At 71.2% G+C, this 57,671-nt stretch carries 44 protein-coding genes (1 of these 44 running past the window's edge); 23 read left to right on the top strand and 21 right to left on the bottom strand.

All coding sequences use genetic code 11. The features are described 5' to 3' along the window. Window positions 1-966, top strand: partial view of a glycosyltransferase family 2 protein gene (locus tag BLU27_RS05220; RefSeq protein ID WP_092651054.1) — the 3' portion only. It extends 285 nt beyond the left edge of the window; 966 of the gene's 1,251 nt are visible here — the last part of the coding sequence; the start codon falls outside the window, past its left edge; it ends in the stop codon at window positions 964-966. 62 nt (window positions 967-1,028) lie between these two features. Here the strand turns inward: BLU27_RS05220 and BLU27_RS05225 are convergent, their stop codons facing one another. From BLU27_RS05225 to BLU27_RS05245, 5 genes are all read right to left on the bottom strand, one after another. After that, a complete protein-coding gene (locus BLU27_RS05225) occupies window positions 1,029-4,562 on the bottom strand; it encodes an ATP-binding protein (RefSeq protein ID WP_092651056.1) in 3,534 nt (1,177 codons plus the stop codon). Window positions 4,563-4,901: 339 nt separating this feature from the next. Beyond that, window positions 4,902-5,627, bottom strand: a complete 726-nt coding sequence (locus tag BLU27_RS05230; protein ID WP_092651058.1) for a GntR family transcriptional regulator — start codon at window positions 5,625-5,627, stop codon at window positions 4,902-4,904. Window positions 5,628-5,638: 11 nt separating this feature from the next. Continuing rightward, entirely contained in the window at window positions 5,639-6,730 is a 1,092-nt protein-coding gene (locus BLU27_RS05235; RefSeq protein ID WP_092651060.1) for a BadF/BadG/BcrA/BcrD ATPase family protein, read from the bottom strand. Beyond that, entirely contained in the window at window positions 6,731-8,032 is a 1,302-nt protein-coding gene (locus BLU27_RS05240; protein WP_092651062.1) for a family 4 glycosyl hydrolase, read from the bottom strand. A gap of 56 nt (window positions 8,033-8,088) precedes the next feature. After that, window positions 8,089-8,958 (bottom strand): 6-phosphogluconolactonase, encoded by an 870-nt coding sequence (locus tag BLU27_RS05245; RefSeq protein ID WP_092651064.1) that lies wholly within the window; start codon window positions 8,956-8,958, stop codon window positions 8,089-8,091. A 348-nt stretch (window positions 8,959-9,306) separates the two neighbouring features. On the opposite strand from BLU27_RS05245, the gene BLU27_RS05250 reads away from it, so the two are divergent. From BLU27_RS05250 to BLU27_RS05265, 4 genes are all read left to right on the top strand, one after another. Further along, window positions 9,307-10,482, top strand: a complete 1,176-nt coding sequence (locus tag BLU27_RS05250) for an acyltransferase family protein (RefSeq protein ID WP_241827790.1) — start codon at window positions 9,307-9,309, stop codon at window positions 10,480-10,482. Next, a complete protein-coding gene (locus tag BLU27_RS05255; protein ID WP_172804877.1) occupies window positions 10,473-10,871 on the top strand; it encodes a YccF domain-containing protein in 399 nt (132 codons plus the stop codon). Before BLU27_RS05250 ends, BLU27_RS05255 begins: the two co-directional genes overlap by 10 nt. Window positions 10,872-11,022: 151 nt before the next feature. Beyond that, window positions 11,023-11,403: a VOC family protein gene (locus tag BLU27_RS05260; protein WP_092651066.1), complete on the top strand. Its 381-nt coding sequence runs from the start codon at window positions 11,023-11,025 to the stop codon at window positions 11,401-11,403. Window positions 11,404-11,471: 68 nt separating this feature from the next. Beyond that, entirely contained in the window at window positions 11,472-11,819 is a 348-nt protein-coding gene (locus tag BLU27_RS05265; protein WP_241827791.1) for a DUF6886 family protein, read from the top strand. A 109-nt stretch (window positions 11,820-11,928) separates the two neighbouring features. On the opposite strand, the gene BLU27_RS05270 is transcribed toward BLU27_RS05265, so the two are convergent. Together BLU27_RS05270 and dnaB are read right to left on the bottom strand one after the other, a co-directional pair. Beyond that, window positions 11,929-13,905, bottom strand: coding sequence for an ABC1 kinase family protein (locus tag BLU27_RS05270; RefSeq protein WP_197681694.1), 1,977 nt, complete (start codon window positions 13,903-13,905; stop codon window positions 11,929-11,931). A 167-nt stretch (window positions 13,906-14,072) separates the two neighbouring features. Continuing rightward, window positions 14,073-15,380: a replicative DNA helicase gene (gene dnaB / locus BLU27_RS05275; protein WP_092651067.1), complete on the bottom strand. Its 1,308-nt coding sequence runs from the start codon at window positions 15,378-15,380 to the stop codon at window positions 14,073-14,075. Window positions 15,381-16,023: 643 nt separating this feature from the next. Between dnaB and BLU27_RS05280 the strand changes: the two genes are divergently transcribed. After that, window positions 16,024-17,355 carry an MATE family efflux transporter gene (locus BLU27_RS05280; protein WP_241827792.1) on the top strand — a complete coding sequence of 444 codons (1,332 nt, stop codon included), beginning with the start codon at window positions 16,024-16,026 and terminating at the stop codon, window positions 17,353-17,355. Between the two features lie 136 nt (window positions 17,356-17,491). On the opposite strand, the gene rplI is transcribed toward BLU27_RS05280, so the two are convergent. From rplI to BLU27_RS05305, 5 genes are all read right to left on the bottom strand, one after another. Beyond that, a complete protein-coding gene (gene rplI, locus BLU27_RS05285) occupies window positions 17,492-17,938 on the bottom strand; it encodes a 50S ribosomal protein L9 (protein WP_092651071.1) in 447 nt (148 codons plus the stop codon). Between the two features lie 18 nt (window positions 17,939-17,956). Beyond that, window positions 17,957-18,193 carry a 30S ribosomal protein S18 gene (rpsR, locus tag BLU27_RS05290; RefSeq protein ID WP_092651073.1) on the bottom strand — a complete coding sequence of 79 codons (237 nt, stop codon included), beginning with the start codon at window positions 18,191-18,193 and terminating at the stop codon, window positions 17,957-17,959. A gap of 76 nt (window positions 18,194-18,269) precedes the next feature. Continuing rightward, window positions 18,270-18,785 carry a single-stranded DNA-binding protein gene (locus BLU27_RS05295; RefSeq protein ID WP_092651075.1) on the bottom strand — a complete coding sequence of 172 codons (516 nt, stop codon included), beginning with the start codon at window positions 18,783-18,785 and terminating at the stop codon, window positions 18,270-18,272. A 16-nt stretch (window positions 18,786-18,801) separates the two neighbouring features. After that, window positions 18,802-19,092 (bottom strand): 30S ribosomal protein S6, encoded by a 291-nt coding sequence (gene rpsF / locus BLU27_RS05300; RefSeq protein WP_092657202.1) that lies wholly within the window; start codon window positions 19,090-19,092, stop codon window positions 18,802-18,804. 118 nt (window positions 19,093-19,210) lie between these two features. Next, window positions 19,211-20,257 (bottom strand): serine hydrolase domain-containing protein, encoded by a 1,047-nt coding sequence (locus tag BLU27_RS05305; RefSeq protein ID WP_157728246.1) that lies wholly within the window; start codon window positions 20,255-20,257, stop codon window positions 19,211-19,213. 73 nt (window positions 20,258-20,330) lie between these two features. Here BLU27_RS05305 and BLU27_RS05310 point away from each other — a divergent pair, with 73 nt between their 5' ends. The 4 genes from BLU27_RS05310 to tyrS all read left to right on the top strand — a co-directional run bounded on the left by BLU27_RS05310 (window position 20,331) and on the right by tyrS (window position 24,821). After that, a complete protein-coding gene (locus tag BLU27_RS05310) occupies window positions 20,331-21,137 on the top strand; it encodes a deoxyribonuclease IV (RefSeq protein WP_092657204.1) in 807 nt (268 codons plus the stop codon). A gap of 87 nt (window positions 21,138-21,224) precedes the next feature. After that, on the top strand, window positions 21,225-22,361 hold the full coding sequence (locus tag BLU27_RS05315) for a lipid II:glycine glycyltransferase FemX (protein ID WP_092651079.1): 1,137 nt from the start codon (window positions 21,225-21,227) through the stop codon (window positions 22,359-22,361). A 7-nt stretch (window positions 22,362-22,368) separates the two neighbouring features. Further along, window positions 22,369-23,403, top strand: a complete 1,035-nt coding sequence (locus BLU27_RS05320) for an alanine racemase (RefSeq protein ID WP_092651081.1) — start codon at window positions 22,369-22,371, stop codon at window positions 23,401-23,403. 140 nt (window positions 23,404-23,543) lie between these two features. Then, on the top strand, window positions 23,544-24,821 hold the full coding sequence (gene tyrS, locus BLU27_RS05325; protein WP_241827793.1) for a tyrosine--tRNA ligase: 1,278 nt from the start codon (window positions 23,544-23,546) through the stop codon (window positions 24,819-24,821). Here the strand turns inward: tyrS and BLU27_RS30230 are convergent. From BLU27_RS30230 to BLU27_RS05345, 4 genes are all read right to left on the bottom strand, one after another. Then, on the bottom strand, window positions 24,813-26,441 hold the full coding sequence (locus tag BLU27_RS30230) for a mannosyltransferase family protein (protein ID WP_241827794.1): 1,629 nt from the start codon (window positions 26,439-26,441) through the stop codon (window positions 24,813-24,815). The genes tyrS and BLU27_RS30230 overlap by 9 nt on opposite strands. Window positions 26,442-26,887: 446 nt before the next feature. Continuing rightward, the gene (locus BLU27_RS05335; RefSeq protein WP_241827795.1) at window positions 26,888-28,303 is read right to left on the bottom strand and encodes a glycosyltransferase family 87 protein; all 1,416 of its coding nucleotides are present in this window, start codon (window positions 28,301-28,303) and stop codon (window positions 26,888-26,890) included. A 167-nt stretch (window positions 28,304-28,470) separates the two neighbouring features. Next, a complete protein-coding gene (locus BLU27_RS05340; RefSeq protein ID WP_157728248.1) occupies window positions 28,471-30,717 on the bottom strand; it encodes a transglycosylase domain-containing protein in 2,247 nt (748 codons plus the stop codon). Between the two features lie 64 nt (window positions 30,718-30,781). Further along, entirely contained in the window at window positions 30,782-31,198 is a 417-nt protein-coding gene (locus BLU27_RS05345; protein WP_092651087.1) for a DUF5318 family protein, read from the bottom strand. 260 nt (window positions 31,199-31,458) lie between these two features. Between BLU27_RS05345 and BLU27_RS05350 the strand changes: the two genes are divergently transcribed. The 3 genes from BLU27_RS05350 to BLU27_RS05360 all read left to right on the top strand — a co-directional run bounded on the left by BLU27_RS05350 (window position 31,459) and on the right by BLU27_RS05360 (window position 34,692). Further along, complete coding sequence (locus tag BLU27_RS05350) at window positions 31,459-32,160, top strand: PadR family transcriptional regulator (RefSeq protein WP_092651089.1); 702 nt, start codon at window positions 31,459-31,461, stop codon at window positions 32,158-32,160. Then, window positions 32,157-33,242, top strand: a complete 1,086-nt coding sequence (locus BLU27_RS05355; protein ID WP_092651091.1) for an inositol-3-phosphate synthase — start codon at window positions 32,157-32,159, stop codon at window positions 33,240-33,242. The genes BLU27_RS05350 and BLU27_RS05355 overlap by 4 nt, the downstream gene beginning before the upstream one ends. Before the next feature lie 133 nt (window positions 33,243-33,375). Continuing rightward, window positions 33,376-34,692 (top strand): MFS transporter, encoded by a 1,317-nt coding sequence (locus BLU27_RS05360; protein ID WP_092651093.1) that lies wholly within the window; start codon window positions 33,376-33,378, stop codon window positions 34,690-34,692. A gap of 21 nt (window positions 34,693-34,713) precedes the next feature. On the opposite strand, the gene BLU27_RS05365 is transcribed toward BLU27_RS05360, so the two are convergent. Beyond that, on the bottom strand, window positions 34,714-36,162 hold the full coding sequence (locus BLU27_RS05365) for a CCA tRNA nucleotidyltransferase (protein ID WP_241827796.1): 1,449 nt from the start codon (window positions 36,160-36,162) through the stop codon (window positions 34,714-34,716). A 96-nt stretch (window positions 36,163-36,258) separates the two neighbouring features. Between BLU27_RS05365 and BLU27_RS05370 the strand changes: the two genes are divergently transcribed. The 8 genes from BLU27_RS05370 to BLU27_RS05405 all read left to right on the top strand — a co-directional run bounded on the left by BLU27_RS05370 (window position 36,259) and on the right by BLU27_RS05405 (window position 46,962). Continuing rightward, on the top strand, window positions 36,259-38,601 hold the full coding sequence (locus tag BLU27_RS05370) for a DUF6049 family protein (RefSeq protein WP_157728249.1): 2,343 nt from the start codon (window positions 36,259-36,261) through the stop codon (window positions 38,599-38,601). After that, complete coding sequence (murJ, locus tag BLU27_RS05375; RefSeq protein ID WP_092651099.1) at window positions 38,598-40,292, top strand: murein biosynthesis integral membrane protein MurJ; 1,695 nt, start codon at window positions 38,598-38,600, stop codon at window positions 40,290-40,292. The genes BLU27_RS05370 and murJ overlap by 4 nt, the downstream gene beginning before the upstream one ends. Before the next feature lie 113 nt (window positions 40,293-40,405). Next, window positions 40,406-42,154 (top strand): protein kinase family protein, encoded by a 1,749-nt coding sequence (locus tag BLU27_RS05380; protein WP_092651101.1) that lies wholly within the window; start codon window positions 40,406-40,408, stop codon window positions 42,152-42,154. Then, window positions 42,151-42,903 carry an RNA polymerase sigma factor SigM gene (sigM, locus tag BLU27_RS05385; protein WP_092651103.1) on the top strand — a complete coding sequence of 251 codons (753 nt, stop codon included), beginning with the start codon at window positions 42,151-42,153 and terminating at the stop codon, window positions 42,901-42,903. The genes BLU27_RS05380 and sigM overlap by 4 nt, the downstream gene beginning before the upstream one ends. Then, window positions 42,900-43,760 (top strand): zf-HC2 domain-containing protein, encoded by an 861-nt coding sequence (locus BLU27_RS05390; RefSeq protein ID WP_157728250.1) that lies wholly within the window; start codon window positions 42,900-42,902, stop codon window positions 43,758-43,760. Before sigM ends, BLU27_RS05390 begins: the two co-directional genes overlap by 4 nt. Window positions 43,761-43,954: 194 nt before the next feature. After that, window positions 43,955-44,926, top strand: coding sequence for a thioredoxin-disulfide reductase (gene trxB, locus BLU27_RS05395; protein WP_092651107.1), 972 nt, complete (start codon window positions 43,955-43,957; stop codon window positions 44,924-44,926). 28 nt (window positions 44,927-44,954) lie between these two features. Continuing rightward, window positions 44,955-45,284 carry a thioredoxin gene (gene trxA / locus BLU27_RS05400; RefSeq protein ID WP_092651124.1) on the top strand — a complete coding sequence of 110 codons (330 nt, stop codon included), beginning with the start codon at window positions 44,955-44,957 and terminating at the stop codon, window positions 45,282-45,284. 532 nt (window positions 45,285-45,816) lie between these two features. Then, window positions 45,817-46,962 (top strand): N-acetylmuramoyl-L-alanine amidase, encoded by a 1,146-nt coding sequence (locus tag BLU27_RS05405; protein WP_092651126.1) that lies wholly within the window; start codon window positions 45,817-45,819, stop codon window positions 46,960-46,962. A gap of 234 nt (window positions 46,963-47,196) precedes the next feature. Here BLU27_RS05405 and BLU27_RS05410 read toward each other — a convergent pair whose 3' ends face one another. After that, complete coding sequence (locus tag BLU27_RS05410) at window positions 47,197-47,820, bottom strand: GNAT family N-acetyltransferase (RefSeq protein WP_092657208.1); 624 nt, start codon at window positions 47,818-47,820, stop codon at window positions 47,197-47,199. A gap of 7 nt (window positions 47,821-47,827) precedes the next feature. Continuing rightward, window positions 47,828-48,148 (bottom strand): hypothetical protein, encoded by a 321-nt coding sequence (locus BLU27_RS05415; RefSeq protein ID WP_092651129.1) that lies wholly within the window; start codon window positions 48,146-48,148, stop codon window positions 47,828-47,830. Window positions 48,149-48,272: 124 nt separating this feature from the next. Between BLU27_RS05415 and BLU27_RS05420 the strand changes: the two genes are divergently transcribed. Continuing rightward, window positions 48,273-49,592: an aminotransferase-like domain-containing protein gene (locus BLU27_RS05420; protein ID WP_092651132.1), complete on the top strand. Its 1,320-nt coding sequence runs from the start codon at window positions 48,273-48,275 to the stop codon at window positions 49,590-49,592. 56 nt (window positions 49,593-49,648) lie between these two features. Beyond that, window positions 49,649-50,617, top strand: coding sequence for a D-alanine--D-alanine ligase family protein (locus tag BLU27_RS05425; protein WP_092651135.1), 969 nt, complete (start codon window positions 49,649-49,651; stop codon window positions 50,615-50,617). Window positions 50,618-51,121: 504 nt separating this feature from the next. Here the strand turns inward: BLU27_RS05425 and BLU27_RS05430 are convergent. Both BLU27_RS05430 and BLU27_RS31120 read right to left on the bottom strand, forming a co-directional pair. Then, on the bottom strand, window positions 51,122-52,129 hold the full coding sequence (locus BLU27_RS05430) for a ParB/RepB/Spo0J family partition protein (protein ID WP_092651137.1): 1,008 nt from the start codon (window positions 52,127-52,129) through the stop codon (window positions 51,122-51,124). After that, window positions 52,126-53,148, bottom strand: a complete 1,023-nt coding sequence (locus BLU27_RS31120; protein WP_092651139.1) for a ParA family protein — start codon at window positions 53,146-53,148, stop codon at window positions 52,126-52,128. The genes BLU27_RS05430 and BLU27_RS31120 overlap by 4 nt, the downstream gene beginning before the upstream one ends. Window positions 53,149-57,671 lie beyond the last annotated feature (4,523 nt).

The following is a 57,671-nucleotide window of genomic DNA, read 5'->3' on the forward strand; positions in this document are numbered from 1 at the left end:
GGTGAGAGCGACGACTTCTACACCGACCTGTACGCGCTGGCCCGCGAGCACGGGTTCCGGGTGTTCGTCGCGTCGTTCACCGCTCCTCGGACCGGCGGGCGCCGGGCCACGTCCGGCACCGTGCGGGACCGGCTGATCCGGGACGCGCTGAACCTCGTACGCGCGAGGTACGTCGTTCCGCTCGACGCCGACACCACGACGGCACGGCCGCTCGAGGTCCTGGTCGGCGAACTCGAACGCCAGGGCGCCGATCTCGCGTCGGTACGGCTCGTTCCACTCAACTCCGACACCCTGCTCGCGAGACTCCAGCACTATGAGTACCGGCTGGCGATGCAGTTCCGCTTCCTCGCGTCGTGGCTGGTCTCGGGCGCCTGCCACGTGGCCCGCACCGAGGTCCTCACCGACGTGATGAGCCGGCACTCGCTGTTCTTCCAGGGCAACGACGTGGAGGTGGGCCTGATCGCCCGCGCCCTGGGCTACCGCGTGGCGCACATCCCGTTCGAGGTGCCGACGACGGTGCCCGGCTCGCTGCGGGGTTGGCTCCGGCAGCGGCTGGCCTGGGCCGGTGGGGAGTTCCGGCTGTTCGTGGTGAACGCGCGGTTCGTGACCCGGCACCCGTGGTTCTGGGTGTACGGCGGCGTGGTCACCATCGCGCTGGCGCCGTTTCGCTGGCTCGCGCTGGACGACGCGGCCGCGGGCGTGGCCCTGGTGTCGTCGCTCACGGTGGCGCTGGTGTTGTACGTCGTTCTGGTGGCGTACCTGCACTGGGACCACCGCGGGCCCGCGCTGTTTCTCGTCCCGTTCTACATGACGTTCGTCAGTCTGGTGATGCCGCTGCTCGGCGGCCTGTGGTACGTGCGGATGGCGTGGCAGGACCGCAACCTGGGCGTCATCCGGCCGCACCTGGTGCGAGTCGAGCCCAGGGCAGCCGAACCCGAAGCCGGTCGGGTAGGGCAGTACGTCTGAGTCGCCCGCCGTGCCGCCGTGCCCCAATGCCCCCGTGGCCCCGGGCCCGAGGACTCGCCGGCTCAGCCGACCGGGCGCTCGCCGACGGCGTTGGTCCGCGGCGCGGACGCCGTGGCGGATTCCGCTGCCCGGGCCAGATGGTCCAGGCCGGCCGAGCGGAACGCGCGCCCGGCGGCCGCCGCCGCGAGCCGGGCGTCCACCCAGGACCCCGCGGCGGCGAGATGCCGTGCTCGGTCGAGCTGGGCCCGGCCGGCGAGCAGGACGAGGCCGGCCGACTCCGCGACGTGCGCGGCGAGCGCACTGGCGCCGGCGGCCGCGGCGGGCCGGCCGTCCGCGGTGCGGATCGCGGCCCGGGCAAGCAGCCGCCAGCAACTCTCCCGCGCCAGGTCGCCCTCGGACCCGATAGCCCAGTCGAGCAGGTCGAAGTACTGGTGCGCGGCCCGCAGGTCGGCCGGTGACCGCAGCACCACCAGCCGGGCGGCGGCCTCGGGCACCATCAGGATGCAGCCGTCCTCGGTCGCCTGGTCCAGCAGCGACTGGGTGACCCGGGCGGCGTCGTCGAGCCGGCCGAGCGCGATCAGCAGGTCGGCCCGAGCGCTCGCGTGCAACTGCGTCAGCAGCGGCCCGGACGCGGCCGGCAGGTCCACCCGGTCCGCGATCTGCGCGGCCTCGAGGTCGCCGCGTTCGGTGTGGATCCGGACCCGCGCCCACCCGAACGACGGGTCGTCCTCGGGCCGTGGATACGCGGCGAGGTACTCGGCCCACATCGTCTCGAACGCAGGGGACCCGGCGTCGTGCGCGGCCAGGCAGCGCATCAGGTTGATCCGGCCGAGCAGGGACGGATGGATGCCCTCACCGGCGGCCAGCTCCGCCGCCTCCGCCAGCGGTCGTTCCACGACGGTCGGGCTGCCCAGCACGACGTCGGGAAGGTTGGCGATCAGCAGGGCCTGTGCCCGCAGGTCGGGACGGGTCGCGAGCGCGAGCGCCTCCCGCGCCAGGTGCCGGCCCTGGTGGAGCCTGCGCCGGGGGAACGCCACGAGGCGGGCGAGCAGCAGCCGCGCGTGTGTGCCGACGTCGGCGTCGCCTGCCCGGTCGGCCTCCTCCAGAGCGGCCCGCAGAACACGCTCGGCCTCGGCGGTCGGCGGCGAGCCGGGTTCGATCCCGAACTCGCCGTTGCCGCCGGCCGGAGGCGGTGCCGGAAGGTGCTGGACGGATCGGCCGACCCCGTCCGGTCCGCCGGGGGCGATCAGGCCGCCCCCTCCCGCCGGACCGGCTTCGCGGCCGGGCGGGTCGTCCAGGGACCGCAACTTGCGGACGATCCGGCCCTCCACCGGCAGGTCGTGCGCACGGGCGATCCGCAGCGCACTCGCGTAGGTCTCCCGGGCCTCCTCCCGCCGGCCGATCCTCGCCTCGGTGTCGGCGATCCGCTCGTCCAGGTCGGCGCGGTCGAGGGCGTCGGAGTCGGACGGGCCGAGTGCGCGGGCGCGCAGGAGGAAGTCCCGCGTCTGCTCGAGGAGACCTTCGGCCGCCGCCTCGTTGGCCGCGTCCACGGCGGCCAGGTAGGCCAACTGCGGCTCGCCGGCCCGCAGCCAGTGGTGCACCCGCTCGCCGGTCGGGATCGGGGCCTGCGCGGCGATCCGGCCGTGCAGGCGCTGGCGCACGGTGGGCCGCAACCAGTACCGGACCGCCGACCGCCGCAGCGGGTCCCGGAACGCCGCCGCGCCCCGGGCGTCGCGGACCAGCAGGCCCAGGTCGATGAGCCGGTCGAGGCGCGCCTGCACCCGGCGGCGTTCGGCGGCGTCCGCCGCTCGCCCGCCGGCCGGGTACGCGCTGCCGACCGCGGAGCCGGCCGGGGTGCCGGGGTCGGCGGCCTGGCCGTCGGGCCGAAGCAGCGGTACGAGGAGTTCCGGGCTCAGCGGGCGCTCCAGCAGTGCGGCGTACTGCAGAACCTCCAGCGACTCCGCGTCGAGCTGGTCGAAGGCCCGGGCGAGGATCGACTGCGGCGCCGACTGCGGCGCCGGCTTCGGGACAGACCCCCAGGCCGAGCCGCCGTCGTCGTACCCGTCCCCGGTCCGGCCGACGGGATCCTCCACGTCCGGCAGCGTGGGTACGCCGAGTTCACGCGCGGGCATCAGCGCCAGGCCGTCCGGAGTGGAGACGATCCGCCCCAGCCGCGACCAGGTGTTCAGCGTGGCCATCGCCCGGCCGGGCAGCCCGCCGCTGACCTTCAGCAGCTCCGCGACCAGTGCCTCGGCCGGCGCACCAGCGAGCAGGCCCTCGGCGAGCTCGCTGATCTCGGCCGCGTCCAGGGGAGGCAGGTCCAGCCGGTGCACGCGGTCGGCCTCGGTGCCGTCCCGGTGCACGTAGAGCAGCTCGCAGGTGTCCCTGGCGGTGCCGGCGACGAGTACGACGACGACCGGGCCGGTCGCCCGGAGCACCGCCCGGCACAGGGAGTTCCGGTACGCCGGCGGGGCGTCCTCGCTCTCCCGGAGGAGCACGACGGCCGGCGCCGAGCCGGACATCGCGGCGGCCAGGCGTTCGGGCGCCTCGCCGTCCTCCGGTCGCCGGTCGAGGCTCGCCACGATCCGGTCGACCAGGTCGGCTCGGCCGGCGTTCGGGCCGTCGCCGTCGGCGCGGACCAGCCGCACGTCGAGGGCCCGGCACACCTCCGCAACCAGCGCGGACCGGCCGACGCCGGGCTCACCGCCGAGGTGCACGATGCTCGGCAGGCCGTTGGTGACGGTGGACCGCACGATGTCGCCCAGCCAGCGCAGCTCCGCCGTACGCCCGACGAACGGGCACTCGGTGTGGGTCACCGGGTCGGCCGAGAGCAGATGAAGATGTACCGCCCGCGTCTGGGGCGAGGGGTCGGCCCCGAGCTCCTCGGCCAGGACCGCTCGGCATCGCTCGAACGCGCGCAGCGCCCGCGCCGTCTGCCCGAGGCCGCCGTAGCCGTACATCAGGGCGCGGTACGCCCGCTCGGACCAGCTGTCGATGGCGAGCACCCGGGACGCGAACTCCACGGCGTCGTGCATCCAGCCCAGCGCGACCGCGGCGTCCGCGGCGTCCGACAGCAGCGACAGGTAGGCCACCGCGAGCCGCTCCCGGTGCTCGCTCGCCCACACCGAGTCGACGTCGTACGCGCGGAAATCGTCGACGTAGAGCGCCTCCGCCTCGCGGGTGGCGGTCAGGCAGTCGGCGTGCCGTCCCTCGCGGTATGCCCGGGCGGCCTCCGCGGCGAGCCCGGTGAACGCGACGGCATCGACCCAGGCGTCCAGCAGCACCAGTCCACCGGAGCGGCGGCCCACGCAGTCGACGCCGACGGCCTTGCGAATCTGGGACGCCGCGGTGCGCAGGCTCGCCCGGGCCCGGTACTCGTCCACCGAGGGCCAGAGGGTCTCGGTCAGCGTCATGGCGGGGACCGGCTCACCCGCGTTCAGCGCGAGCAACCGGAGCAGGTCGGTGGTCTTGCCGGTGCGCCACGCACCGCTGGGGACGATGGAGCCGTCGGGCCGCCGGACTCGCAGGGGCCCGAGCAGGCGCACCTCGATCCGATCGACGCCGAGGTCTCCGCTTTCCAGCAGGCCTGTCCCCATGCCACCCCCATGGCGCAGACGATGCAGTTCTTGTCCGAAACGGCTTTGCCCGATGAGTGTCGGTCTCTTTCAGCTTGATGATGCTATTCGCCGGGGCTCCCATACGCAGATTCGCGCGAGCCACCCAGTCTGGTTGCCCGATGGCCCCAACCGGCCACGTCCCCAAACCAAGCGGCAGGCATCGGGAACAACGAGCCGACGCCGGGAACGTCACGGGGCGGAACGCTCCGGTCGCACGAACGGCCGGGATCGGGCGTACGACCGTGGCGGATCCGAGGTCGGGCGCGACCCTGCGCGGGTCACGACAGCGGGGTCACGACAGCGGGGTCAACAGCGGAGTCACGACAGCGGGCGGTACAGGTCGGCCTGGAAGCGGTAGGCGTCTCCGCGGTAGAGCGTGGTGCCGCACAGCACCGGCAGGTCGTCGGTGTCGTAGGTGACCTCCGAGCCGACCAGCACGGGCGCGCCGACCGGCAGGTCGAGCAGCCGGGCAGGCTCCCGTTCGACCGCGTGCGCCTGGACTGTGTAGGAGCTTCGGGCCACCGTCACTCCGCACAGCGTGTGCAGTGCCTCGTACAGCGACCGGTCGGTCAGGTCCGCGTCGGCCAGCGCGCCGGCCCGGTCAGCGGCGAGGACGGTGGTGTCCAGGCAAACGGGCGCATCGTCCAGTCCGCGCAGCCGGCGGACCTCCAGCACCTTCGACGCCTCGGCCATCCCGAGCCGCTGGGCCTCCTCCGGCGTGGCCGGACGCGACGTGGTACTCAGCACCCGCGACGTCGGGCGAAGGCCGCGCGCCCTCGCCATCTCGGTGAAGCTCTGCAGCACGCTCGGCGGTTCCCCGACCATCCGCCGGGCGACGAACCAGCCGCGCTGCGCGGAGCGTTCGAGCTGACCCTCGCCGGCGAGGCGGGCAAGGGCCTGGCGCAACGTCATCCGGCTGACGCCGACCTGGGCGGCGAGGTCGCGTTCGCCGGGCAGCCGGGTCCCTTCGGGGTAGACGCCGCGTCGCAACGCGTCGGCCAGCTTGGCGTACGCCAGTGCCGCCGCGCTCTCGTTCGTACTCATCGCCGAGTCGCTCAGGTGGCCAGGAACGCCGGGGGCGGCGCGGTGGTCCGGAGCCGCTCGTACACCGCCGGTCCGAGATCGACGCCGGCGTCGGCCAGTGCGTCGAGCACCGCTCCGGACACCGGGGGCACAGTGGCAAGACGCGGCCGGGCGGCCGGGAAGACCCGCGACAACGCGTCCAGCAGCGCGGCGGTCACCGGCGAACCCGGCGCACACAGCACCGGTCCGGCGAGCACGACCGGTACGCCGGCGCCGCCGTCCGCGCCGTTCCCACCGCTCCCACCGTCCACGGGCACCGCGTCGACGGCGAAACCGACCCGCCGGGCGGTGACCCGGGCGTAGTCGGCCAGGTGCCGACCCTGGTCGCGGACCAGCGTCGCGGCGACCTCGTCCCCGTCGCCCGCCGCCGCGACCACCTCCCGCGCGGCGGCGGCCTGCCGAGCCCAGCCGTGGCCGGTCTCCCGCCCGGTGAACGAGTGCAGCAGGGCCTCGACATCGGTGGCGCCGAAGAACGCCAGCAGCCGCGCCGTCAGCGTCGTCGCCGGCCCGAGGTCGAGCTCGGCCCGGTAGACCGCGCGCAACGCACTTCCCACCAGACCGGAGGCACCGTGCGCGTCCTGGATCCAGAAGCTCATGCTCCACTCCGTACCCGTCGGACCGCGTCCGGCGACCGCCGAGCCGGTACCAGCGATCACGGCGACGCCGGCCCCGTAGTCACGGCGTCCAGCCTCACCGGCAGCCGGCTCGGCGCCGGCTGGTCCCCCACACCGAATGGCCGCGAACCCGTCGTTGAGCACCGACGGTGCGTGCAGGCCGGGCAGCCGCCGGGCCAGCGCGTCCATCCAGTACGCGTGGTCCTCCGGCCAGTCCACCCCGGCCAGCCGGAACGCCGACGCACGCACGTCGGCCTCCCGCGCACCGGCCGCTGTCAATGCTTCCTTGACAGCGGCGACGACCGCGTCCACGGCGGCCGACGACGACTCCGCGCCGTAGATGTCGCCGTTGCCGGACCGGCCGTACCCGACGACACGACCGTCCTCGTCGCACAGCAGGGCGACCGTCTTGCTGTTCCCGGCGTCCACGCCGAGGTGCAGTGGCTCCATCTACGGCAGCAGCCGCTCGGGCAGGTGGGCGGCGTGGGCGTACGCCATTTCGGTGTACAACTCCTCGGCCACCGGCAGGGAGGGCACCAGCGGGTGGGCGGCCAGCGCGCGGACCCCGTCGTTCCGGTCACCTTCCCAGCCCGCCTTGGCGGCCAGCACCTGGTGTTCGGCCAGCGCCTGGACCAGCCCTCGGACCGCGTGCGGAAGCGGTTGCTGCGGAAGCGCCCGGAAACCGTTCGCGTCGACGTGGGTCGGCACCTCCACCACGACGTCCTCGTCGAACCCGGGCAGGACGCCGCCGGTGTTGGGCAGGTTGACCGGGAGCACCTCGCCGGTGTCGTTGTAGAAGGCGTTCATGGCGTCGATGGCGAGCTCGAGCTCGTGGATGCCGCCGCGCGAGCGCGCCGGGTCGAGCTCGGGCGCATCCGACGTCGCCTGCTCGGTGTAGTGCCGCCAGTACCCCGGCACCTCGGCCAGGATGTCCTCCGCACGGGTGGTCGGCTTGCCCTGCAGCTGACGCAGCACCTCGTCGCGGAAGTAGTAGTTGAGGAAGTAGTAGGACGGCACCGACTCCATCGTGACCGCGAGCTGCAGCAGCCGCTTGGTGTCCGCGCCCACACTCGGGTCGTCGCGGCGCGCCTCGTAGGAGTCGCGCAGCAGCGGGATCAGGTCCTTGCCCTCGTAGGTGTGCTCGGTGCTCCAGCAGTTGTGGTTGATCCCCACCATGGTCGTCCTCACCAGGTCGGGGTCCAGGCCCGCCGCCTCGGCGACGCCGCGCGGGAAGATGATCGGGCCCTCGCACAGTGACACGATCGGGATGTCGGTGTAGCTCGTCATCGCCTGGGCGACGATGTTGACCGGGTTGGTGTAGTTGAAGATGCGGGCGTTCGGCGCGACGGCGGCGAGGTCGTCGGCGACGGCCTTCATCACCGTGATCGACCGCAGCGCCATGAAGAAGCCGCCGGGCCCCTGCGTCTCCTGGCCGATCACGCCGTGCTTGAGCGGAATCCGCTCGTCGAGGGCGCGGGCCTCGAAGCCGCCGGGGCGGAAGCTGGAGAGTACGGCGTCGCAGTCGCGCAGGCCCTCGCGCCGGTCGGTGGTGGCGGTGATGGTGAGGTCGAGGCCGGCGTTGCGTGCCATCCGCTCGGCCAGCTGCTTGATCAGCGCCAGCCGGTCGGCGTCCAGGTCGACGAGGACGACCTCCGACCCGTCGAACTCCGCGCCGTGGTGTACGAACGACGCCATCGTCCCGGCGGCACGTGTCGAGCCGCCACCGAGGTAGGCGAGTTTGATCCGGGCCATCAGTGGTCCTCCGAGTTTCGTACTGTCTGGGACTTCTCGTGAGCCGCGAGGGGGCGTCAACCCGACGTTGCGGGATCGTCGTGGTGCCATTCCTCGCGACCGATCAGCGGGTGCGCGGGATCACCGCGGCCGAGCCCGACGGCGGCCGCCAGGTCGACGTACAGACCGGGGTCGTCACACTCGCTGACGATCGTGGCCGGCCACGCCGGGTCGTAGCGGTCGGCCGCGGCCACCCGGGCGGCGGCACGCGCCTTGTCCGCGCCGTGCACGATCATGACCGCCCGGCGGGCCTGCGTACGAATGGTGGCCACCCCGACGCCGACGCCGTGGGTCGGCACCCGGTCCAGCGTCCGCAGGTGTGGGAACGTCACCAGGTTGTCCCGGCGGGTGCTCTGCGCGAGCGGCACGATCCGGGTCACCGCCTCGGCGGGAGTTCCGGGCGGATTGAACGCCACGTGCCCGTCGGAGGCGCCGGAGGCCAGGATGAACAGGTCGATGCCGCCGGCCGCCGCGAGTTGCCGGTCGTACGCGGCGGGGTCGGCAGGGTCGGGCACCCACAGGTGATCCTCGCGTACGCCCCGGCCCGGGCCCGCGGCGGCGGAGAGCGCCCCCGCGATCACGTCCCGGCCGAAGCCGCGACAACTGTGCGCAAGGTCGTCGGGGACGCTCCTGAACGAGCCGCGTGTGGGCCCGGCCTCGACGTACTCGTCCATCATCACGATCACCAGGCGGGACAGGTCCAGCCGCCGGATGCACACCTGGTCGGCGAGCGCGGCGTACGTCGTCATCGCGCTGCGCCCGCCCGGGCAGCCTAGGAGATAGCGCCGGCCTCTGGAGTTCGCCGCCTCGATGCCATCGGCGATCTCGGCCGCGAGCGACCTGCCGAGTGCGTCGGCGTCGGTGAAGAGCGTCGGCCGGATCCGCACGACACACCACCCTCTCGGCTTCCCGTACCGCCACGTCTTGTCACCGCCGTTCGGACCCTAATTGGTCCAACTGGTCTATTCAAGCCGGAAGGAGTGGAAAGGATCACTTTGGTCTCAGCCGTTGTTCAGGTTCCTTTTGGTGTCCGCTCAGCCGTGGTCGGTTGGGTGGCGGCGATGCCTTCCCCAGCGCCGCCTCCCGCCCGGACCGCCGACATCTCGACGAAGGACGCGCGCTCCGCGACCGGCGCGGCTACCCCACCGCTCGATCCAGCTCCAACATCGGCTCGACCGTCGGCCCAGGCTCGACCGTCGGCCCAGGCTCGACCGCTCGACGTCCGCAGCGCGGGGGTGGACGGGCTGCGCGCGGTCGCGGCCGGCGCGGTCATCGCCTGTCATTTGCGCCCGGACCTGCTGCCCGGCGGCTCGGTCGGCGTGGACGTCTTCTTCGCCATCAGCGGGTTCGTCATCACCACGCTGTTGGTCGACGAGTTCGAACGGACCGGCCGGATCCGGCTGCGGCGCTTCTACACCCGGCGGTTCCTGCGACTGGTGCCGGCGCTGATGGTGCTGTGCGGACTGGTCGCGTTGCTCGCGCTGGCGACCCCGCTGCGGGCGTTCGAAGGACAGTGGCTGGCCGCGCTGCTGGCCGCGACCTACGTCGCCAACATCGTCCGGGCCGGCCAGTCGGGCTCGTACGACAACACCATGGGATCCTTGCCACACACCTGGTCGCTGGCCGTCGAGGAGCAGTTCTACCTGGCCTGGCCGATCGCGCTCAGGGCGCTGCTGGGCAGGCTGACGTCCCGGGCCGTACTCGCCGTCGTCGGCGCCCTCTGCCTTGCGCCGACGGTCCTCCGGCTGCTGATCTGGGACGACGACGCCGCGCACCGCATCTACAACGGCTTCGACACCCGCGCCGACCAGCTCCTGGTCGGCTGCCTGCTCGCCCTGGTGCTGTGGCACCTGCGCGACGACGAGGCGGCGCTCGCCCGGATCCGCACCTGGGCCGGCCGGCTGGCCTGGGTCGCCGCGGCCGTGCTCGGCCTGGTCGCCTGGCGGCTGCGGATCACCGGCTGGGTCGACGGGTGGACCCCGGCGTGGTACACCTTCGGATTCCTCGCCGTCGCACTGCTCACCGCCACGGTGCTCGCGGTCCTGGTGCTGGACCGGCGTCACCCGTTGAACCTGCTACTGGCGCTGCCGCCGCTGGCCTGGGTGGGGCAGCGGCTCAGCTACGGCCTCTACCTGTGGCACTACCCGATCCTCGCCTACTCCGGGACGCTGCACCTGGTGCCGCAGGTCGAGGCGATGCTGGTCGTCGCCGGGGCGTTCGTGATGGCCGGCCTGTCGTACCTGGTGGTCGAGCGTCCCCTGCTGCGCCGCAAGCAGAGGTACACGTCGGCTCGGAGTCCGTACTGCGCTGTCGAGGGCGACGTCGGGTGCGAACCGCCGGGACGGCGACCGGCGCGATCCGGTGATTACCGGCAAGCGGAACTCCGGCGGAGACTGGATTCGTGCGGCTGATCCTGAACGTCATCTGGCTGATCTTCGGCGGACTGGTGCTGGCACTCGGATACGCGGTGGTCGGAGTGGTTCTGTGCGTCCTGATCATCACCATTCCGTTCGGGGTCGCGGCGTTCCGGATGGCGAACTTCACCCTCTGGCCGTTCGGCCGCACGCTGGTGGACAAGCCGGGTGCCGGAGCCGGATCGCTGATCGGCAACGTGCTCTGGCTGATCCTCGCCGGCTGGTGGCTGGCCCTCGCCCACATCGTCACCGGTGTCACGCAGTGCCTCACGATCATCGGGATTCCGCTCGGGCTGGCCAACTTCAAGCTGGTGCCGGTCTCGCTGTTCCCGATGGGCAAGCAGATCGTGGACGTCGACGACCCGATGGCGTTCACCCAGCGCTGAGGCCGGGCCGGCCGAGGCCGGACCGGGCGGATCGAGGCCGGACCGGGGCAGATGGGCAGACTGAGATCGGTCCGGATAATGGATACGCGCCGTCGTACCCGGCTGGTAGCTTCCGACACCACACCTCAGGCAATCCGACCCCGGAGCTCTTTTGAAAACCCGCATCCGCACGTTCTCCATCGACTGCGCCGACCCGTACACGCTCGCGCAGTTCTGGAGCAAGCTCCTCGACGCCCCGCTCGGCGAGGAGGACTTCCCCGGTGACCCCGAGGTCCTGGTGCAGCTGCCCGAGGGGCCGCCGCTGCTGTTCATCCAGGTGCCCGAGCCGAAGACCGTGAAGAACCGCCTGCACATGTGCCTCGAGCCGGGGACCGCCCGCGACGTCGAGGTCGAACGCGTGCTCGAGCTCGGCGGCACGATCGTCGACGACCGGCGCAACGCCGACGGCACCGGCTGGGTGGTCTTCGCCGACCCTGAGGGCAACGAGTTCTGCGTCCTGCGCAGCGAGGCCGAGCGCGCCGCGACCTCCTGATCGGGCCCAGCGCATTTGCCCGACCCCCGAAAACTCCCGCGGACGACGACAACGGGACGGTGACGCGGATGCGACCCGCATCCGGTGAGGTGCTCCACTTCTCCGAGAACCCCACGATCGAACGGTTCGTGCCGCAGGCCGTGGCGACCAGGCCCGACGAGCAGCCGTACGTCTGGGCCGTCGACGCCGAACTGGCGCCGGCGTACTGGTTCCCGCGGGACTGTCCCCGGGCGATGGCATGGGCCGGTGCCGGTACGACACTCGCGGACCGGGAGCAGATCCTCGGCCCGGGTGGCGGGGTCCGGGTGCACGCGGTCGAGTACGCCTGGCTGGAACGCATCCGCACCGTCCGGTTGTACGCTCTGGGACACGGTGATCTCCAGCACCCTGGAGTTCAGCGGCATCCGGCTGCGTAACGCCATCCCCCGTACCACGCCAACCCGGACCTGACGAACGCCAACCTCGACTTGACGAACGCCAAGCGCGGGTTGACGGCAAACAACCACCACGTCCAGGCGGGTCGGGTCAGGCCGGGTCCCGCCGGAACACCACCACCAGGACCCGCAGCACCAGCACCACGGCCACGATCAGCAACGCGTACGCCAGCAAGCCGAAGAGGCCGAAGGTCTCGGTGACCTGGGGTCCGCCGTCGGTGCCCAGCAACATGACCGCGAGCACCCCCGCCGCCGCACCGACGAAGGCCAGCAGCGCCTGGTGCACGAGGTCGGTCACCACCCGGCGGTCGCGGGCGTCGGCGAACAACCGGACGTTGACGGTGAACCGTCCGTGTTCGACGGCGTCAGCGATCCGGTCCACCCGCCGCGGCAGCCGGCGCAGCATGGGCAGCAGGGTCACGAGTTCGTCCTCGAGCGACTGTCGCAGGCGTACCGGCTCCACCGACTCGGCGAGCTGGGCACGCCCGGCCTCGCGAGCACCGGCCACCAGATCGAACTCCGGGTCCACCACGGTGAGCGTGCCCTCCAGGGTGGCGAACGTACGGAAGATCGCCGCCACCTGCGGCGGTATACCGAGCCGGTGCGCGGTCACGAGGCGGAACAGCTCGGCGAACGCGGCGGCGCCGGCGTTCGCACCGGGCGAGGCGTACCGAACAATCAGCACACCGAGCGCGCGTTCCAGGGTGCGTTCGTCGATCTCGTCCGGCCGGTCGACCAGCTCCAGCAGCGCGTCGCAGGCCGCCATCGAGTCGGCCCGCCCCAGCGCTGCCAGCAGCCGGCCGACGGCCAGCCTGGTCGTCCCGTCCAGCCTGCCCACCGACCCGAGGTCCAGCATCCCTAGCGAACCGTCGGCGGCGACGAGGACGTTGCCGGGATGCAGGTCGACGTGGAACATGCCGCGGACCAGCACCTGGTCGAAGACCGTCTCCAGCAGGGCGTTCGCCACCTGCCGCCGGCGCTCGGTGCCGAGGGCGGCAAGGGCTTCCTCCGCCGCGCCGAGGGGTGTGCCGTGGAGGCGTTCCATCACCAGGACGCGTTCGGTGGCGAGCCCGGCGTGGGGTACGGGCACCCGGACTTCGCGGGCCGGCCCGTCGGCGAGTGCGGCGGCCATCGCCTGCAGGTTGTCGCGTTCGACGGTGAAGTCGAGCTCCTCACGCAGCGCCTCGGCGAAACCACCGGCGAGGTCTGCAACCCCCAGGGACCGCCCCCAGTCGGTGCGGGACTCGAGCGTGCGGGCCAGCCGGAGCAGGATGTCGAGGTCACGTTCGACGGTCCGCTCGATGCCGGGGCGCTGGACCTTCACCACGACCGGCCGGCCGTCGGGCAGCCGGGCGCTGTGCACCTGGGCGACCGAGGCCGCCGCGAGCGGGGTGTGGTCGAACTCCGCGAACACCTCGCCGACGGGGCGACCGAACTCGGCGACCAGCACCTCCTCCACCTGCGGCCAGGCGATCGGCGCGGCGTTGTCCTGCAGCTGGGTCAGCTCGGTCACGAACTCCGGCGGCAGCAGGTCGCGCCGGGTCGACAGTTGCTGGCCCAGCTTGACGAACGTGACCCCGCCCTCGTCCAGCGCCAGGCGCACCGATCTGGCCAGGTGACGACGCGAGGTCGGTGACTCCAGCCCGCTGTGCCGGTAGCCGCGCAGGAACCGGCCGAGCCCGTGCCGCGCCGCGATGCGCACGATCTGGGAGTACCGCCGCGCCCGGACCATCCGTGACCGCCAGCCGCGCCAGAGTTCGACCGGCCCGGGCAGCGAGCCGTCGGGGACGAGCACCTCGCCGATGACCAGGACGATCATCGCCACCAGGCTGGCGCAGCAGGCGGCGAGCACGGTGAGCAGGATCCCGGACCCCGTGTCGATCGCCTCGGGCCGGCGCACCATCGCGGTCAGCAGCGGGCCGGAGACCGTCAGAGCCAGGGCGGCGGCGAGGACCGTCCGGACCAGGCCGATCCGGACGCCGAGCAGCCGGCGGATGGCCACGGCGAAACCCAGGCCGACGAGGAACAGGGTCGGCAGGAAGAACACGGTCCCCAGCAGCTTCTGCACCGGCTCATCCTGTCAGCGACGGTTTCGTCCTGTGAGTCCTGGTTCTCACCCGGCAACCACCGTGCTCGACCTGGAGGGCAGTGCCGCGCTGCTCGCTGTAGCGGAGGCCGCGTAATCGGTCGACTTCAAGGCCTGTTCGGGAAGGCGCGGAAGGTACGCCTTGGCGGTCAGCCCTGGGCCATGTCGACGAAGCGGGAGTAGTGGCCCTGGAAGGCGACGGTGATGTTGGCTGTGGGCCCGTTGCGGTGCTTGGCGACGATGAAGTCGGCCTCGCCGGGACGGGAGGATTCGCGTTCGTAGGCGTCCTCGCGGTGCAGGAGGATCACCATGTCCGCGTCCTGCTCGATGCTGCCCGATTCGCGAAGGTCGGAGAGCATCGGGCGCTTGTCGGTGCGCTGCTCAGGACCGCGGTTGAGCTGGGACAGCGCGACGACGGGGACGCCGAGCTCCTTGGCCAGCAGCTTGAGGTTTCGGGAGAACTCCGCGACCTCGACCTGGCGGCTCTCCACCCGCTTGCCGGACGTCATCAGCTGGAGGTAGTCGAGGACGATCAACCGCAGGTCGTGGCGCTGACGCAGCCGCCGGCACTTGGCCCGGATCTCCATCAGCGTCATGTTGGGCGAGTCGTCGATGTAGAGCGGCGCGCCGGAGACCTCACCCATCCGCCGGGCCATCCGCGCCCAGTCGTCGTCGGTCATGCTGCCCTGCCGCATGTGGTGCAGCGGGACCCTCGCCTCCGCCGACAGCAGCCGCATGGTGATCTCGGTGCGGCTCATCTCCAACGAGAAGATCACCGACGCAAGGCCGTGCTTGACCGACGCCGCGCGGGCGAAGTCGAGCGCCAGCGCGCTCTTGCCGACACCGGGACGGGCCGCGACGACGATCAGCTGGCCGGGGTGCAGGCCGTTGGTCAGCGCGTCGAGGTCGGTGAACCCCGTGGGCACGCCGACCATCTGCCCGCCACGGGAGCCGATCGCCTCGATCTCGTCGAGGGCAGACTCCATGATCTCGCCGAGGACGGCGTAGTCCTCGCTGCTGCGCTTGTCGGTGACGCTGTAGATCTCCGCCTGCGCCCGGTCGACCACGTCGTCGACGTCACCGTCGCCTGCGTACCCGATCTGGGTGATCTTGGTGCCTGCCTCGACCAGCCGGCGCAGGATCGCCTTCTCCCGCACGATCGCGGCGTAGTAGCCGGCGTTGGCCGCCGACGGCACCGAGGCGATGAGGGTGTGGAGGTAGGGCGCGCCGCCGATGCGCGCCAACTCGCCCTTGCGCTGTAGCTCGGCCGCCACGGTCACCGCGTCGGCAGGCTCGCCCCGGCCGTAGAGGTCGAGCACCGCCTCGTAGACGGTCTCGTGCGCGGGACGGTAGAAGTCGGGGCCGCGGATCTCCTCCACGACGTCGGCGATGGCGTCCTTGGACAGCAGCATGCTGCCGAGCACGCACTGCTCCGCGGCGAGGTCCTGCGGCGGCATCCGGTCGGGTGCACCTTCGACCGCGCGTGGGACAGGGAACTCACTGACACTCACTGCCGCACTACCTCCGACGCTCCACCCGTGACGAACACCTGTGCGACAGTTCTAGCGGCGACCACCGACAACGCGACAAAGGTCGTGCGCGAGCGGACAGGGGTTCGACGTGAGAGGCGACCGTACGCCGGGCAGGGCGGTGAGCGGCAACCCGGTCGTACACAGGGGTTGTGGGTAGCCGGGGGATTGCCTGGGGATTCGCTGTGCACAGCCTGGGGATTTCTCTGTGGAGAAAATTTCGGGGAGCGCGGGATCAGGCGGTTCGCCTGCGAATTCGGCGTCCCCACGCTGTGGACACAACAGCGGTCCGGAGAAAGTGCCCGGCAATTGCTTGCCCGGGCGTGTCGTCCACACCGGGCGCGCCGTGCCCGGTGTCCACACCACGGTCCCCACACCGCCTTGTCCACACCGAGGTGTGGACAGCCGGAAGCCGGAAGCCGGGCCGCGCCCGTAGCGACCCGGTCCACCGGCCCCGGGCCGACGGTCAGCCGCACTCGCGGTACCCGCATCATGGGGACGGCCACTCCCACCCGAGCCACACCCACATCTGCCCGAACCGTGCCGCGATGTCCCCGGAGGTCTCCTGCCCGTGTCCCTCATCCGGCTCCGGAGCGCCCACGACCGGGAGATCCTGCGCTTGGCGGTGCCGGCGTTCGGCGCGCTGATCGCCGAACCCGTCTACCTGTTGGCCGATTCCGCGATCGTCGGCCACCTGGGAACCCCGCAACTCGCCGCCCTCGGCCTGGCCGGCACGGCCCTGCAGACTCTGGTCGGCGTGTTCGTCTTCCTCGCCTACGCCACCACCGCGTCCGTCGCCCGTCATCTCGGCGCGGGCGACCGCCGGTCGGCGCTGGCGTACGGCATCGACGGGCTGTGGCTGGCGCTCGGGCTCGGGGTCCTGCTCGCGCTGGTCGGCACGCTGGCAGCACCGGCCGTGGTCAGCGCCTTCGGGCCCTCACCGCAGGTGCACGAGTTCGCGGTCAGCTACCTGCGGGTGGCGGTGCTCGGCATGCCAGCGCTGCTTCTGACGTTCGCGGGGACGGGCGTGCTGCGCGGGCTGCAGGACACCCGTACGCCGCTGTGGATAGCGGGCGCGTCCTACGTCGGTAACGTCGTGCTCAACGTCCTCTTCGTGTACGGCCTGCACCTGGGGATCGCCGGCTCGGCGTTGGGAACGGTGCTCGCCCAGACTGCCGGAGCCGTGGCGCTGGTCGTCGTGGTGGTCCGGGCCGCCCGCCGGTACGACGCGCCCCTGCGGCCGGACCTGACCGGCATCCGGGCGAGCGCGCACGCCGGCGTACCGCTGATCGTCCGCACGCTGACGCTGCGGGCCGCGCTGCTGGTCACCGCGTACGTCGCCACGTCGTTCGGTGACGTGCCGCTGGCCGCACACCAGGTGGCGTTCACCCTGTGGAACACCCTCGCCATCGCCCTGGACGCGATCGCGATAGCCGGTCAGGCCATCGTGGGACGTTACCTCGGCGGGTCCGACGTGGCCGGTACGCGGGCGGCGACCCGCCGGATGATGGAGTGGGGCGTCGGCGCGGGCGTGGTGTTCGGCGCGGTGGTGGTGCTGGCGCGACCGGCGTACGTGCCGTTGTTCAGCGCCGACCCGGCCGTCCAGGCACTGCTCGCCCAGGCCGTCCTCGTCTTCGCCTGCTTCGAACCGGTCGCGGGGATCGTATTCGTGCTGGACGGCGTTCTCATCGGCGCGGGGGACGGGAAGTACCTCGCCTACGCGGGGCTGGTGACGCTGGTGGCGTTCCTGCCGCTCGCGCTGCTGGTGTACGCCGCCCACGCGGGCCTGCTCGCGCTGTGGTGGGCGTTCGGGGGGTTCATGGTGGCCCGGCTCGCGACTCTCGCGGTGCGGGCCCGAGGCGACGCCTGGCTGGTGACCGGGACCGGCGCAGCCCGGCGCTGACGGCGCTGACGCCGGCCCGCCCGCCGACGGCCCACTCGTACCGGAGAATGACCGAAGGGGCGGCCCCGAGACTTCGGGACCGCCCCTTCGGGCAGCAACGCACTCAGACGCGGCGGGCGGCCGCCGCCTGAGCTGCTCAGGCCGAGACGACCTCGAGCGAGAGCGTGGCGCTCAGCTCCTGGTGCAGGCGAACCGACACCTGATGCGAGCCGAGCGTCTTGATCGGCGTGCCGATCTCGATCCGCCGCTTGTCGATGTCGGGGCCGCCGGCCTCCTTGACCGCCGCCACGATGTCGGCGACGGTGACCGAGCCGAACAGCCGGCCGCTCTCGCCGGACCGCGCCGGCAGCTTCACCGACAGGCCCTCGAGCTGGCTCTTGATCTGCTCGGCGTGCCCGAGGTCGCGGATCTCCCGGACCTCGCGCGCCTTGCGGATCGAGGCGACCTGCTTCTCGCCGCCCTTGGTCCAGCGCATGCCGAGACCACGCGGGATGAGGAAGTTACGGCCGTAGCCGTCCTTGACCTCGACGATGTCGCCCGGAGTGCCCAGACCGGACACTTCCTGGGTGAGGATGAGCTTCATAGCGTGTCAACCTCCTCGTCAGCGCGCGGTGCTGGTGTAGGGCAGCAGGGCGACTTCGCGCGAGTTCTTGATGGCAACCGCGACGTCCCGCTGGTGCTGGGTGCAGTTGCCGGTCACCCGGCGGGCACGAATCTTGCCGCGGTCGGAGATGAACTTCCGCAGCAGAGTCGTGTCCTTGTAGTCGACGTAGGAGATCTTCTCCTTGCAGAACACGCAAACCTTCTTCTTGGGCTTGCGTACAGGGGGCTTGGCCATCGTGGTGCTCCTCCAGGAAGCCCCGCGTCACGCGGGAATGGTCGCGGATGGGAAAGAACGGGATGACGTCGGTGAATCAGAACGGTGGCTCGTCCTGGGATCCGCCGGACTGCTGTCCGCCGCCCCAGGGGTCGTTTCCGCCGGACTGCTGGCCGCCCTGCCGGGCGCCACCGCCGCCACCTTGCTGCGTCTGCCACGGGTCGTCGCCACCGAAGCCGCCCTGTGCACGGCTGGTCCTGGTGACCTTGGCAGTCGCGTTGCGGAGGCTGGGTCCCACCTCGTCGACCTCGACCTCGAAGACCGTCCGCCGCTCACCCTCACGGGTCTCGTACGAACGGGACTTCAGCCGGCCCTGGACGACGACCCGCATACCGCGCTGCAGCGATTCGGCGACGTTCTCCGCCGCCTGCCGCCACACGTTGCAGGTCAGGAACAGCGTCTCGCCGTCCTTCCACTCGTTGCTCTGCCGGTCGAAGGTGCGAGGGGTGGACGCGAGACGGAAGTTGGCCACTGCCGCCCCGGACGGGGTGAAACGCAACTCGGGGTCGTCGACGAGGTTGCCGACGAGTGTGATGACTGTGTCGCCTGCCATGAACGCCTCCCGTGAATCAGCGGGTGTCGGGGCGGATGACCTTAGTCCGCAGCACCGACTCGTTCAGGGTCAGCTGACGGTCCAGCTCCAGGACGACCGAGGGCTCGGCAGTGAGGTCGATCACCGAGTAGATGCCCTCGGACTTCTTGTTGATGTCGTACGCCAACCGGCGACGGCCCCAGATGTCGACCTTCTCCACGGTCCCGCCGCCCTGGCGGACGAGCGAGAGGTACTGGTCGAGGGACGGGCCTACGGTGCGTTCCTCAAGATCGGCATCGAGGATCACCATGACTTCGTAACGACGCATGCGGAACTCCACCTCCTCTGGACTCGGGCGGTCACGGTCTTTCCGTGACAGGAGGGCTTGCGTCAGGTCCGGGTGCCTTCCGCGCCATGGGGCGGGCTCTTTCCAGCGGACCAGGCGCTCAGGTTACCAGGCCGAGGTCGGCGTACAGCGCGGCCAGGGTCGCCGGCTGCCGGAGGGCCCCGAGGTCGGTGTCGGCCGTGCCGTTCCAGTACACCGCGGCGGCCAGCCCGTGGGCTGGGTCGGCGAGGCCGACGCACCAGCTTCGTCCGCCGTGTCCGTATGTGTCCGGTGACGCGTGCGGGCCGTACGTGTGCCCGGCGTACGACGTCCGGAGCAGGAAGCCGAGCCCGCGGTCGACCGTCGCGAGCAGGTACTCGTCGTACGCGCCCGAGACCTGTGGCCGGGTCATCTCCGCGACGGCCGCCTCCGAGCACAGCCGCCCGTCGAGGAACGCCTCGTAGAACCGCCCGAGCTCGCGGATCGGTCCGTGGCCCCCGCCGGTGGGGCGTTCCCAGGTGACCCAGTCCCGGGTGCCGGAGCGGGTGAATCCGGCGATCACCGCGAGTTCGTCGCGCCGAGCGTCGTACTCCTCCTCCGGCATGCCGATCCAGGCCTCCTCGATCCCGGCCGGGCCGAACACCTCCGTACGCACGAACTCACCGAAGCGCCGCCCGGACAGCCGGGAGACCAGCGCGGCGACGATCCACATGGCGACCGAGTTGTAGGCGCTGCGGGTGCCCGGCCGCCACCCCGGCGCGAGCGGCGACGCGCAGATGTCGGCCACCATCCGCTCCGGCGCCACCACCCCGGTGACCGTGCTGGTGAGCCCGGCGGTGTGGGTGAGCAGGTGGCGGACCGTGACGTGTTCCTTGCCGCGGGCGGCGAACTCCGGAAGGTACTTGTGGACCGGGTCGTCGAGGCCGAGCAGGCCGGCATCAACCAGCCTCATCAGGGCCACGCAGGTCACCGGCTTGGTCGCCGAGGCCCACTCCACGACGGTGGAGGTCCGCATGGGTACGCCCGGCCGGGCCTGCCCGAGGGCGAGGTCGAGGACCGTCCGGCGGTGCCCCGGGCCGAGCACCGAGGCGTACACCTGGGCACCGGTGTGCCGGCCCGCCTCGATGCCGCGCCGGATCTCCAGGACGGTACGTGGCGCTGCGTCCATGGCGCCTTCCTTTCTCGCGGCGGACCGCGGGCCGTGGCGGGCGGTGTCGGTGGACCCTCGTAGGGTGCGGTGCATGACCAGCCTGCCGCTCGGAGCGCACGTCGACCAGGAGGACCCGATCGCCGAGGCGCGGGCCCGTTCGGCCGACATCGCACAGTTCTTCCTCGGTGATCCACAGGGGTGGAAAGGCCCGAAGTTCGCCTACGACGGCGGCGCCGAAGCACTGGTGGCCGCCGCGAACGACGCCGGGGTGGGGCTCTACGTCCACGCGCCGTACGTCATCAACGTCGCCACCACCAACAACCGCATCCGCATCCCGTCCCGCAAACTGCTCCAGCAGACGGTGACCGCGGCGGCCCAGATCGGTGCGCTCGGCGTGATCGTGCACGGCGGGCACGTCTCCAAGAGCGACGACCCCGAGGTCGGCTTCGACAACTGGCGCAAGTGCATCGAGCGGATGGACATGCCCTGCCCGGTGCTGATCGAGAACACCGCCGGCGGCGACAACGCGATGGCCCGCCACCTGGACCGGATCGAGCGCCTGTGGGCGGCGGTCACCGACGCCGAGGGCGGGGCCACCGTCGGGTTCTGCCTGGACACCTGCCACTTCCACGCGGGTGGTGAGGAGCTCGGCACGGTCGTCGACCGGGTGAAGGCGATCACCGGGCGTATCGACCTCGTGCACGCCAACGACTCCCAGGACGCCTTCGACTCCGGGCGCGACCGGCACGCCAACTTCGGCTCCGGCAAGATCGCCGGCGACGACCTGCTGGCCGTTGTCCGGGCGGCCGGGGCGCCGGTGATCGTGGAGACGCCCGGCGGCGCCGACGGTCAGGGCGCCGACATCGACTGGCTGCGCCGGCACCTGGACGGTCGGTAGCGGTCCCGGCGGCGGCCGGATTCCTGCTTCCCGGGAAGCCAGCCCGGCCGGGCGCGCGGGCGGCCAGGGACCGGTAGCCTCGCCTGCGTGGTCCTGCGCGTACGAACTCTCACCCCTGCCGAGCATCTGGCCTTCCTGGAGTCCCGGGAGTCGGCCAGCTTCCTCCAGACCCCTGCCTGGGGCGAGGTGAAGCGCGAGTGGCGAGCGGAGTCGGTCGGCTGGGTGGACGCCGGCGACGAGGGTGAGAAGGTCATCGGCGCGGGCCTGGTCCTCTACCGCCGGCTGCCCCGGATGCGCCGGTCGCTCGCCTACCTCCCCGAGGGCCCGGTGATCGACTGGACCGACGGCGACCTGAGCCGGTGGCTGACGCCGCTCATCGAGCACGTGGGTGCGCAGGGCGCCTTCGGGATCCGGATGGGCCCGCCGGTGATCACCCGCCGCTGGTCCGCCGCCACCGTCAAGGCCGCGTTGGCGGAGGAGGGCTCGGCGCCACGCACCCTCGGTGAGGTGACCCCCGACCACAGCGACCACACGGCGCTCGCCGTGGCCGACCAGCTGCGGTCCCTGGGCTGGCGCCCCCCGGCCGAGAACGCCTCCGGCTTCGCAGCCGGGCAGCCGCGTTACGTCTTCCAGCTGCCGCTGGAGGACCGCGACGAGAAGGCCGTCCTGGCCGGGATGAACCAACTGTGGCGGCGCAACATCAAGAAGGCCACCAAGGCCGGCGTCGAGGTCAGCCGAGGCACGGCCGACGACCTGCCCGCCTTCCACCAGTTGTACGTCGAGACCGCCCGGCGCGACCACTTCACCCCGCGCCCGCTTGCGTACTTCGTGACGATGTTCCGCGCCCTCAACGCAGAGAACCCCGAGCGCGCCAAGCTCTACCTCGCCCACCACGAGGGCGAGCTGGCCGCGGCCACCATCGGCGTCCAGGTGGGCACCCACGCGTGGTACTCCTACGGCGCGTCGTCCACGGCCAAGCGCGACGTCCGACCGTCCAACGCGCTGCAGTGGGAGATGATCCGGGACGCCCTGTCCTCGGGCGCGCGGGTGTACGACCTGCGCGGCATCACCGACACGATGGACGAGTCCGACTCCCACTTCGGGCTGCTGCAGTTCAAGCTCGGCACCGGCGGGGAGGCCGCGGAGTACCTCGGCGAGTGGGACCTGCCGATCTCCCGGTTGCTGTACTCCGCCTTCGACCTCTACATGCGCCGACGGGGGTAGCCCGCAGATGTCGCTGACGCTGCACGTCGACTCGGCCCGCTGGCGGGGCCACCTGGACTCCGTCGCCGCGGCGTACCCACGGCTGGTCCCGGTGGTCAAGGGCACCGGCTACGGCTTCGGGCACGCGCTGCTGGCCGCCGAGGCGAGCCGGATGGGCGTGGAGACTCTGGCCGTCGGGACGTACGAGGAACTGGCAGCGGTCCGCGACGAGTTCGCCGGTGACCTGCTGGTCCTGACCCCGATCCGGCCCTTCGACGAGGTGCCGGACGACCCGCGGGTGGTCTCCACCGTGAGCCGGGTGGCCGACCTGCGCTCCCTGGCCGACGGTCCCGGACGCCCCCGCGTGGTCGTCGAGCTGTTCACCTCGATGCGCCGGCACGGTGTGCCCGTCGGCGAGCTCGCCGACGTTGTGAAGCTGCTGGAGGGTGTGCGCTGCGAGGGTTTCGCGCTGCACCTGCCGCTGCCGTCGGCCGGGCAGCACGGGCCGGAGGTCACCACCTGGATCGAACGACTCGCCGACGCCGGGGTGGCGTACGACCGGCTGTTCGTCTCCCACGTGACGGCGGAGGAGCTCGGCACGCTCGCCGCCGCCCATCCCGGCCTGGAGATCCGGTCGCGGATCGGCACCCGGCTGTGGCTGGCCGACCGCGAGGCCTACGCCGCGCGGGCGCACGTGCTCGACGTGCACCCGGTGAGCAAGGGCGACCGGTTCGGCTACCGCGGGCGCCGGGTGCCCGGCGCCGGACATCTCGTCGTCGTCAGCGGGGGCACCGCCCACGGCATCGCGCTGGAGGCGCCGAGCCACGTCGCCGACCTGCGCACCAGAGCCCGGGTGCTGGCCGCCAGCGGGCTGGAGGCGTCCGGCCGGGCGTTGTCGCCGTACACCGTGGCCGGGAAGCGGCGGTGGTTCGCCGAGCCGCCGCACATGCAGGTGAGCGTGCTCTTCCTGCCGGAGTCGGTCGGCCCGCCCGAGGTGGGTGCCGAGCTTGCGGTCAACGTCGGCATGGCGATCACGAAGTTCGACCGCGTCGTTCTCGACTGATCCTCGGCTTCGCTCCCGGCTGTCCGCTAGGCTTCCTCGCGTGATCGGGACCCAGCAGCGATATCGGCGCTGACGCGCCGTCCCCGGGCCGCCCTCGTCAGGGTGCGCCCTCCGCTGCTGACCTCGAAGGATCCCGACCCGTGTCTGCCACCATGGGCGGCTCTGCCGCCGACCGCTCCGGCCTGCTCGCCGACCTCGCCCGCACCACCGACGAGGTGGTGAGCCGTCCCGAGCTCCAGGCCCTGCTCGACTCCGGCCGCCCGTTGCGGATCAAGTACGGCGTCGACTGCACCGCGCCGTTCCTCCATCTCGGCCACGCGGTCAACCTGTGGATGATGCGCCGCCTGCAGGACGCCGGCCACACGGTGGTCTTCCTGCTGGGTGACGTGACCACCCAGGTCGGCGACCCGACCGGCCGCACGGAGACCCGTCCGGTCCTGCCCTGCGCGGAGATCGAGGCGAACGCCGGGGCGTTCCTCGAGCAGGCCGGCATGGTGCTGCGTACCGAGCCGGAGGTGTTCGAGGTACGCCGCAACTCCGAGTGGTACGACACCCTCACCACGCGGGACTGGCTGACCCTGCTCTCCCACGTCACCCACGGCCAGCTGATGGCCCGGGACATGTTCCGCCGCCGGGTCGCCGAGGGCCGCGAGATCGCCATGCACGAGCTCGTCTACCCCGTCCTGCAGGGCTACGACTCGTGGGCAATGCGCTCCGACCTCACCATCGTGGGCAGTGACCAGCTCTTCAACGAGATGCTCGGCCGGCACTACCAGCAGCGGCTCGGCGGCAAGCCGCAGGTGGTGATCACCACGAGGATCACGCCGGGGATCGACGGCCGGGCCAAACAGTCCAAGAGCCTCGGCAACTACGTCGCGCTGACAGACCCGCCGCGGGAGAAGTTCGGCAAGCTGATGAGCATCCCGGACGCGCTCGTCCCCAGCTACCTCGAGGTCTACACGACCGTGCCGATGGCCAGAGTGGATCAGGCGCGGCAGGCGGTGGAACGCGGTGGCCGGGAGGTCCGGGACGCCAAGCTCGGCCTCGCCGAGGCAGTCGTCGCGCGCTACCACGGAGCGGAGCGGGCGGCGGCCGAACGCGAGTGGTTCAGCTCGACGTTCTCCGCCCGGCACGAACCCACCGACGTACCGGTGCTGCCCGTCGCCCCCGGCCGTGCGGACGGTGCGGACAGTGCGGGCGGTGGCGGGCTCACCGTGTGGGACCTGGTCTGCCTCGCCCAGCCGGACCTGAGCCGCAGCGCCGCCCGGCGGCTGGTCGACCAGGGCGGCGTACGCCTGGACGAGCGCGTGCTGGCCGATGTGGACGAGGTGCTGCCGGCCGGCACCGGGGAGGGCGCGCTGCTCCGGATCGGCCGGCGGCGGTGGTTCCGGCTCACCTGGAACGCGGAGTCAGCCTGACCAGCGGCCGGTGAGGTAGGCGGCCGCCCAGATCCCGAACAACGGCACAGCGAGGATGGCGTACGCCCGCCACACCCACGGCCGCCGGACCGCCAGCGCACCCAGGCCGATCCACAGCGGGAACCACAGCAGCGTGGAGCGGGGAACGGAGAAGAACCAGTACGACGTCGCGAACGCCGCCACCTGCACGCCCACCCAGGTGGCCTCGCCCCACCGGCGCAGCGTCAGCAGGACGACCGTGACGACCAGGCCGAGCAGCATGGCCACGAGCTCGGCCCGGAACATCCACTCGAAGTTGGCCCGCAGCGCGTCGCTCACGTCACCGAACGCGGTGTGCCCGATCGCGGCGTTCCACGTGTTGAAGTACGCGTCCCACGGCGGGGTGAACCCGCGGTACCACCCCTGCGACTGGGCGTGGTACCACCGCAGCCAGTCGCCGGTGTTCGCCTGGAGGAAGGCCATGTAGCCGAGCACCGGTACCGCCGGCAGCGCCAGCCACAGCCCGGAAAGCCACTGCTTCCGGCGCCCGGAGGTGAGGAACTCCACCGCCAGCGCGACGACCAGGAAGATGCCCGACACCCGGACCGAGCACGCGCCCGCGGCGAGCACGCCGGCGAGCCACCAGGTGCCCCGGCGGGCGGACAGCCAGGCGGGGATCGCCAGGGCGAGGAACAACGCCTCGGTGTACGGCGCCGCGAGGAAGATCGCGGGCGGGGCCAGCATCCACATCGCCGCGGCGTACCGTCCCGCACCCGGTCCCCACTCGCGGTCGGCGAGCCGGGCCAGCGCGACCGCGGCGACACCTCCGGCGACGAACGACACCACCACGCCACCCACCACGGTGGGAATCCCGACCAGGGCGCCGAGCCGCAACACCATCGGGAAGCCGGGGAAGAACGCCTCGATCGGCGTGCTCCAGCCCGGTGCGAAGTAGCCGAACGTCGCGATCCGGTCGAAGTGCCAGAAGTCCCACTGCTTCCAGGAGTCCCAGAAGCCGGGAATCTTCCCGGTGCCGTGGAACAGCCATGGTCCGGTCATCGCGACCAGCAGGATGCCGACGCGGGTCAGCGCCCACCAGGCCAGCACCCGCAGGTCACCGGGTGCCGGCCGAAGGCGTTCGGGCAACCACCCGAGCCAGGAGGAACCCCGCGGCTCACGCGCGGGCGAGGTGGCGCGGGGTTCGGGCTGCGTGCCCGACGCCGCCCCGGCGGATTCGGCCTGGCCGGCCCGGCCGGCCTGGCCGGACCTCGCGGTGGGCTCGGCCGGACCGGAGCGACCGGCCGCCGGCTCGTTCGCCGGCTCCGACCCGCCCTGCCGGCTCGCCTGGCTCGCCTCGTCCCGCCGGCCCTGCTGGACGGGCCGGTGCGCCTCGCGGTCGGCCGGGGCGGACGTCGGCGCCGGGGTGCCACCCATCGGCGTCAGCGGTGGGGACGGCTCGCCGTACGCAACGCTTCCCGGGCCGTCCAGTTCGTCCGTCCACCAGGGTCGCGGCCGGTGGCCGCGGCCCTGCCCATCCTCGCCGACGCTGTCGCCCGAACGGTTGTCCCGGCCGCTGCCACCGGCCGCCCGGTCGTCGGGTCCGGCGTCGAGCGCCCACTCCGGAGTACTGCGTTCCGGCATGGTCCAGTCCGGTGAGTCCCAGTCCGGCGTGTCCCACGGCGGCGCACCGCCGGCATTGCCCGAACCGCCTGAAACGCCGGCACCTCCGCTGCGCCAGAGGTCCCCTTCGGCTTCGGGCGGGACGTTCTCCCGACGGCGGCGGCCGGGCGCCGGCGCACCTGGCTGGGGCGTCCGGGCGCCCGCCGGCTCGCCAGGACGCGGTGGCGCCAACGCCTCCTGCCAGTCCGGGCCGCCCTCGGCGCGCCGCCTGGCCGGCCGGCTCGGAAACCGGTCACCGGACCGGGACCGCTCGTCCCACCGATCGGGTCCAGCAGGGCCACCGGAACCGCCGCGACCCGCGGCTCGGCCACCGCCAGGACCGCCGTCACGACGGCCACCCTCACCACGACGGCCGCTACCGCGGCCGGGTCCGTCCGGCGGGTCCTCGGTCCACCTGCGTCGGTTGCTCACCGTGCCACACCCTCCTCGTGCAGGGCCCGTTCGGTCGGCTCCGGCCTCCAGGAGCGTCCTCCCCGCCACCAGTCCGCGTCGGCCGCCTCGTCGAAGGGCCCACCGGTCGGGTCGTCGACCAGGTCGCCGGCCCGCACGACGTCGGCGGACGGCCGCAGGATGTCGCGGACCACCAGCACGCACAGGTAGCCGGTGGTCGCCACCCGGACCACGACGGCGAGCCAGTAGAGCCGTCCCGCGCCCCCGGCGGCCAGGCTGCCGGACAGGTGGAGCCAGATGGCCAGCCAGTAGAGGAGTTCGCCGACCTGCCAGATGGTCCAGTCCCGCCACCGCGGCCGGGCCAGAGCCACGAGAGGCAGCAGCCAGAGGACGTACTGCGGTGAGTAGACCTTGTTCACCAGCAGGAACGCCGCGACCGTCAGGAACGCGAGCTGCGCCAGCCGGGGTCGCCGGGGCGCGAACATTCCCAGCGCGGCGATCCCGGCGCAGGCCAGCCCGAACAGCCCGAGGGAGAGCGTGTTCACCGCCTTGACCGGGTGCCCGGCCAGCCCGAGGACGTACCAGATCGACCCGAAGTCGCCCATCCGCGCGGTGTTGAACGACCAGAACACCGCCCAACTACTCTCCGCGAGCAGCATCACCGGCAGGTTCACGACCAGCCACGCGGCCAGCGCCGACAGCGCTGTCGTCGCCCACAACCGCATCCGGCCGGTGCGCAGGGCGAGCACCAGCAGCGGGCCCAGCAACAGCAGCGGGTAGAACTTCGCCGCCACGCCGAGGCCGATCAGGATGCCGGCGAGATACGGGCGTGACCGCGACCAGGCCAGCAGCGCACAGGTGGTGAGGGCGACCGCGGCGAGGTCCCAGTTGATGGTGCCGGCCAGCGCGAGCACCGGTGCGGCCGCGAAGAACAACACGTCGTACGGCCGGCGCAGGCACAGCCGGGCGAGCGCCCACACGGTCACCAGCGCACAGGCGAACAGGAACACGACGGTGAGATCGAAGTACAGCACGCTGTCGCGCATCGCGTCCCCGGACCCGAACGCCTGGGTCAGCCAGGCGGTCACCTGCATCACCACGCCGGTCAGGACGGGGTACTCCAGCGGCGGGTAGTTGCCGGTGTCTAGGTAGGCGAGGTTGCCCTGGGCGAAGCCGCGCTCGCGGTAGAGGTACGGCACGTCGGTGTAGCAGAGATGGCTGAAGGCGAAGCCGGACTCGCGCGGCCAGCCGACGCCGTGACACGGCACCTTCTGGAGTACGCCGAGAACGAACATCCCCGTCGTCACCGCGAACGCCACCGCCAGCGGCGTCCACCGGGTGCCACCCAGGCGTGCGTGCAGACCGACCGGTCCGCCGAGCCAGGTCGTGGCCAGGCGGGCCAGGGGATCCTCCCGGGAGGGACTCCTGCTCACCTGCGCCTCCGTTGGGTCCGGCGTCACGTCGGAGCCCATCGTGCCCTATCGCGCTGACCGGGTGGGCACCCTCCCGGCGGCGCGCCGAACGACCCACCCCGGGTCAACGGGTCCGAACGCCCCCTCGACTCCGGTCCGCGGGGGCCGCCTCCGGTCCGGGCCCAGGATCAGGGGAACGGCCTGTGGGGTCCTTTGGTCTTGGTCGGGCTGGGCGACGAGGTGGGCGTCGGGATGGGGAGAGTGTTGGTCGGCTTGGGTTTCGGACCCGGCGGCTTCCGGGTGAAGGTCGGGGTCGGCGTGGGCGTGTCCGTGGGAGTCGGAGTCGCCGTAGGTGTCGGCGTCGGGGTGGGGGTCGGCGTCGGGGTGAGCGTCGGCCGGGGTTGACGCGGCGGCGGGGTGAAGGTCGGCTTGGGGTTGACGACCTTCCCGAGCTTGGCCGGCGGCGGGAACTGGCGTACCGGCTGGCCGGCCAGTGCCTCACGCATGAACTGCGCCCAGATCCGCGCCGGGTAGCCGCCGCCGAAGAACGTGTTCATCCCGCCCACGTTGTCCAGCGACTCCTTCTTCCCGTCGCCGTTCGCGTCCTTGTAGAACGCCACCGACGCGGACAACTGCGGGGTGTAGCCCACGAACCACGCCGTCTGGTCCTCGTGGGTGCCGGTCTTGCCTGCGGCGGGGCGGCCGAGGTTCTGCGCCGCCTCCTCCGCGCTGCCGTGCTTCACGACGTCCTGCAGCGCGTAGTCGACGTCGCGGACCACCGGCTTGGAGAACTCCCGCTTGTCCTGCACCTTCGTCTCGTGCAGCACGTTGCCGCCCGGCGCGGTGACCTTGTCCACGAGGTGCCACGGCGCGCGCCTGCCCTCGGCCGCGAACGTCGCGTAGGAGTTGGCCATGTCCATCGGGGACACCGACGCGAAACCGAGTGCGATCTTCGCGTGCTTCTCCAGGCCGGGAGAGTTCGCCGGGACGCCTGCGCGCACGGCCGCGTCGTACACCGCCGGCGGGCCGATCTTGTTGACGGTGAGATCGACGTAGGCGGTGTTGATCGAGTCGCGGGTGGCCTTCATCAGGTCGACGTAGCGGCCGTAGTCGCGGTTGAACTCGTTGCGCACCTCGTCACCGTTGTCGAGCTCGAACGGCGAGTTGCCGGCGAACCGGCTGCGCAGGGACACACCGTCCTCCAGCGCGGCGGCCAGGGCGAACGACTTGAACGTCGAGCCCGGCTGCAGCTTGGCCTGGGTGGCGTCGTTGAACTGGCGCTTGATGTAGTCCTTCCCGCCGTACATCGCGACCACCTCGCCGGTGCCCGGACGCACGGCGGCGCCGCCCGCGTACACACCCTTGGCGTTCTTCTTCGGGAAGTTCTTCGCGAACGCGTGCTGCATGGCGCGCTGAGCCTTGGCGTCGACGGTCGTGGTGACCTGCAGGCCGCCGGTCTCGATCTGCTGCTCGCTGTAGCCGAGCTTGACCAGTTCCTTGCGTACCTGCGTGACGAGATAACCGCCCGGCCCGGCGTAGTTGCTGCTCTTGCGGATCGGCTTGATCTTCGGCAGCGGCTCCTGGGCGGCCTGGGCGGTGGACAGGTGCCCGAGCTTGGCCATCCCGCCGAGCACGTAGTGGTAGCGCGCCTCGAGCCGCGGACGATTGGTCGGGTCGACCGCCGGGTCGTAGATGGACGGTGCCCGCAGCAGGGACGCCAGCACCGCCGACTCCGGGGGCTTGAGCTCCTGCACATGCTTGCCGAAGTACGCCTGCGACGCGGTCTCGATGCCCCACGCGCCGCGGCCGAAGTAGCTGGTGTTGAGGTAGTTCTGCAGGATCTCCTGCTTGGACAACTGCCGCTGGACCTTCAGGGTGATGAAGAGTTCCTTGACCTTGCGGGTCCAGGTCTGTTCCTGGGTCAGGTAGTAGTTCTTGACGTACTGCTGGGTGATCGTGGAACCACCCTGGACGTTCTGACCCCGCGCGGTGTTCCACGCGGCGCGGACGATGCCGCTCGGCGAGACGCCGCGGTCGGTCCAGAAGCTGCGGTTCTCCGCCGCGATCACCGCGTCCTGGGTGTTCTTGGGCACCTGGTCCAGCGGCACGGAGATGCGGTTCTGGGCGTGGAAGGAGCCCAGAATGTTCCTGCCGTCGTTGTAGTAGATCGTCGTGGTGTTCGAGTCCAGCATCGCGTTCGGGTCCGGGACGGACGTACGCGCGTAGCCGATCACGAACGCCGCGACGCCCAGGATGGCGAGCCCGAGGAAGGCGAACAGGCAGCCGAGCAGAAAGCGCCGCAGGCGCCGCCTGGGTCGCCTGGGTCGCCTGTGGGCTTGGCGGTGCCCGCGAGGTCCCCGTTCCCCGCGTTGCTCGCCGTAGACGTCCACTGTGGTGTGGTCGTCGGCATACCTGTCTTCGTGTCTGCGTGTCACGGTGTCGTTCCAGGGGTTGCCCGACAGCGGATTGGCGATGCCGAGGGTACGGCAGATAGCCGGGCTAGGAGTACTCGTCCTCGACTGTGCGCTGCCGGCGCGGCGGTCGCCGTGGCACACCGTCACCGAGGACGTACGAAAGTGTGAGGTGGTTCCACGAGCAACTCTGGCAGACCTCGATGACGTAGACCCGGAACTCGCCGTGTTCGCGGGCCATCCGCTCCAGTTCGGGCGTCTGCCGAATCCGGCCGGAGTACTGGCCGAGCTCGTCACCGAAGACGTAGGTGACGTGGGTCAGCTTCTCCTTCCGGCAGATCGGGCAGGGCCGGTCGGTTGGTTCCCCGTGAAACTTCGCCGCTCGGAGAAGGTAGGGATCGGCGTCGCACACGTCCTCCATCACGGTCGCGTGGCCACCACGTAGCGCCCGCAGCGTCGCCTTCCTCTGCAGGCTGTAATCGACCACCGACCGTTGGGACCACATGCCAACGAGAGTACGGCCTTCGGCTGGAGCGTCGAGTGCCGCGGCGCGAGTGCGGCGATCAAACCTGCCGATCGGCCCGGCCACCATCGGTCCCGGGACGGCCACCTCTTGCGCTGCCGTACCGCCCGGCTCTATCGTCCGAACATCTCGGCACGATGTATCAGTTCGATATGTGCAAAGGGTGCGAGTCCGGCAGACCGGACATCGCGGTGCGGCGCCACCTGGAGGCGCCGAACAGGGAAACAGGGACGGTGAGACGTATGGCACGCCGCGGCGGCGTCCTCGAGCTCGCGGTCCTTGGCCTCCTGCACGAGGCGCCGATGCACGGGTACGAGCTGCGCAAGCGCCTCAACGCGAGGTTCGGATGGGGACGCGCGCTGTCCTACGGCTCGCTCTACCCCTGCCTGAAGTCCCTTCTCGCCCGGGACTGCGTCCGCGAGGACTCCCCCGCCGACGGCGACGACCGGACCACCGCCGGCACCGCCGCCCGGCGACGGGCGCGGATCGTCTACCGCCTCACCCCTGCCGGAGAGCAGCGCCTCACCGAACTGCTGGCCGAGGGGGGTCCGTCCGCCTGGGACGACGACAACTTCGGCGTCCGCTTCGCGTTCTTCGCGCGTACGGACGCGGCCGTGCGACTGCGCATCCTGGAGGGCCGGCGCCGGCGGCTGGAGGAGCGCCTGGACCGCACCCGGGCCCAGCTTCACCGTACGCAGGAACGCCTCGACACCTACGCCGTCGAACTCCAGCGACACGGCGTGGAGTCCGTCGAGCGGGAGGTGCACTGGCTCAGCGACCTGATCGCCTCCGAACGCGTGGGCCGCCCGGCCGTCACAGACCGGGCCGCTCCTGGGTACTACCCCACCGAAGAGCACCGCACCGAAGAGCACCGCACCGAAGACCACCACATCCAGGTGCACCGCACCCAAGAGCACCGACCAGACCGAGGAGAGGGTTCATGAGCCCGCAGTCGATCCGGGTTGCCATCGTCGGCGTGGGAAACTGCGCGACATCACTGATCCAGGGAGTCCACTACTACCGCGACGCCGACCCCTCCCAGAAGGTGCCGGGGCTGATGCACGTGCGGTTCGGCGACTACCACGTGCGGGACGTGGAGTTCGTCGCCGCGTTCGACGTCGACGCCAAGAAGGTGGGCCTCGACCTCGCCGACGCCACCCGGGCCAGCGAGAACAACACGATCAGGATCTGTGACGTACCGCCGACCGGGATCACGGTGCAGCGCGGTCACACCCTGGACGGCCTCGGGAAGTACTACCGGGAGACGATCAGCGAGTCCGAGCAAGAACCGGTTGACATCGTGGCCGCACTGCGCGAGGCCGAGGCCGACGTGCTGGTCTCCTACCTGCCGGTGGGTTCGGAGGCGGCGGACAAGTTCTACGCGCAATGCGCCATTGACGCGGGGGTCGCGTTCGTCAATGCCCTGCCGGTGTTCATCGCCACCGACCCGGAGTGGGCGGCGAAGTTCACCGAGGCCGGGCTGCCGATCGTCGGCGACGACATCAAGAGCCAGGTCGGTGCGACGATCACACACCGCGTGCTGTCCAAGCTGTTCGAGGACCGCGGCGTCGTGGTGGAGCGCACGTACCAGCTCAACTTCGGCGGCAACATGGACTTCATGAACATGCTGGAGCGGGACCGGCTGGAGTCGAAGAAGATCTCGAAGACCCAGTCCGTGACGTCGCAGATCCCGCACCATCTGGAAAAGCGCAACGTACACGTGGGTCCGAGCGACCACGTGCCCTGGCTGGACGACCGCAAGTGGGCGTACGTACGGCTGGAGGGCCGGGCGTTCGGCGACGTCCCGCTCAGCCTGGAGTACAAGCTGGAGGTCTGGGACTCGCCCAACTCCGCCGGCATCATCATCGACGCGATCCGGGCGGCGAAGATCGCCAAGGACCGCGGCATCGGCGGGCCGATCCTGTCGGCTTCATCGTACTTCATGAAGAGCCCGCCGGAGCAGTACTCCGACGACGTGGCGCGGGAGCTGGTGGAGAAGTTCATCCGCGGAGAGGTCGAGCGCTGAGCGAGCGGAGTGGCCGGCGAGGAACGAGCCGTCCGCGCAGCAAGCGAAGCCGAGACCTCGACCATAGGACCGGAGGTCGAGCGCTGAGCGAGCGGTCGAGCGCTGAGCCGGCTGCTCCACCTACCCTGCTGGAGTGCGGCTTCTGCGCGACCTCACGACCCTGCTGAGGCACCGCTTCTTCCGGCGGCTGTTCGCCGTCCGGCTGGTCTCGCAGTTCTCCGACGGGGTTTTCCAGGTCGCGATCGCGTCGTACGTCCTGTTCTCTCCCGAACGCCAGCCGTCCGCCACCGCGATCGCCGTCGGTTTCGCGGTGTTGTTGTTGCCGTTCTCCCTGCTCGGACCGTTCTGTGGTGTGCTGTTGGACCGCTGGTCGCGGCGACAGACCATGGTGTGGTGCAACGCCGTTCGCGCGGTGGTGGTGCTGCTCGTCCTGGCGGTGACGCGTGGGGGCGGCGAGGGACCGTTGTTCGTCCTCGCCGTCCTCGCCTGTCTGTCTGTCAACCGCTTCTTGCTCGCCGCGCTCTCGGCGGCCCTCCCTCACGTGGTCTCGAACGAACGCCTGGTGCTGGCCAACGCGGTCACGCCGACCTGTGGGACGCTCGCCTACCTCGTCGGCCTGGGCGTGGGCTCGACCGTGGCCGCCCTGGGGTGGGGAGCCCCGGCAACCGCGGAGTACGTCGTGCTGGTCCTCGCCAGTCTGGGCTATGCCGCCGGCGCGCTGCTGGTGCTGCGGATCCCGCGACCGATGCTGGGTCCCGACCTCGCGGCGGCACACGCCGAGGTCGCCGCGACGGTCCGGCACGTGCTGCACGGCCTGGCCGACGGGGCGCGGCACGTGGTGGCGTGCCGGCCGGCCGCCTTCGGCCTGGCCGCGATCGCGGTCCAGCGGTTCTTCTTCACCTTATGCACGGTGGCGATCATCCTGCTCTACCGCAACTACTTCGGCGCGGGTGACGCCGCCGCGGGGATCGCGGGCCTGGGCACCGCGGTGCTGGTGTCCGGGCTGGGGTTCGGTTCGGCGGCGCTGCTCACGCCGATCGCGGTCCGGCGGATTCGGAAGGAGGCCTGGATCGCGGTGCTCCTCCTCGTCGGGGCCGTCGCGGTGGTCGTGCCGGGCACCTTCTTCACCGTGCCCGCGGTCCTGGTGACCGCGTTCGTCCTCGGGCTGTGTGCCCAGGGCGTGAAGATCTGCGTGGACACACTGGTGCAGGAGTCCGTCGCCGACGTCTACCGCGGCCGGGTCTTCTCGTTGTACGACGTCTTGTTCAACGTCGTCGTCGTGCTCGCCGCCACCTGCGCCGCGCTCACGCTGCCGCCGACCGGGCGGTCGTACACCGTGCTTGCCGTCACCGCGGTGACCTACGTCGCCGCCGCGGTCGGCTACGCCCGGCTCACCGGCGTCGGCCTGCGCCCGCGTACCCCGGCCTCCTCCGAGTCAACCGCAGATTGACAAAGGGGCCGCTGGCAACGGTCAGGCCCTGGCTTCCGGCTGCTCCGACCACCAGCGCAGCAGCTCGGCGCGGACCGCTTCCTTGTCCAGCCGGCCGTGGTCCAGGCGGACCTCCAGCAGGTGCTTGTACGCCCGGCCGACCACCGGACCGGGCGGGACCCCCAGCGTCTCCATGATCTCGTTGCCGTCGAGGTCGGGCCGGATGCTGGCAAGCTCCTCCTCCTCGGCCAGCCGCGCGATCCGCTCCTCCAGCTGGTCGTACGTGCGCTGCAGGGCGGCTGCCTTGCGCCGGTTGCGGGTGGTGCAGTCGGCCCGGGTGAGCACGTGCAGCCGGTTCAGCAGCGGACCGGCGTCGCGGACGTAGCGGCGTACGGCGGAGTCGGTCCACTCCCCGCCGCCGTACCCGTGGAAGCGCAGGTGCAGCTCCACCAGCCGGGACACCGCGTCCACCTGGTCACCGGAGAACCGCAGCGCACGCATCCGCTTGGTGGTAATCCGGGCGCCCTTGACCTCGTGGTGGTGGAAGGTGACCCGGCCTCCGTCCTCGAACCGCCGGGTCGCCGGCTTGCCCACGTCGTGCATCAGCGCGGCGAACCTGGTCACGAAGTCCGGGCCGCCGTTGCCGATCCGCCCCTCCATGGCGATCGCCTGGTCGAGGACGGTGAGGCTGTGTTCGTACACGTCCTTGTGCCGGTGGTGCTCGTCGAGCTCCAGCCGCAGCGCGGGCAGCTCGGGCAGGACGTGGTCGGCCAGCCCGGTGCCCACGAGGAGCTCCAGCCCGGCACGGGGGTCGGCGCCGAGGACCATCTTCACCAGCTCGTCCCGGACCCGCTCGGCGGACACGATGGTGATCCGGTCGGCCATCGCGTGGATCGCCGCCACCACCTCCGGCGCCACCGAGAAGCCGAGCTGGCTGGCGAACCTCGCCGCCCGCATCATCCGCAGCGGGTCGTCGGTGAAGGAGTCCTCCGGCCGGCCGGGTGTACGCAGGACCCCGGCGGCCAGGTCGGTCAGCCCGCCGAACGGGTCGACGAAGGCCCGGTCGGGGAGGTTGACCGCGAGCGCGTTGACGGTGAAGTCGCGCCGGCCGAGGTCCCCCTCCAGGGTGTCACCGAACGTGACCGCGGGCTTGCGGCTGTCGGGGTCGTACGCCTCCGCGCGGAACGTGGTGATCTCGATCGTCCAGTCGCCCTTGCGGGCGCCGATCGTCCCGAACTCGCGGCCGATGTCCCATACCGCGTCGGCCCAGCCGGTGAGCAGGCGTTCGACCTCGACGGGCCGGGCGCTGGTGGTGAAGTCCAGGTCGAGGCCGAGGCGGCCGAGCAGCGCGTCACGGACGGAGCCGCCGACGAGCGCGAGCTGGGCTCCGGCCGCCTGGAACCGGGCGCCGAGTTCGTCGATCACGGGGGCGATTCGCAGGAGTTCTCGTACTCCGCGTTGCTGGGCCTCGCTCAGGTGGTCGGTCGACACGGGAGGCAAGCGTACGGCCTCGGGTGTGCCGGTACGCCGTGGCGGGCGCGGACCGAGTCAGGCACCCCGCATAGGGACATGCCCTAGCATCGAGGCGTGTTGGCGGGTCGAGCAAGGTCGGCGACCGCCGTCGTGGCGGTGCTGGCGTTGCTGGCCTGCGTCGGCGGCCTGGTCACGGCTGCCGCGACGCCCGCGTCGGCCCAGGTGCCGGGAGTACGCATCCAGATCGACTCCGTGACGCCGTACGCCACCAAAGGGACGAAAAACCTTCGCATCACCGGCCGGGTGGTCAACTCCGGCGACGTGGCGCTGTCGACCGTCAACGCGATGTTGTGGTTCGATCAGTCGCCCCTCACGTCCCGTGACGAGCTCACCGCCGCGGCCGCCGAGGAGCCGGGCGAACGCCTCGGCACCCGCATGGACCAGCCGTGGAACCTCGTGGACCAGGTGGCCCCGAGGCTGCGGCCGCACGCCTCGGCACGGTTCGACGTCAAGGTGCCGATGCAGCAACTCGGACTGGACACGGCGGGTGTGTACGTCGTCGGCGTCGACATCCGGGCCACCACGCCGGATTCCAGCCTGCGGGAGACCTGGCGGGCTCGCACCTTCCTGCCGTACCTCCCGGCGGGCACCAAGCTGACGCCGGTCGAGGTGGCGTTCGTCCTGCCCGTCACCGACCAGCCGCGCCTGGTCGACGGCGACGTCATGCGCGGCTCCTCCGTGAGCAACGACGCCGGTGACACCCCGGCGCTCGGGGAGTTCGCACCGACTGGGCGGCTGAGCCGGCTGCTCGAACTCGGCGCCGACCACGGTCTCAGCTTCCTCGTCGACCCGTCCCTGCTGGACGAGGCACGGCGGATGTCCGACGGATTCACCACCTCGGCGGGCACCAGGGTCGGCGCCGACCAGACCGCCGACGTGCGCCGGTGGCTCAACCGAGCCCGGGGGGTGCTCGCTGCCGGTGACGCGAAGATGCTGCCGTACGCCGACCCCGACCTCCCCGCCCTGCAGCGCTACCACCTCACCGACCGTTTCCCCCAGGCGGTCCGGGCCGCCGACCAGGCCTCGGACGAGTACCAGTCCGGCGGCACCCTCGTCTGGCCCGGTGCGGGCTACGCCGACGCGGGCACCCTGGAGACGATCGCCGCCAGCAAGGCCCACACCGTGCTGCTGTCCCAGCGGGCCCTGCCCGGGCTGCCCAAGGACGGGTCCAGCCCGGTGGCGTCGTTGGCCACCCCCGAAGGCGCGGTGACCGCGCTCGTCGCCGACCCGGCCCTGACCGCCGGCGGACCGGGCGGGCGGTCCTCACCCGTGAGCATCCAGCAGCGGTTCCTGAGCGAGACCGCGCTGGCGGCGATGCAGGGCGGCAACCCGGCCACCACGCTCCGGAGGATGGTCGCCGCGATGCCGCGCGACTGGAACCCAGGTGCCTCCGGCGCCACGTTGTTCCGCACCGTCGAGTCCGTCTCCTGGCTGCGACCCCTCTCGGTCGGCGCGCTGCTGTCCCAGGCGCCCACGGCCTACGGCGGCCCGCTGCGTACGTCTCCCAGCGACACCCGGGCCGAGCTCAGCCGGAGCCAGGTCGAGCATCTGCGCGAGCTCGCGGCCACCTCGGCCATGCTGCTGGACATGCTGGCCGAGCCGGAGCGGTCCCGCCCGGCCCTGGATCGGGAGTTCCTGCGCGGAGCCTCCACGTCGTGGCGGCGCGACGACGCCGACGCGGTCGACCTCATCGACACCATGACCTCCCGGATCCGGGCGGCCATCGGCCGGGTCGAGGTCGTCCCGCCGCGCCTGGTGACCCTGTCCAGCCAGACCGGCCGCTTCCCGGTGACGATCTGGAACCGCGGCAGCCAGCCGGTGGAGGTACGCCTCGAGGTGCGCCCCCGCGACCCCAAACTGCTCAAGGTGGCCCCCATCGACCCGGTGCGCGTCGACCCCAACCGCAAGGCGACGGTGAGCGTGACGGCGCAGGCTCCGTCGGACAGCGCGGTCCGGTCCGCGGTGCAGATGGAGGCGCGGGTGACGACCCGTTCCGGTACGTCGTTCGGCGCCACCCAGCCGTTCTTCGTCAGGGTCACCGGCTACGGTCAGGTCGGCTGGGTGGTCATCTTCGTCGGCCTGGGGCTGTTGCTGTTGGCGGCCGGTACGCGTATCGTCCGGCGGCTGCGGTCGGCCGCGGCAGCCCGGAGGGCCACGGCCGGCGGTCAGGGCGAGGCGGCCACCGAGGTCGACGAGCCCGGCGCGGCGACCGAGCCCGGCACCGAGCCCGGCGAGCCCGCTCCGGACGAGACGCCGGGCGACCCGGCACGGTCCAACGGCCAGGCCGCGCAGCCGAACGACGAGGATCCCGGCACCCAGCCTGGTTCCGAACCCGGCTCCCAGCCCGGCTCCCAGCCCGGCTCTCCTGGCCCCGACATGACGAAGGCGAAGCGGTGAACGGTGACGTCGCTGTCCCCCAGAAGAAGGAACCACGAAACGAGCAGACCAGCCTGCTGCGCGCCAGCGCGGTCATGGCGGCCGGCACCGTGGTCTCCCGGGTCACCGGCTTCGTCCGCAGCCTGGTCCTAGTCTGGGCCCTCGGCACGGCGTTCTTCGCGGACACGTTCAACCTCGCGAACACGATCCCGAACTCGCTCTACATCCTGATCGCCGGCGGCGCGCTCAACGCGGTCTTCGTACCCCAGCTCGTCCGGGCGATGAAGAACGACCCGGACGGCGGCGTGGCGTTCGCCCAGCGGCTGCTCACCCTCGCGGCGCTCGTTCTGGCCGGCATGAGCGTGGTGGCAGTGGTCTGCGCCCCGCTACTGGTGCGCGCCTACTCCGGTGCGGCGATGAACGCTCCCGCCAACCGGCCGTACTTCGACCTCGCGGTGACGTTCGCGTGGTACTGCCTGCCGCAGATCTTCTTCTACGGCCTGTACGTCATCCTCGGCCAGATGCTGAACGCCCGCGGGCGGTTCGGGCCGATGATGTGGTCGCCGATCCTCAACAACATCGTCTCGATCCTGGTCTTCGTGGCGTTCATCGTGGTCTCCGACGCGGACACCCCGCAGGAGATCACCGGCGCGCAGATCCTGTTGCTGGGCCTCGGCTCGACCCTCGGCATCGCCGTCCAGGCTCTGGTCCTGTTGCCGGTGCTGCGCAGCGCGGGCTTCCGGCTCCGCCCGAGGTTCGACTTCCGGGGCGGCGGCATCGGCAAGTCCGGCCGGCTGGCGATCTGGACCGTCGGGTTCGTCCTGGTCAACCAGGTGTGGTTCATCGTGGCCACCCGGCTGACCACCGCGGTGAGCGCGCAGGCGCTGGAGAGGTTCGGGCACGACAGCGGGTACGGCCTCACGCCGTACCTCAACGCCTACCTCATCCTGATGCTCCCGCACGCGGTGATCACGGTCTCCATCGTCGCGGCGCTGCTGCCGAGGATGAGCCGGTCGGCGGCCGAGGGCGACAACGGCGCGGTCCGCGACGACCTGTCGTACGGCCTGCGGCTCACGGCCGTGGCGATCATCCCGGCGTCGGTCGCCTTCCTCGCCCTCGGCGCGGACATGACCACCGCGCTGTTCTTCTTCCTGCACGGAGGCGGGGACACCAGCGCGCGGTTCATGGGGTACGTCCTGATGGGGTTCGCGCTCGGTCTGATCGGGTTCTCCAGCCACCACATCGTCCTGCGGGGCTTCTACGCCTACGAGGACACCCGCACGCCGGTCTTCGTCCAGATCGGCGTGGTGCTGGTGGGCATCGTGTGTGCGGTGATCGCCTACTCCGTCCTGCCGGTGCAGTGGAAGACGGTGGGCATCGCCGCGTCGTACGGCCTCGGCTACTGGATCGGGTTCCTCGGCAGCCTGGTCGTGCTGCGCCGCCGGATGGGCGGGGTCGACGGGCGCCGGCTGTTCAGCACGTACGCCCGGGCCGGCGGGGCGGCGCTGATCCCCGGCGCGCTCGCGTACGCCCTCGCCCGGCTGGTCACCGCCGGGCTCGGTGACTCCCCGCTGGTGGAACTACTGGCGGTGGCGGTGGGTGGAGTGGTCCTGCTCGGGGGATACCTTGTCCTGGCCAGACTCTTCGCGGTCCGGGAGATCGCCGAGCTCCTCGGCCTCCTCCGTGCCAGGCTGGGCCGGTCCGCAGCCTGACGGCCGTGTGGCGATCGTCGCCGGGCGAGCGCTCGGAGCAATCGGGCATTAGCATGTAAGCGCCAGTCAGACAGTCCGGGACGGATCGGCGTCCCTCGGCGAGCAGGAGGGCCGTGCATCCGACCGATGTCGACCCGGGCGTGACGCTCGCCGGTCGTTACCGTGTCGCCGAGCTTCTCGCGGAGACGCCCGGCGACGGCGGGGTGGCGCAGACCTGGCGGGCCATCGACGAGGTCCTCTCACGTTCCGTCGTCGTGCATGTGCTGGCCGCGGACGATCCGCGGGTCGACCACCTGCTCGAGGCGTCCCGGCGGGCCGCGACCGCCGCCGACGTACGTTTCATCCGGGTGCTCGACGCGTTGCGTGACGACGGGGTCGCCTACGTCGTCCGCGAGTGGGTGGCCGGCCGCAGCCTCGGCGCGTTGCTGGCCGACGGACCGTTGCCGCCCCAGCAGGCCGGTCTGCTGGTCCGTGAGGTGAGCGAGGCGATCGCCCGCGCCCACGACCAGGGACTGTCCCACGAGCGGCTCGACCCCGACGCCGTGGTGGTCACCGACACCGGCTCCATCAAGATCGTCGGACTGGCGACCCAGGCCGCGCTCAGCGGCGCCCGCACCGACGAGGACACCGGAACCGACCCGCAACGCGAGGACGCGGTCGGCATCGGCCGGCTCCTCTACGCCGCGCTGACCGCGCGCTGGCCGGCCGGCCCGCGCAGTGGACTGAACGCCGCACCCCGCGCGGCCGACGGCACGCTGTTGTCGCCGCGGCAGTGCCGGGCGGGCGTCCCGCGCTCGCTGGACGAGATCACCGAGCGGATCCTCGACGAGCACCCCCGGCACGGCGACCCACTGACCACGCCCCAGCAGATCGCCGCCGCGCTCACCGAGGTCGTCGGCATGACCCCGATCGAGGGGGTGCTTCCACCGACCTCGCCGTCGGGCGGCGGCCACGACCCCGGCTTCCACGCGGGTGGGCACGGGCCGACCAGCTACGCCGACGCACCCACCCAGGTGGGTGTCCCGCCGGTCGGCGCCGCCCGCGGTGACCTCAACGGCCGTGCCTCGGCCCACACCCGGCAGGTCGGTGACGGCAGCGACCTCGGCGACCAGACCCAGCGGGTTCCGGCGGCCGACATGTCCCACACCGCCATGCACCCGCGCGGCAACTACGCCCCGCCTCCTCCCGCGCAGGCACCACAGCACTACCCGCAGCAGGAGCGCGAGCAGCGGCCACGCTGGTGGCGGATCGCCGCCGCCCTGGTGGCGCTGTTGGTGCTGGCCGGCGCCGGGTTGCTCGGCTGGCAACTGATGAGCACGGCCTTCGACAACCCGGGCCCCTCGACGACACCTACCGCCGGTGACACTCCCACCCCCGCCAAGACCGAGACGGCGGCGGCGGGCTCGCCCATTCGGGTCACCGGCGCCAAGGACTTCGACCCGCCGCCGGGAGGCAACGGCGAGGAGCACCCCGAGGACGTCGCCAAGGCCTACGACGGTGACCAGTCCACGATGTGGACGACCATGGGCTACCGCAACAACCCCCAGCTCGGCGGCCTCAAGCCGGGCGTGGGGGTCTGGTTCGACCTCGGCAAGCCGGTCGACGTCGGCCGGGTCGAGCTCAGCCTGCGCAGCGGCGGCACCGACGTCCAGCTGCGGGCGGCGCCGGAGGGCGCGTCGAGCGCACCGACCACCATCGACGACTGGCAGCAGATCGCCAAGCAGGACGGCGCCGGCGGCGAGGTGACGCTGCGCCCGGACAAACCGGTGCGCACCCGGTTCCTGCTGGTCTGGCTGACCAAACTGCCGCCCGACGGTTCCGACTACCGCGGCGGGATTGCGGAGATCGTCGTACGCCGATGACCACCAGCACCCCGGACACCCTCGCCGAGGGCGGCGGTGCACCAACCGACCGGGACCTCATCGCGGCCCACGTGGCGGGCGACCCGGAAGCGTTCGCCACGTTGTTCCGCCGGCACCGTGACCGGCTGTGGGCGGTGGCGCTCCGTACGATGTCCGACCCGGACGAGGCGGCCGACGCCCTGCAGGACGCGCTGATCTCGGCGTTCCGCAACGCCGGCCAGTTCCGCGGCGACTCCGCGGTGACCACCTGGCTGCACCGCGTCGTCGTCAACGCCTGTCTGGACCGCATCAGGCGGCGTGCCGTCCGGGCGGCCGACCCGCTGCCCGAGGATGACCGGGCGGCCGAGCTGGCCGCCGACCGGCCACCGGACCCGGCGGAGGTGCAGGAGCTTCGGATCGACGTCCTCACCGCGCTCGACTCCCTCAATCCCGACCAGCGGGCGGCGATCGTGCTGGTCGACATGGAGGGCTACTCCGTGGAGGAGGCGGCGCAGATCCTCGAGTGCGCCCCCGGGACGATCAAGAGCCGGTGCGCGCGTGGCCGGGCCAGGCTCGTACCCCTGCTGGCCCACCTCCGGCCGACCGCCGGCGCCGTCTCCGAGCCCGCCGAAGCCGGGGGGAACCACCCGGCGCCACCTGACGTCCAACGCGTTCGAGGGACCCGAAGCGACCAGGACCCGGACCACCCCTGGCCTTCGGCCACCCACCGCCGAGGAGGCACGCGACGACGTGGAGGGGAGGCGAAGTGACGGCCGGCCCGCACGTTGACGACGACACCCTGGCCGCCGCCCACGCCGGGCTCCTGTCCGACGCCGAGGCCGCCCGCATCGACGCTCACCTGGCCGGCTGCGCGGCGTGCTCGGCCGCCGCGGACGCGCACGCAGAGCTCGAACACCTCCTTCGGGAGAGCGCGGCCATCCCCACCCAGATGCCCTCGGCGGTCGCCGAGCGGATGGAGTCCGCACTCGCGGCGGAGGCCCGCGCCCGCGCCGACGGCCGGCCCGGAGTGACCCCACTCTCCGCCGCCCGTGACCGTGCCGGTCGGCGTTCCGGATGGCGTCGTCCGTCCCGGCTCCTCGCCGTCGCGGCCGGCGTGGCCGTACTCGCGGCCGGTGCGGGCGTGGCCGGCAACCTCCTCGACGAGCGCGACGTCCCGGTCGCCGGTGGTTCCCACACCACGGCGCCGCGTACGCCGTCACCTTCGACCGCCTCCCCTTCACCACGACCGGTGCCACCGGGAAGCTACGCCTTCACCGCGCAGGCGGCCGGGACCAACTTCTCGGCGGCGCGCTTCGGCAGCGAGGTGGGCGCCGTCGTGGCGGCGGGCACGCCGAAGCCCCCGGGCAAACCGTTCGGTCCCCGGAGCAACAACGGCCTCGCCCCCGACCCCAGCCGCTGCGTCGACCGGGTGCTCGACGCCGCCGGCGCCGGCGGAACGCTCCTGGACACCGTCGGTGCACGCTTCGGCGGCACACCTGTGACGGTGGCACTGGTCAGGACCAGCGGCGGGTCGTCGGGCGTCCCCGAGGTCCGGGCGTACGCCATCGCGGGGTGCCCGTCGCAGGACGCACACGTCGTCGGCACCGCGCAGGTGCCGGTGCGCTGACCACCGCAGCTCGCACCGCGAAGCTCGCCCTGCGAGGCTCGTACCGGTGGTCGGCATCGACCGGTTTCTCGCTGATGTCACCCAGTCGTCACGGCGCGTGCCGGTCCACGGCGACCGGATGGCGGCGGAATGCCCGACGCCTAGGATCGGTTACGCATGGGCAGCGTCAGTTGCTTTGGAGAGCGAGGTAGTCCGTGTCCGATGTCCGCAATGTGATCGTGATCGGCTCCGGGCCCGCGGGATACTCCGCGGCGCTCTACGCCGGACGCGCACGGCTGCAGCCGCTGGTGTTCGAGGGATCGGTGGAGGCCGGTGGCGCCTTGATGAACACCACCGACGTGGAGAACTTCCCCGGCTTCCCGGACGGCATCATGGGCCCGGACCTGATGGACAACTTCCGCAAGCAGGCCGAGCGCTTCGACGCCGAGCTGGTGGCCGACGAGGTGCACAGCGTCGACCTGACCAACGAGGTCAAGGTCGTTCGCGACTCCGCCGGGGTGGAGCACCGGGCGTTCGCGGTCATCCTCGCGATGGGCTCGGCGTACCGCAAGCTCGGCATCCCGGGCGAGGAACTCCTCTCCGGGCACGGCATCTCCTGGTGTGCCACCTGTGACGGCTTCTTCTTCCGCGACCAGGACATCGCCGTCGTGGGCGGTGGCGACTCCGCGATGGAGGAGGCGCAGTTCCTGACGAAGTTCGCCCGGTCCGTGACCGTGGTGCACCGTCGCGACACGCTACGGGCGAGCAAGATCATGCAGGACCGCGCGCTGGCCAACCCCAAGATCCGGTTCCTGTGGAACACCGAGGTGCTGGCGGCCGAGGGCACCGACAAGCTGGAGGGCCTGCTGGTTCGGGACACCCGGACCGGTGAGCAGTCGACGTTGCCGGTGACCGGGTTCTTCGAGGCGATCGGGCACGACCCGCGCAGTGAGCTCGTCCGCGGCCAGGTCGATGTCGACGAGGCCGGCTACGTCCTCGTCGACCACCCGAGCACCCGTACCAACCTGCCAGGAGTGTTCGCCGCCGGTGACCTCGTGGACAGCACCTACCGGCAGGCCGCGACCGCGGCGGGGACCGGTGTGGCCGCCGCCCTGGACGCGGAACGCTACCTGGCGGCGCTGGAAGACGACACGGACGTGCAGACCGCACAGACCGTGGAAGCCTGAGACGAAACCCCTTCGAGAGGAGACACCAGTGGGCGATATCAAGCCGGTGACCGATGCCGAGTTCCCGACCACGGTCCTGCAGAGCGACAAGCCGGTCGTCGTCGACTTCTGGGCGGAATGGTGCGGTCCCTGCCGTCAGGTGGCGCCCGTACTGGAGGAGCTCGCCAAGGAGTACGCCGACAAGATCACGTTCCTCAAGCTGAACGTGGACGAAAACCCGCAGACGCCGCTCGAGTACCGCGTGACCGGCATCCCGACCATCAACGTCTACAAGGGCGGTCAGGTCGTGAAGTCGCTGGTCGGCGCGCGTCCCAAGGCGGCGATCAAGGCCGAGCTGTCCGACCTCGTGCCGGCCTGACCGGCTGGCGTCGTACCTGGTCACACCTGGTCGCGCCTGCTCCAGACGAACACGCGGCGAGCCGCAACCTGTGAGCGCTGGGTGTCCATCCTCGTGGTCCCGGGTTCTGCGGAGGCCCCGACCGTGCGAACCGTTCGCCTCGTTCCGCCACTCCGGTGGAACGAGGCGGCGGGCGCCGGTCGGGGCCTCTCGCGTACCCGCCCCCCGTGGATCTGCATTCTCAGGTTGGCCCTCGGTCGGCCCTGTCGTCGGGACCCGTCCGCTGGGCGCCGCTCACCTCGGGGCGGTTCCGGCCTGCCGCCTCCCCCATTCGTACGGCCCGTCGGTATGAGCCCGGCCACCCACCATGGCCGACCCCGCCGCCACCGCTCTGGTCCCGTCCTGCACCGGCCGGAGGGCATCCGCCACGCCCGGCACGTTCATCGGTGCCCGCACCGAGGGATGAGTCCGGCCAGCGGGCATGGATAGCATGGCGACGCCGATCCGGGCCCAGCCCAGGGCCCGTGCGTACGCAGCGACTTCGGAGGCGCCCATGACCGAGCACCGATACGGGCTGGGCGACCGCGGTCCAGCAGTGGCCGAGATCCGTACGAAGCTGGTCCAGCTGGGCATACTGCCGACGGCCGCCGAGACCGTCGGGCACGTCGACGCGCCGTTCGACGAGACGGTCGACCAGGCCGTACGCCAGTTCCAGCAGCAGCGGGGGCTGACGGCCAACGGCGTGGTCGACGCCGAGACCTACCGCGTGCTCGACGAGGCACGCTGGCGGCTCGGTGACCGGCTGCTGTCCTACACCGCCGGCCACCTGCTCACCGGCGACGACGTCGCCACGCTGCAGCGGCGGCTGATGGAGCTGGGGTTCGAGGTCGACCGAGTGGACGGGATGTACGGCCCCAGCACCGAGCACGCCGTACGAGAGTTCCAGCACAGCGTGGGCGCACCGGTCGACGGGACCTGCGGGCCCGCGACGTTCAAGGCGCTCGCCCGGCTGTCGCCGATCGTCACCGGCGGGCGGGCCGACGCGCTCCGTGAGTCCGAAAGGATCCACCGCTCCGGTCCGCGGCTGCCCGGCAAGGTGGTCGTCATCGACCCAGGTCACGGCGGCGCCGACCTCGGTTGCTCGGCCAACGGACTGTCGGAGGCGGAGATCGCCTTCGACCTCGCCTGCCGGATCGAGGGTCGGCTGGAGGCGACCGGCGTACGGGTCTACCTGTCGCGTGGCCGCGACTCGAGCCCCGACGAGGCCGCCCGCGCGCGGTTCGCCAACGAGACCGACGCCGACCTGGTCGTGTCGTTGCACGTCGACGAGCATCCCAACCCGCACGCCAGCGGGGTCGCGACCTACTACTACGGCACGGCCGGCCACGAGGACGACATTCCGTCGACGCTGGGCGAACGCTTCGCCGGCCTGGTGCAACGCGAGATCGTCGCCCGAACCGACCTGCGCGACTGTCACACCCACGCCAAGACCTGGGACCTCCTCCGCTACACGCGGATGCCGGCCGTCCGGATCGAGCTCGGCTACGTGACGAACCCCAGCGACGCCGCCCGCATCGCCGATCCCGGCTTCCGCGACGTCGTCGCCGAGGCGATCGTGGTCGCCGTCCAGCGGGTCTACCTGCCGCCGGAGATGGACGCGCCCACCGGAGTTCTTCAACTCGGCGAGCTCATCCGCTGACCTCGGCGCCGATCGCACGTCCGCGCCCAGTTCCTGTCACATGGTCGTCGACGGCGAACGTACGAGGTCGTCAACCGGCGCTTGCCTCGCCGCCGGATTCGCCGTACCGCTTGAGCTTCGGCTTCCGGGCTGGGCTGGGCGCCTGTCAACTCGGTCCTGCGGGTGACAAGACCGCGTTGACAGCCCACCGGTGGGGCGAGTCGTTCCACGCGCGGGCGGAATCCCGACCGACCGTCAGGCGGGGTTCGGAACACCTTCGGGAGTCATCGAGTCGATCAGCTTCTCCAGTGCCGCCTCGACATCCTCCTTCCAGGTAAGGACGTTGCGGAGCTCGATCCGCAGCCGCGGGTACCGATGGTGCGGGCGTACGGTCTTGAATCCCACCGACAGCAGGAAGTCCGCGGGCAGCACACACTCGGGCCGATGCCAGGTGGTGTCACCGAAGACCTCCACCGCGCGTACGCCTCGCCGGAGCAGATCCTTCACCACGCTCTGGACCATCACCCGGCCGAGGCCGGTCCCCGCGAAGTCGGGGAGCACCCGCGCCGTCATCAGCAGCACCGCGTCCGCGCTCACCGGCGAGGTGGGAAAGGCGACCGAGCGAGGGACGTACGACGGAGGTGCGTACATCGCGAAGGCCGCCGGCACTTCGTCGACGTAGCAGACCTTTCCGCACGACCCCCATTCCAGCAGGGCGGCGGAGATCCACGCCTCCTTCTCCAGCCCCGGGTCGCCGGCGTCCTCGGCACGCTGGCGCGCGACCGGGTCGAGTTCCCAGAAAACGCACTGCCGACACGGCCACGGCAGATCGTCGAGGTTGTCGAGGGTGATGTTGACGATACGGCGTGTCGTACCCATGGTGCCGCTACCCGTGCCCACCCCGACCGACGTGCTGGACCCGATCTGCCCCGCCCGTGGTCGGTGCCTGGTCGGTACCGTTCGCGTGGCCCGCCCCGTTCGCGTAGCCCGTTCCGGCGACCACCGGGAATGGCGAATGGTCCGAAACGACGGCATCGGCGGGTTGGCTCGCCGTGTGGTCCTCGGAGGCGACCGGCGCGGCGTACCCGCCGGCGTACTCGGCCACGGGCTCGCCCACGCGGTGGTGTCGTCGCCTCAGTAGCGCGCTCACAAAACCGGCGAGCGCTCCCGCACCGATGCCCATCAGCATCCAGGTGACGATCCGCATGACTACCCTTCTGGTGCTGACCCAGGTCCCCGCGAGGCCGCTCCATAGGGCATCGTAGTAGCCAGTGGGCAGCCCAGGGGGTATGCGGCTGCGCGCTTCCGCGAAGAGAGGAGCGTACGCCGCTATGGAGGGCAGTCCGGAGCACCGGCCAGTACACCGCGAGACGAGGTTCGACGCCGACGTCACGCGGTACGCAGCACGCGCCAAGGGCATGGTCGCCTCCGAGATCCGAGCGTTGTTCTCCGTCGCCAACCGGCCGGAGGTCGTCTCCCTCGCCGGCGGCTCCCCCAACATCTCCGGGCTTCCCCTCGACGTGGTCGGCTCGCTGCTCAGCGAACTCGTGGTCGAGCACGGCGCGGTCGCGATGCAGTACTCCCCCGCACAGGGAGATCCACGGCTGCGTGAGCAGATCACCGAGGTGATGGCGGAGGTCGGCATCGACGCCAACCCGGACGACGTGGTGGTCACTGTCGGTAGTCAGCAGGCGCTCGACCTGGTGACCCGGATCTTCTGCGACCCCGGCGACACCGTGGTCTGCGAGGCTCCGAGCTACGTGGGCGCGCTCGGCGTCTTCGCCGCCTACCAGTGCGACGTGGTGCACGTCGAGATGGACGGCGAGGGGCTGGTGCCCGAGCACCTGGACAACGCGCTCACCACGCTGGCCGCGCAGGGCCGGCGGGTGAAGCTGCTCTACACGATCCCGAGTTACCACAATCCGATGGGCGTCTCGCTCAGCCTGGACCGGCGGCAGCGGGTGCTGGAGATCTGTCACCGGCACGACGTCCTGGTGGTCGAGGACGACCCGTACGGCCTGCTCGGGTTCGAGGGCGAGCCCTACCGCGCGCTCCGTGCCGACGACCCGGCCCGGGTGGTCTACCTCGGGTCCTTCTCCAAGACGTTCGCGCCCGGGTTCCGCGTGGGCTGGGCGCTGGCTCCGCACGCGATCCGGGACAAGCTGGTGCTGGCCCAGGAGTCGGCGACGCTGTGCCCGCCGACGTTCAGCCAGTACGCCGTGGCGACCTACCTCGCCAACCACGACTGGAAGGGCCAGATCAAGTCCTTCCGGGAGATGTACCGCGAGCGCCGTGACGCCATGCTGGAGTCGCTGGCCGACCTGATGCCGGCGACCACCACGTGGACCACGCCGCGGGGCGGGTTCTTCGTGTGGGTCACCCTTCCCGAGGGCATCGACGCGAAGGCGATGTCGCCGCGTGCGGTCACCTCCCGGGTGGCGTACGTACCCGGTACGGCCTTCTACGCCGACGGGTTCGGGTCGCAGAACATGCGGCTCTCGTACTGCCTGCCCCCACCGGACCGGATCCGGGAGGGTGTCCGCCGATTGGCGGCGGTGGTGGAACGGGAACTAGAGCTTCGGGAGACCTTCGGGCCCGTACGCGGTGGTCGCGACGGAGGTATCGAGTTCCCTGGCCCAGAGGTGCGCTGAGAAGTGCGCTTGAGCGAGACGAGCGGGCGAGCCGGTTGGTGACGAAGGGACGGCAGATGAGCGATCTTGGCCGCGTGGTGGTTCTCGCGGGTGGCCTCTCCCACGAACGCGAGGTTTCACTTCGGTCGGGACGCCGGGTCAGCGAGGCGCTACGAGACGTAGGCGTGGAAGTCGAGGAACGCGACGCGGATGCCGGCCTGATCCCGTCCCTCCAGTCCGACCCGCCGGCGGCGGTGTTCCCCCTGCTGCACGGCGTGGCGGGTGAGGACGGAGCGCTGCGAGAAGTGCTGGACCTCCTCGAGGTGCCGTACGCGGGTTCCACCCCGGCCGCGTGCCGGTCGGCGTTCGACAAGCCCGTGGCCAAGACCGTGGTGTCCGCGGCCGGTGTCCGGACGCCTGAGTCGGTCGTGCTCCCGCACGAGACGTTCCGCGAGCTCGGTGCGCAGACGGTCCTGGACCGGATCGTCGACCGGCTGGGGCTGCCACTGGTGGTGAAGCCGACCCGGGGTGGCTCGGCTCTCGGCTGCAGCGTCGTACGCGACGTCTCCGAACTCCCCGCCGCGATGGTCAGCTGCTTCGCCTACGGCGATGTCAGCCTGCTCGAGCGCCATGTCAGCGGCACCGAGGTGAGCGTGACCGTGGTCGACGTGGGCGACGGCCCGCAGGCGCTTCCGGCGGTGGAGATCGTGCCGGACAGCGGCGTGTACGACTACGCCGCCCGTTACAACGCCGGCGCGACGGAGTTCATCGCTCCGGCCCGGCTCGGCGACGACTCCGCCGCCGCGTGCGCACAGATGGCGCTGGCCGCGCACAACGCCCTGGGGCTGCGGGACCTGTCCCGAAGCGACCTGATCGTGGATGCCGACGGGCTGTCGTGGTTCCTGGAGGTCAACGTCGCGCCCGGTATGACCGAGACGTCGCTGGTGCCGCTGGCGTTCGAGTCTGCGGGACTGGACCTCGGTGTCGTCTGTCGCGAGCTCCTCGACGCTGCCGTACGCCGCGCCGCGCCGACGGTCGACGCCTAGGCCTTCCGCGGCCTTCCGCGGACCAGCCTCTCTGGCGTTCACCGCGTTCGCCCTGTCCATGAGCTGGGTTGCGCGTACGGGGTGAACGCGTCCCGCGCTTGCTCTGCGCCTGCACAGCCGACAGGGGCCCACCACAACCCGCCTGTGGTCCGAGGCCCGGGTGCCCTGTGCGGGCTACGTCCGCCAGCTCCTGGAAGTCGGCGGCCGAACCTGCGTGAAGCGCCTCCGCCCCGGCTATGTCGCCGAGGCGGCGCCTTCTCCGCCAGGTGGGCGGCGGCCACGGCATGAATTGTGTCCAACGCATGCTTAAGGCGGCCGATGACCTGGGGATGTACCTGTGAGTTACGGCACCCTCGGTGGATCTCCACCAAGCCGGTAACCCTCCCAGCCGCCGGGAACAACGCTTCTACCTGCGGGTTTACGGTGCCCACCGTCGAGGCCGGCAGACGACGCGATGTGGAAACCGATGTGGAAAAAGCTGGGGATCATCGGCTTCCCGGGCTGTCAGACCTGTTCCTGACTCTCCAGGATCTCCGCCGCAGGTGGGTCCATCAGGCCGATGATCCGCTCCAGGTCGTCCAGGGACGCGAACTCCACCGTGATCCGTCCCTTCGACCGGCCCAACGCGACCTTCACCCGGGTCTCGAACCGGTCACCCAGACGGGTTTCCAGGTCGGCGAGCCGGGGCGCCACCGGCTTCGACGTACGCCTCGGCTTGGCCTTCTCGCCCTCGCCGAGCCCGACGGCGATGATCTCCTCGAGAGCGCGCACCGACAGGCCCTCGGCAATGACGCGGTGGGCCAGCCGGTCCTGGGTCTCCTCGTCGTCGATCGCCAGAAGGGCCCTCGCGTGTCCGGCGGTCAGCACTCCGGCCGCGACCCGGCGCTGGACGGTCGGCGGGAGCTTCAACAGCCGCAGTGTGTTGCTGATCTGTGGACGAGAGCGCCCGATTCGCTGCGCGAGGTCGTCGTGGGTGCAGCCGAAGTCGTCCAGCAGCTGCTCATAGGCGGCCGCCTCCTCGAGCGGGTTGAGCTGCGCCCGGTGCAAGTTCTCCAGCAAGGCATCCCGCAACATCGCGTCGTCGCCGGTGTCCCGGACGATCGCAGGGATCTTGTCGAGGCCGGCTTCCTGCGTGGCCCGCCACCGGCGTTCACCCATCACCAGCTCGTACGAGTCGGCGTTCAGGCGACGTACGACGATCGGCTGGAGCAGGCCGATCTCCTTGATCGAGTGGACGAGCTCGGCCATGGCCTCCTCGTCGAAGACCTGGCGCGGCTGCCGTGCATTCGGCCTGATCGCATCGACCGGCACTTCTGCGAAGTGTGCGCCGGCCACTGCGGGCGGTTCCGTGATCTGGGCGGCCGTCATGCCGCCCGCCTCGGCGGGGTTCTCGACGGCCGGCGTCGCCGTACCGTCGCGGTCGGGCGGAGGGGTCGCCTGGTTGGCCGTCTGCGGAGGAGCCGGCGGAATGAGCGCGCCGAGCCCACGACCCAAACCACGTCGAACCGTCATCGAACGTCCCCTCGCTTGGTAGCTTCTGCGGTGGTCGAGCCTAGTACGTCTGAGTTGTCGCTATCGCCTTGGCGACCGTCCTGTGGCGGCGAACTCGGCGGTGGCGCCGCCGGGTCGCGGTGCGCCAACTCCCGAGCCGCCTCGAGATAGGACAGCGCGCCGGACGAACTCGGATCCCAGGTCATCGCCGTCTGGCCGAAGCTGGGCGCCTCCGAGATCCGGACCGAGCGCGGGATCGACGTACGCAGCACCGCCGAGCCGAGGTTCTCCCGCGCGTTCTCGGCGACCTGGGCCGAGAGCCGGGTACGTGCGTCGTACATCGTCAGAAGGACTGTCGACACCGTGAGGTCCTGGTTGAGCTCACGTACGAGTTCGACAATCTTGAAGAGCGTCTCGACGCCCTCCAGGGCGTAGTACTCGCACTGGATCGGTACGAGTACCTCCTGGCCCGCGACCAGGGCGTTCATGGTGAGCAACCCAAGAGACGGAGGACAGTCGATCATCACGTAGTCGAACCGTTCACCTGCCGCCTCCCGCTCCCGCAGGTAGGTGTCCAGGGCGCGCTTGAGCCGGCTTTCCCGCGCCACCACGCTGGCCAGTTCAAGCTCCGCGCCCGACAGGTCGATGGTCGCAGGGACCGCCCACAACGTCGGGAAGCGCGGGACACCGTGGACGAACTTCCCCAGAGGCTGCCGGTCGACCACCACGTCGTAGATGCCGGGTGCACCCTCGCTGTGCTCGATTCCCAGCGCAGTCGACGCGTTCCCCTGCGGGTCGAGGTCGATCACCAGGACGCGAGCGCCTGATCCCGCCAATGCCGCGGCCATGTTCACCGCGGTGGTCGTCTTGCCGACACCGCCCTTCTGGTTCGCCACCACGAAGATCCGGGTCTTCAGCGGCTTCGGCAACGTCGGTCGAAAGACCATCGGCAAGTTCACGTTGGGCGGGAGCGACGCGGCCGGCGGTAGCTCGGTCGTTTCACGTGAAACGAGGATGTCCGCGTCGTCCGGCTGGGGCATCGGTGTCGAGTCGCTTCCCGTAGCGAGCACTGAAGCCGAACCTGCCTCGCTCGAACCGACACCTTCCGTTGACGGTGCGTCCCCCGGTGACCCAACCACGGCGTCGCCAGTAGCCGCGAAGTCGCTCTCGCCGTCGCCAGGCGCTTCCGCTTGAGCGTCCGGACCAGGTTCCAGATTGGTCGCGGCGACCTCGGCTTCCTCGTCGAACCCTCTGCCCGCCGACTGAGCGACGGAGTTCCGGCGCCCTGCCTCAGGGGGGTTCACCTCCTCGGCATGTGCGTCCCGTTCGTCGCCGACTGCGGCTGACGGCTCGAGCCCGCGCCCCTCAAGCTCAGCGGGGGCGTGCCGCTCCACCGGAGAACTCTCCTCCTGGCCGGGTGCCCGTAGTTCCTCTGCCTGGGAGTCCACCCCTTCCGAGGCGCGCGATGCCTCCGATACGGAATCGTTCTCCCAGTCGCTGGGCGCTGCCGACTCAGGTGCCGACCCGGCCGCCGCACCGCCTGACGCCTGCGAACAAGCATCCCGTGCTGGCGATCCGCCCTCTCCTGCCCGCGCCTCAGCTTCGGATGCGAGCGAGTCAACCGCAGACGTTGCCTCCATCGCGTGGATCTGCCGGTCAGCCGCCGATGCGCCCTCGCTGCCCGAGGCGTGCGTCGCCATGCCGTCTTCGGCCTCATCGGTCCACCCAACTGACCGGTCCGTTTCACGTGAAACGAGCACGTCCCTGCCGACGCCATCAACTGACGTCGCCCGAAGCTCGTCGCGAGTGGCGGCTGCTTCATCCAGGCTGTCACCGGCGTACCGCTGCCCCTCGGTGTCAGACGCCTCGGTGTCGGACGCCTCGCCAGAAACAGTTGCCGGAGGCGAGTCGGGCGAGGACGCCTCTCTCGAGTCTGCGCTCGCCGCGGTAGCCGGGCTCATCGGCAGCTCACTTGCCGCCGCCGCTGCTGACACGGCTGCATCAGACTTCCAGTTGACCGACCCGAGGGACTCGACCTGGCTCGCACCCGGCTCAGTGGCGGCACCGGCGTCTCGCGGAGCAACTGGCTCAGTGTCGGGACCAGCGGCCGGCGCAGCTCCACGGGCAGAGTCCGGCTCAGCGTCCCCTGCAGAATCCGGCTGGGCAAGGCGACCAGCACCCGATACGGCGAGCGGCTCAGAACCTTCCGCACGGTCGGCCGACGTGTCCGTCGGTCCGGCGGCAGACGACTCCTTCGAGGTGTTCACCCTATCGGACGTGCCGCCGAGAGGCTCTGTCCGGGCGGAGCTCACCTCGGGCCCACCAGGCTGGATCCAACGCGATCCTGCCTCGCCCTGCACGCCTGGGTTCGGGACAACACCGCCCTGCGGCATCTCGACCGCCGCGGACGCCTCGATGGCGCGGATCTGTCCGGAGTCAGGTGCGTCCGTCGGCGCCGGATCCACGACGCCCGGCTTGTCTGCCGACCCGACTGGTCCGCTGGCACCCGCCGGGCCTGCGTCGGCTCCATCCTCCATGTCCGCGACTCCAGCGGCGGCGACGTGCCCATCAGCTGCGAGAGCGGAGTCACCGGCCACGTCGATCTGATCAACGCCACTCTCGTCCGTCGGCACGGACCCGATGACGTTCTCATCCCCTGCAGGTCCGGCGTCACTGCTCACGTCGAGCACGCCAGCGCGGTCCGCTGGGGAGTTCGGCGCCGAAGCATCGGTCGACTCGACGTGCCCAGGAGTTCCGGCAGAGGTAACGCAGACCTCGCCACTCTCGGTCTCCGACGACTCAGCAGAGCTGACCTTCGACTGGTCGACGCCGTTGTCGATCTCGGTCGTGTCGGCAGGGACGGGCAGCTCGTCTCTCCAGGAGTCGCCTACGCCCGATTCCTGCGCGTTCGACGGAGAGCGTTCCTCCGATGCGTCTTCGTGGAGCCCGTCACTGCCGTCGATGGCGTCCCGTGCCTGTTCGCCGATGACATCGAGGACCTCGCCCGAGCCCTCGGATACTGCCTGGGTCGACGGCCCGGCAGCCGGCGATGACCCGTCCGCGTGGTCGGCGACAGTCGATTCGTCGCGATCAGCCGCCGGCTCACCAGCGCCGTAGTTCGCGCTCGACACGCCTCGAGCGAGACCCGCCTCGGGTGCGTTCAGAAGCCCGGTGAAGCGACCTTCCGCCTCGCCAGGCAGGCTGTGGCGGCTCTCGTCCTCCGGCTGATCGCTGGAGGTCGGGTACTCGCCGGACATCCTCGGGTTCTCGGCGGCGGACTGACTGCTGTCGCCGCCCGAGACTTCGGGCTCCGCCGTGTCACCGTCGGCACACACATCCGTCCAGTTGTGCTCTGGCTGCTCCCCGATGCCGACACTCGGCGCCTGGTCCGACTCGGTATAGACACTGACGGGAGCGTGCGTTTCACGTGAAACCCGCGCTGCCGAGTCGCCATGGTCGCTCGAAGCCGACTGTTCACCAGTGGAGCCGCTCGCGTCCGCCACCAGGCTGTCGGTGATCGACGACGAGGTGTGGGGCGGAGATTCGGACCTCACCGGGCCGGCTGGATCTGTGGACAACGGCTCGCTCGCGGCCCACTGGCCAACACTGTCCTCGGTAACGGAGGCGACTTCAGTACGAAGAACGATGTCGCGCTCCACCCCGCCGAAGATCTGCTCCACACCCCTTGGTTCCGCGCCGCCCGGCTCGTCCCCGTCCCGCAGCGCCACAGGTCCGGTCTCGCCGCCAGGCTCGGCAGGGCCAGTTGACGGAATCTCAGTGCCGGATCTGTCGGTCGCACGATGCAGGTCCGGCCGAGTAGCGGAGTCAACGCGAGAAGAGACGCTCAAGCCCTCTGCTTCCTGGACCGGCTCATGCGCCCCCGAACCCGTCTCGTCCTCCCCGGAAGCAAGCACGGACTCGGACGCAGTAGCGCCCGGATCCACCTGGCCCGGCGGCGTCCGGCCCTCGAACTCCTCCTGGGAGCCGCTGAGCTCTGCGTCGCTCCCGCCGCCATCAGGCTCGACGGGATCAGCAGCCGTGGTGGTCCCACTCGCGGGCTCACCAGCGACTAGAGGCGAGTCCCCCTCGACGGACGGCCGGTGGGCATGGCGCGCCGTCAAGGGGTGCACTGCCGTGGTCGACTCGTCCTCCGCCGACGTGCCGAGATGCTTGGGAACCAGCACGTCCAGGCCGTATGCCTGCCGCTCCCGCTGGATCCGCGTCTCATCGGATTCGATCGTGGGTCGCCAGGTGCTGAAGATCTGGCTCACCCGTCCACGAGCACGGTCGACCGCACTGCGAACCCAGGTGTCGCCCGCCGCACGGTTGCGGTCGTACTCGAACGAAGCCGCGGAGCGGGGCTCTCGCTGGGGCTCGTGACCGGACTGTTCTGTACCTGTCACGGACTCGCCGCCTCCGCGTGCTGCCTCGTCAAGGTGAGTGGGCTGTTCCGCCAATCCACTGGTCGTGTCCCCTCCGCCTGCACCGACGTCACGGACCCCGGGAGGTAGCCACAGGGATGCCGTCGAAGGCGCGTCGTTCCCGGCGGTACCGCCGGTCGCTCGACCGTCAGCGCCGCCGGCCAGGAGTTGACCGCCGCGTTCGGTGTTCTGGCGTCCAGGAGCAGGAGCGCTCCCGCGGGAAGCGATGCCGCCATCATCCGTAGCGTCCGACGCCGACGGTTGCGTACGGGGCCGGTTGCCGATAGCGGACGACGCGTCGGCAAGGTCGTTCTCTGGGCGGCCAGCACCTCGCGGAGATTCCGCGACGCGCTGGTAGTCCTCGGCACCCGGCGACGCCAGCGCCTCAGTCGTTGGGCCAGATGCTTCTGGAGATTCCATCCGGGCAGAGGATTCAGTCGATGGCTGCGCAACCGAACCAGCTTGTTTCACGTGAAACGAGTCGAGGTTGGTCTGCAGCTCGCCAGAATCACGGCCTTCCTCGGACAGCTCCGGGGTCGACGTGGCAGTCGCGTCGAGGTCGGTGTCCGCGTCGGAAAGAGAGGAGGCCGAGTTCGACTCGTCGGTCCGCAGGGGCGCGGTCGGTGACTCGATCCCGTCCTCGAATTTGGCGTCTGGGTTCGACGAAGTGGAGCTCCCGACCAACGGCGTGCCCTGCGTACGGTCACGCAGACCCGGACGGTCGTCCGCGGACTGGGGGCCACCGGCGCCACCGGGGAGTACCGCGGCCGACCCGGATCCCGCCGAGTTGCTCGGCCCATTTGCGAGCGATGAGCTCCCGGCCGACGAGGTCGGCGCGGGCGCTGATCCGATGCTGTTCGGCCGGCGCTCTTCGGAAAGGGAGGCCGTCCTGGACTGCTCGGGCCGAGTGAGGCCACTCTCCGGAAAGACCGATGGAGTTGACGTCGCGTCGTGCCGCTCGGCGCTGCCCGTAGATCCGGTGTCGGCAGGCCCCTCGCCGGTCACGTCCTCATCGAGTGACGCATGAGGCGTGGCCGAATCAGTTGCGTCGGCTGGATGCGACGGAGCCGTCGAACTCGCGGCCGCCGAATCATCTCGCGCCGGCTTGGTAGGGACACCTGGCGGCGTTGTCCCCGGCCAGC

Origin of the sequence: Actinopolymorpha singaporensis (assembly GCF_900104745.1) — a bacterium.
GTDB lineage: Bacteria > Actinomycetota > Actinomycetes > Propionibacteriales > Actinopolymorphaceae > Actinopolymorpha > Actinopolymorpha singaporensis.

What these genes read in the sequence shown, in the direction of transcription:
- BLU27_RS05225 (WP_092651056.1), bottom strand. Translation starts at nt 4,562, where the DNA reads ATGGGGACAGGCCTGCTGGAAAGCGGAGACCTCGGCGTCGATCGGATC.
- BLU27_RS05230 (WP_092651058.1), bottom strand. Translation starts at nt 5,627, where the DNA reads ATGAGTACGAACGAGAGCGCGGCGGCACTGGCGTACGCCAAGCTGGCC.
- BLU27_RS05235 (WP_092651060.1), bottom strand. Translation starts at nt 6,730, where the DNA reads ATGGAGCCACTGCACCTCGGCGTGGACGCCGGGAACAGCAAGACGGTC.
- BLU27_RS05240 (WP_092651062.1), bottom strand. Translation starts at nt 8,032, where the DNA reads ATGGCCCGGATCAAACTCGCCTACCTCGGTGGCGGCTCGACACGTGCC.
- BLU27_RS05265 (WP_241827791.1), top strand. Translation starts at nt 11,472, where the DNA reads ATGCGACCCGCATCCGGTGAGGTGCTCCACTTCTCCGAGAACCCCACG.
- dnaB (WP_092651067.1), bottom strand. Translation starts at nt 15,380, where the DNA reads ATGCCGCCGCAGGACCTCGCCGCGGAGCAGTGCGTGCTCGGCAGCATG.
- rplI (WP_092651071.1), bottom strand. Translation starts at nt 17,938, where the DNA reads ATGAAGCTCATCCTCACCCAGGAAGTGTCCGGTCTGGGCACTCCGGGC.
- rpsR (WP_092651073.1), bottom strand. Translation starts at nt 18,193, where the DNA reads ATGGCCAAGCCCCCTGTACGCAAGCCCAAGAAGAAGGTTTGCGTGTTC.
- BLU27_RS05295 (WP_092651075.1), bottom strand. Translation starts at nt 18,785, where the DNA reads ATGGCAGGCGACACAGTCATCACACTCGTCGGCAACCTCGTCGACGAC.
- rpsF (WP_092657202.1), bottom strand. Translation starts at nt 19,092, where the DNA reads ATGCGTCGTTACGAAGTCATGGTGATCCTCGATGCCGATCTTGAGGAA.
- BLU27_RS05305 (WP_157728246.1), bottom strand. Translation starts at nt 20,257, where the DNA reads ATGGACGCAGCGCCACGTACCGTCCTGGAGATCCGGCGCGGCATCGAG.
- BLU27_RS05310 (WP_092657204.1), top strand. Translation starts at nt 20,331, where the DNA reads ATGACCAGCCTGCCGCTCGGAGCGCACGTCGACCAGGAGGACCCGATC.
- BLU27_RS05320 (WP_092651081.1), top strand. Translation starts at nt 22,369, where the DNA reads ATGTCGCTGACGCTGCACGTCGACTCGGCCCGCTGGCGGGGCCACCTG.
- BLU27_RS30230 (WP_241827794.1), bottom strand. Translation starts at nt 26,441, where the DNA reads ATGCCGGAACGCAGTACTCCGGAGTGGGCGCTCGACGCCGGACCCGAC.
- BLU27_RS05345 (WP_092651087.1), bottom strand. Translation starts at nt 31,198, where the DNA reads ATGTGGTCCCAACGGTCGGTGGTCGATTACAGCCTGCAGAGGAAGGCG.
- BLU27_RS05350 (WP_092651089.1), top strand. Translation starts at nt 31,459, where the DNA reads ATGGCACGCCGCGGCGGCGTCCTCGAGCTCGCGGTCCTTGGCCTCCTG.
- BLU27_RS05355 (WP_092651091.1), top strand. Translation starts at nt 32,157, where the DNA reads ATGAGCCCGCAGTCGATCCGGGTTGCCATCGTCGGCGTGGGAAACTGC.
- sigM (WP_092651103.1), top strand. Translation starts at nt 42,151, where the DNA reads ATGACCACCAGCACCCCGGACACCCTCGCCGAGGGCGGCGGTGCACCA.
- BLU27_RS05405 (WP_092651126.1), top strand. Translation starts at nt 45,817, where the DNA reads ATGACCGAGCACCGATACGGGCTGGGCGACCGCGGTCCAGCAGTGGCC.
- BLU27_RS05410 (WP_092657208.1), bottom strand. Translation starts at nt 47,820, where the DNA reads ATGGGTACGACACGCCGTATCGTCAACATCACCCTCGACAACCTCGAC.
- BLU27_RS05415 (WP_092651129.1), bottom strand. Translation starts at nt 48,148, where the DNA reads ATGCGGATCGTCACCTGGATGCTGATGGGCATCGGTGCGGGAGCGCTC.
- BLU27_RS05420 (WP_092651132.1), top strand. Translation starts at nt 48,273, where the DNA reads ATGGAGGGCAGTCCGGAGCACCGGCCAGTACACCGCGAGACGAGGTTC.
- BLU27_RS05425 (WP_092651135.1), top strand. Translation starts at nt 49,649, where the DNA reads ATGAGCGATCTTGGCCGCGTGGTGGTTCTCGCGGGTGGCCTCTCCCAC.
- BLU27_RS05430 (WP_092651137.1), bottom strand. Translation starts at nt 52,129, where the DNA reads ATGACGGTTCGACGTGGTTTGGGTCGTGGGCTCGGCGCGCTCATTCCG.
- BLU27_RS31120 (WP_092651139.1), bottom strand. Translation starts at nt 53,148, where the DNA reads ATGCCCCAGCCGGACGACGCGGACATCCTCGTTTCACGTGAAACGACC.